The organism is Flavobacterium anhuiense (genome assembly GCF_900101855.1).
In the GTDB taxonomy this organism is placed as follows: Bacteria; Bacteroidota; Bacteroidia; order Flavobacteriales; family Flavobacteriaceae; genus Flavobacterium; species Flavobacterium anhuiense.
Genome location: NZ_FMVC01000005.1, coordinates 173,015 through 230,685, shown reverse-complemented (window position 1 = coordinate 230,685; position 57,671 = coordinate 173,015). Strand labels below are relative to the sequence as shown.

The 57,671-nt window shown below is 37.3% G+C and carries 33 protein-coding genes (2 of these 33 running past the window's edge); 3 read left to right on the top strand and 30 right to left on the bottom strand.

What is annotated here, in order from left to right:
* From BLP44_RS14830 to BLP44_RS14775, 12 genes are all read right to left on the bottom strand, one after another.
* A protein-coding gene (locus BLP44_RS14830; protein WP_091134082.1) for an SDR family oxidoreductase crosses the window boundary here: on the bottom strand, positions 1-494 show its 5' end (the start). It extends 922 nt beyond the left edge of the window; only the first 494 of its 1,416 coding nucleotides appear in the window; it begins with the start codon at positions 492-494; the stop codon falls past the left edge of the window.
* Between the two features lie 9 nt (positions 495-503).
* Complete coding sequence (locus BLP44_RS14825) at positions 504-1,187, bottom strand: SDR family NAD(P)-dependent oxidoreductase (protein ID WP_091134081.1); 684 nt, start codon at positions 1,185-1,187, stop codon at positions 504-506.
* A 242-nt stretch (positions 1,188-1,429) separates the two neighbouring features.
* Positions 1,430-4,939 carry a golvesin C-terminal-like domain-containing protein gene (locus tag BLP44_RS14820; protein WP_091134078.1) on the bottom strand — a complete coding sequence of 1,170 codons (3,510 nt, stop codon included), beginning with the start codon at positions 4,937-4,939 and terminating at the stop codon, positions 1,430-1,432.
* Between the two features lie 130 nt (positions 4,940-5,069).
* On the bottom strand, positions 5,070-8,765 hold the full coding sequence (locus BLP44_RS14815) for a family 10 glycosylhydrolase (protein WP_091134076.1): 3,696 nt from the start codon (positions 8,763-8,765) through the stop codon (positions 5,070-5,072).
* Positions 8,766-9,338: 573 nt separating this feature from the next.
* Positions 9,339-9,791, bottom strand: coding sequence for a response regulator (locus BLP44_RS14810; RefSeq protein WP_091134074.1), 453 nt, complete (start codon positions 9,789-9,791; stop codon positions 9,339-9,341).
* A 158-nt stretch (positions 9,792-9,949) separates the two neighbouring features.
* The gene (locus BLP44_RS14805; protein ID WP_091134072.1) at positions 9,950-10,927 is read right to left on the bottom strand and encodes a fasciclin domain-containing protein; all 978 of its coding nucleotides are present in this window, start codon (positions 10,925-10,927) and stop codon (positions 9,950-9,952) included.
* 131 nt (positions 10,928-11,058) lie between these two features.
* Positions 11,059-12,228, bottom strand: a complete 1,170-nt coding sequence (locus BLP44_RS14800; RefSeq protein ID WP_091134070.1) for a cation:proton antiporter — start codon at positions 12,226-12,228, stop codon at positions 11,059-11,061.
* Between the two features lie 80 nt (positions 12,229-12,308).
* Positions 12,309-12,761 (bottom strand): Hsp20/alpha crystallin family protein, encoded by a 453-nt coding sequence (locus tag BLP44_RS14795; protein WP_008469248.1) that lies wholly within the window; start codon positions 12,759-12,761, stop codon positions 12,309-12,311.
* A 228-nt stretch (positions 12,762-12,989) separates the two neighbouring features.
* Positions 12,990-13,628 carry a DUF2652 domain-containing protein gene (locus BLP44_RS14790; RefSeq protein ID WP_091134067.1) on the bottom strand — a complete coding sequence of 213 codons (639 nt, stop codon included), beginning with the start codon at positions 13,626-13,628 and terminating at the stop codon, positions 12,990-12,992.
* The gene (locus BLP44_RS14785; protein WP_066034412.1) at positions 13,577-14,167 is read right to left on the bottom strand and encodes an NAD(P)H-dependent oxidoreductase; all 591 of its coding nucleotides are present in this window, start codon (positions 14,165-14,167) and stop codon (positions 13,577-13,579) included. Before BLP44_RS14785 ends, BLP44_RS14790 begins: the two co-directional genes overlap by 52 nt.
* Before the next feature lie 72 nt (positions 14,168-14,239).
* Positions 14,240-15,055, bottom strand: coding sequence for a helix-turn-helix domain-containing protein (locus BLP44_RS14780; protein WP_091134065.1), 816 nt, complete (start codon positions 15,053-15,055; stop codon positions 14,240-14,242).
* Between the two features lie 168 nt (positions 15,056-15,223).
* Complete coding sequence (locus BLP44_RS14775; protein ID WP_236940353.1) at positions 15,224-16,837, bottom strand: arylsulfatase; 1,614 nt, start codon at positions 16,835-16,837, stop codon at positions 15,224-15,226.
* A gap of 380 nt (positions 16,838-17,217) precedes the next feature.
* On the opposite strand from BLP44_RS14775, the gene BLP44_RS14770 reads away from it, so the two are divergent.
* Positions 17,218-18,504 (top strand): hypothetical protein, encoded by a 1,287-nt coding sequence (locus BLP44_RS14770; protein ID WP_091134063.1) that lies wholly within the window; start codon positions 17,218-17,220, stop codon positions 18,502-18,504.
* 99 nt (positions 18,505-18,603) lie between these two features.
* Here the strand turns inward: BLP44_RS14770 and BLP44_RS14765 are convergent, their stop codons facing one another.
* Positions 18,604-19,737, bottom strand: a complete 1,134-nt coding sequence (locus tag BLP44_RS14765; protein WP_170830248.1) for a Gfo/Idh/MocA family protein — start codon at positions 19,735-19,737, stop codon at positions 18,604-18,606.
* A 70-nt stretch (positions 19,738-19,807) separates the two neighbouring features.
* Positions 19,808-22,000 carry a hypothetical protein gene (locus BLP44_RS14760; RefSeq protein WP_091134057.1) on the bottom strand — a complete coding sequence of 731 codons (2,193 nt, stop codon included), beginning with the start codon at positions 21,998-22,000 and terminating at the stop codon, positions 19,808-19,810.
* Between the two features lie 276 nt (positions 22,001-22,276).
* On the opposite strand from BLP44_RS14760, the gene BLP44_RS14755 reads away from it, so the two are divergent.
* Positions 22,277-23,023: a ferritin-like domain-containing protein gene (locus BLP44_RS14755; RefSeq protein WP_008469258.1), complete on the top strand. Its 747-nt coding sequence runs from the start codon at positions 22,277-22,279 to the stop codon at positions 23,021-23,023.
* 24 nt (positions 23,024-23,047) lie between these two features.
* A complete protein-coding gene (locus BLP44_RS14750) occupies positions 23,048-23,860 on the top strand; it encodes a ferritin-like domain-containing protein (RefSeq protein WP_008469259.1) in 813 nt (270 codons plus the stop codon).
* 482 nt (positions 23,861-24,342) lie between these two features.
* On the opposite strand, the gene BLP44_RS14740 is transcribed toward BLP44_RS14750, so the two are convergent.
* The 16 genes from BLP44_RS14740 to BLP44_RS14660 form a co-directional block, all read right to left on the bottom strand.
* Positions 24,343-26,781: a glycoside hydrolase family 95 protein gene (locus BLP44_RS14740; protein ID WP_244511783.1), complete on the bottom strand. Its 2,439-nt coding sequence runs from the start codon at positions 26,779-26,781 to the stop codon at positions 24,343-24,345.
* A gap of 58 nt (positions 26,782-26,839) precedes the next feature.
* A complete protein-coding gene (locus BLP44_RS14735; RefSeq protein ID WP_091134053.1) occupies positions 26,840-28,819 on the bottom strand; it encodes an alpha-L-arabinofuranosidase C-terminal domain-containing protein in 1,980 nt (659 codons plus the stop codon).
* Positions 28,820-28,909: 90 nt separating this feature from the next.
* Complete coding sequence (locus BLP44_RS14730) at positions 28,910-30,349, bottom strand: glycoside hydrolase family 28 protein (RefSeq protein WP_091134051.1); 1,440 nt, start codon at positions 30,347-30,349, stop codon at positions 28,910-28,912.
* Positions 30,350-30,530: 181 nt separating this feature from the next.
* Positions 30,531-32,060, bottom strand: coding sequence for a glycoside hydrolase family 28 protein (locus tag BLP44_RS14725; RefSeq protein ID WP_091134049.1), 1,530 nt, complete (start codon positions 32,058-32,060; stop codon positions 30,531-30,533).
* 152 nt (positions 32,061-32,212) lie between these two features.
* A complete protein-coding gene (locus tag BLP44_RS14720; protein ID WP_008469269.1) occupies positions 32,213-33,850 on the bottom strand; it encodes a sodium/sugar symporter in 1,638 nt (545 codons plus the stop codon).
* A 55-nt stretch (positions 33,851-33,905) separates the two neighbouring features.
* A complete protein-coding gene (locus tag BLP44_RS14715) occupies positions 33,906-35,048 on the bottom strand; it encodes an acyltransferase family protein (RefSeq protein ID WP_066034401.1) in 1,143 nt (380 codons plus the stop codon).
* Between the two features lie 104 nt (positions 35,049-35,152).
* The gene (locus tag BLP44_RS14710) at positions 35,153-38,290 is read right to left on the bottom strand and encodes a beta-galactosidase, LacZ type (RefSeq protein WP_091134446.1); all 3,138 of its coding nucleotides are present in this window, start codon (positions 38,288-38,290) and stop codon (positions 35,153-35,155) included.
* 177 nt (positions 38,291-38,467) lie between these two features.
* Entirely contained in the window at positions 38,468-39,349 is an 882-nt protein-coding gene (locus BLP44_RS14705; RefSeq protein WP_091134048.1) for an inositol oxygenase family protein, read from the bottom strand.
* Positions 39,350-39,843: 494 nt separating this feature from the next.
* Entirely contained in the window at positions 39,844-43,875 is a 4,032-nt protein-coding gene (locus BLP44_RS14695) for a hybrid sensor histidine kinase/response regulator transcription factor (protein WP_091134044.1), read from the bottom strand.
* Positions 43,876-43,927: 52 nt separating this feature from the next.
* On the bottom strand, positions 43,928-45,763 hold the full coding sequence (locus BLP44_RS14690; protein ID WP_091134042.1) for a metallophosphoesterase family protein: 1,836 nt from the start codon (positions 45,761-45,763) through the stop codon (positions 43,928-43,930).
* 51 nt (positions 45,764-45,814) lie between these two features.
* Positions 45,815-46,375 (bottom strand): hypothetical protein, encoded by a 561-nt coding sequence (locus BLP44_RS14685; protein WP_091134040.1) that lies wholly within the window; start codon positions 46,373-46,375, stop codon positions 45,815-45,817.
* A gap of 15 nt (positions 46,376-46,390) precedes the next feature.
* On the bottom strand, positions 46,391-48,664 hold the full coding sequence (locus BLP44_RS14680) for a GH92 family glycosyl hydrolase (RefSeq protein WP_091134038.1): 2,274 nt from the start codon (positions 48,662-48,664) through the stop codon (positions 46,391-46,393).
* A 21-nt stretch (positions 48,665-48,685) separates the two neighbouring features.
* Positions 48,686-50,998: a GH92 family glycosyl hydrolase gene (locus BLP44_RS14675; protein ID WP_091134036.1), complete on the bottom strand. Its 2,313-nt coding sequence runs from the start codon at positions 50,996-50,998 to the stop codon at positions 48,686-48,688.
* A gap of 269 nt (positions 50,999-51,267) precedes the next feature.
* Positions 51,268-52,881 carry a RagB/SusD family nutrient uptake outer membrane protein gene (locus BLP44_RS14670; RefSeq protein WP_091134444.1) on the bottom strand — a complete coding sequence of 538 codons (1,614 nt, stop codon included), beginning with the start codon at positions 52,879-52,881 and terminating at the stop codon, positions 51,268-51,270.
* Between the two features lie 19 nt (positions 52,882-52,900).
* Positions 52,901-55,912, bottom strand: a complete 3,012-nt coding sequence (locus BLP44_RS14665; protein ID WP_091134034.1) for a SusC/RagA family TonB-linked outer membrane protein — start codon at positions 55,910-55,912, stop codon at positions 52,901-52,903.
* A 279-nt stretch (positions 55,913-56,191) separates the two neighbouring features.
* On the bottom strand, positions 56,192-57,671 hold the 3' portion of the coding sequence (locus tag BLP44_RS14660) for an alpha-N-acetylglucosaminidase (RefSeq protein WP_091134032.1). It continues 689 nt past the right edge of the window; only the last 1,480 of its 2,169 coding nucleotides appear in the window; its start codon lies off the right edge, out of view; the stop codon is at positions 56,192-56,194.

Sequence of the window (57,671 nt, the reverse complement as noted above, 5' to 3'; positions counted from 1 at the left end):
AGTTTATGGACCAAATCCCGTATAATTTCAAAAGATGCACTGCCTGAACCTACTATAATTCCTGCTCTCAAGGTTGTTGTTGGAGTTTTACCACTTTTTAGGATTTCTTCTACCGCCTTTCTAGAAGCCAAATGTTTAGATAAGGATTTATCATTGACAATTCCGCTTAAATAAATAATTTGCCTAGCGCTTGTATCATTTATCTTTTTTTTGAAATTACTTGCAGAAATTCTTTCAAGCTCATCATAATTGTCAGCGCTAGACATGGAATGAATAAGGTAATACGCGGCATCAATATCATTAGGAATAGTTTCTACACTTTTATATTGCAAAAAATCAACCTCAAGAAGTCTAACGTTTGCTGAATACTTTTCAGGATAAAAAAATCTGTTCTTGTCCCGTACACAGCAAATTACTTCATGTCCCTCTTCAAGTAGTAAGGGCAGAATTCTTTTGCCAATATATCCTGTTGAGCCGGTTAATAGAATTTTCATGATGACATATTAGATTTTAAAGCTGACCAAGCCACAATCCATTTGGAAAATTTGTCCCGAAATAGATCCTGCCGCATTTGAAATAAGATAATCTGCCATTTTAGCCACTTCTTTAGGCTGTAAATATCTTTTTAAAGGATGACGCTCAGAAATATTTTCTTTCATACGATCATTTCTGAGGATTGAAGCTGACAATGGAGTTTCTGTAATAGTAGGTGCAATAGCGTTAATACGGATTGCGGGAGCGAGCTCTGCACCTAGTGATTTAACAAGACCTTCTACTCCACCCTTTGCTGCAGCAACACTAGCATGATAAGGCATTCCAAGTTTTACTGCAACTGTGCTGAAAAGGACCACAGACGGATTTGTGCCTTTTTTTAAGGCTGGCAGATAATGCTGTATTACTTTCACAGCACCAATAACATTGATTTCGAAATCATTTCTGAAATCATCAATGCTTAAACTCAGAATAGGTTTCAGATTTATAGAACCTGGACAGTAAACAATAGCATCAATTTTCTCAATTTCTGGAAGCGCGTCCTTTAAAATGTCTGCCGTAAAATGAATTAAGTTAGGATGTGAAATATTAGGAGCAGTTCTGCTAATGTTATAAACTTGCTTCGTTCCCAATTGCTCCAATACTATTGCTTCTCCAATTCCTCCGCTTCCTCCTATTACAAGTATTTTTTCCATAAACACCATTTTTATATTAGGATCACTATTAAAAACTTCATGTTTTATACCTCAGTTTAAATAAAGGCTTGATTTATAGATTAAAGGTAATAATTGTTTAATTTTTATCAAAAAATATTAAACAAAATAAAATCAATAATATGAAAAGAAACAATAATTACATTGTTAAGATTGGCAACAAGTAAAAAAAACTGCCCAAACATCTTTTACGGGTTTGGGCAGCTAAAAAAATCGAGTTAAAACTATTTATTTAAAATAATCTTTCTGGTTATCGTCTTGCCATCTGCAACAACCTGAAGGAGATAGATCCCTCTTCCAAAGCCATTCAGATCAAGCTGCTGTTCAGCCCCTTCAAAAGTGGTGTTCAGCAATTGCTGGCCTAAAGCATTATATAATCGGACATCAGATTTTGTGTTGTTTTCCAAACTCAAATTCAAGATTCCGTCTGTCGGATTCGGGTATGCTACTAATCCATCGCCAGTTTTTACCTCTGCAGCATCATCAGCTATATCCAGCATTTTTCTGGTTCCGGAGCATCCAGAAATATAATTGTGCTGGATATCATCGATCCAAACTGTCATTGTGTTGGCCGTATTGCTTTGTTTGATGACAATCGCATCTAAAGTTACAGAAGCGCCGTTAACGGTTCCGTTTCCTGTCGTGATTGTTGTTCCTGCCGCAGTTGGCAAAAACCATTCGTAATAATTCCAAGCTCCGTTGTTTATGATCGCCTGCGGAGGCAGTTCTTCCAATCCATCTGTATCATCAATCCAAGCCGTTACAGTCGCTCCGGCATTTGCAGTGCTGGTTTTCAGCCAAAAGCCAAAAGAGCCTTGGTTCCCTACAAAAGCCTGATTGTTTGCAGGAGTTCCTCCGCCTGAAAGCAGACGCACCAGCCAATCCGTGGCAACTGATGTATTGTCATATAAAACTGCTTTTAAACTTGCTGTTCCGCTTTTATAGCTATCTGTAGCTCGTGCTAAAGTTGAAGTTGTGGCAATACCAACAGTAGAGCCAGAAGTGGTTGGAGCTTGCGTGAATCTTCCTGCCGAAGCTTCAAAAGTTTCCAAAGCTGTTGTAGTATTTGACCCCACACAAAATGTCATTGTGTAGGTGTTGCTTCCGCAGGCGTTTGAAGCCACTAAGGTAACAGTCTTCAAACCCGCAGATGTAAAGCTTACTGACGGATTTGCTGCGGTACTTGTCGAAGGAGATCCGTTAGGGAAAGTCCAAGCGTAAGCAGTTGCCCCTGTTGAAGTATTTGTCAGCGTTATGCTCTCTCCAATTGCCAATTCTGTCAAAGGGGCTGTGAATCCAGCTACGACAGCCGCTGCTGGGTTTACAGTCACCAATCCTGTTATTGTTTTAGTGTCAGAGCCTATTGCATTTGTAGCAGTCAAGCTTGCATCGTAAGTTCCTGCCGTGCTGTAAGTGACTACTGGATTTGCTGCAGTGCTTGTGCTTGGCGTTCCTCCCGGGAATGACCAGCTGTAGGAAGTTGCGTTTGCAGAAGTGCTGGTATAGGCTACCGTTTGCCCTTCACAAACTGCGGCAGCTGTTGGCGTAAAACTGGCTGCTGGAGCCGTATTTTCAGGCAGGCAGTCAATAAAGGTGAATTTAAAGGCATCTGCAATGACAACCCCAGTTGTGCCAGCTGTGCGGATCACAGCTTTTCCCGCAGAACCGGCGCTGAAATTGTATCTGCCCAATGAAACCCAAGTTCCATTATTGATCTGCTGGTTTACCGTAACTGTACTTGTTCCGTTTTCATGAATGATATCAACCGGAACGTTTGTAGGGCGGTTTGTGCCAGCCGTAAAGTTGATGAATACCTCATACTTCCCTCTTTGAGGAATTGAAGGAGTGAAAGTCGCCGATTTTGCCCCTTTTCCAGTATCGCCATCATGAATATAATCCGTACCTATATATCCTGCTGTTGCTGAAGTGGAGGTCCAGGCCCCTGATAAAGTCGCCGCTAGATTGTCAACCGTAATCGAAGTTGAGCCCGGCAGTGTGCAGCCGGCGCTTTTTGGAGTAAAGCTCACGGGAGCCGAATATTTTGAAGTGCCCGTTGCTGCGCTATAGCTTCTGATTGTGTAATAGTAAACCGTTCCTCCTACCGGAGATTCTGATACTGCTGAGTTTGTAGCATTCCAGGAATACGTTTTTACCGTATTTACCACATCATTCACCACTACTGTGCTGTTTGGCGTAGTTGCCGATGTAAATCCGTCCGTATCATTCCATCCCGAATTCGATTTGGAAACCTGAATGCGGTAATCGGCATTTGAAACTGCAGAATCCCATGTAAAGTTTACGGGAGTACTTACATACATCTGACCCGCAGTAGGTGCTGTTGGAACTGGAACATTTGTTGAACTGCCCGCTGCAATTTTTGCCAATAAAACATTCCAGCGAGCTGTTGTAAGATTAGGACAATCTGTTCCCGTATTTACATCGTTATGGCCATAAATTCCGCGATTACCATTGGTAACACGTCTTGTTTTCGGAACACCATTTCTATCGCAGACATCAATTGCCAAAGCTGCCGCTGCATTAAGCATAGGTTGGCTGTCCCACATAGATAAATTGGTTGCTAAAACTTCGTGTTCTGTACTTACTCCGGCTCCATTCCATTGCGGATATCCTGAAACTCCTTGCGAATAAGCACGATCAGCCTCGCGCACAACTTGCGAAATCTGGCCATCTGAGTTGCGTATACAATAGTGTGCAGAAGTTGGTGTTGTTCTGCTGCAATCATTAAAATAAGAAATAGCACCTTCATACGTGCCTGTTGCCATATAATGGACAAAATAGTAATCTATACCGTAGCCATTTCGCCCAACTCCATAATTGCAAGAGGTAATTCTTGACAAAGCATCAGGATAATCGACCGCTGCTGTTGCTTGAACGGCGCTTATTTTTGCCGTAGAACTTTTGGAGTTTTTGTTTGATGGAATTGTTACTGAATTTCCTTTTATATCTATGATTTCTTTCCAAAGTGTAACTGTTTTGGACCCTTCTTTTATTACTTTAAAAAAACGTTCTGCCAATGAAGTTTTCATTTCTTCATCTTTCAAACCTGTTAATTCTCGTGTCGCATCAAACCAATCTTCCAATCCTTTTGGATTCGTTTTTTTTTGATAACTTTTTAATAAGGCTGCTGCTGCCCTGATATTAGTTTTAGCATCCGTTTTAATAGCCTCTGGAGTAGATTTGATTAATTTAGCAGCTACAGCAATTTGATTATTAAAATCGCTTTCAATCAATCCCATTACTCCCCAAGACCCGTAGAAAGAAGAAGACACTTGCGCCCAATTGCTTTGCACTTGTCCAGCTGCCATTAAAATTTCTACAGGAACATCAAATTCTTTACTAGCTTCAGTAAAATATTTTACCATTGTTTTAACTGAAGGATGCGGTCTGTTTAGATACTCTTTCAAAAGTTCCCCATTGTGCTCGCATTCTAATTCATCGTGTTTTTCTACTAAATCTGGCTTGCTGGTTACTGCATTTTTTTTATTCGCTAATGCTAGATAGTCGCCCATATCTCTTTGCAGAAATACCTCTCCATCAGGTTTGACTTCTTTTTTAATAGAAGATTTCAAGTGTTTGTCTGCCAAAGAATAAAGTTGCTCATCACTTGGTTTTTTGGAGTCTGGCGTCGTTTGCGCCAAACCGGTTGCAATACTAAACAAAACCATAATTGAAGCAATTTGGTTTCGCAAATCGATAAGTTTGTTTTTCCTCATGTTTTTTGCTTTTTGTTAATAAATAGTTTACGCGGTTATGATTATTAATAAGAAAACACTTTTAAAATTATTTTTTTTAGCACAAAAAGAACCGCCAATTGAATTGGCGGCCTTAACCTAAAAACAAAAATTACTTATTTAAGATGATCTTTTTAGTAGTTATCTTTCCATCAGTTGAAACCTGAAGAAGGTAAATTCCTTTTGTAAAATTGTTCAAATCAAGCTGTTGTTCTGTACCTTCAAAAGTGGTGCTCAACAATTGCTGTCCTGTAATATTAAATAATCTGACATCGGACTTTATGTTGCTATCCAATTTCAAATTCAATATTCCATTGGTTGGATTAGGATACACAATTAATTCATTAGAAACTTTAAGATCTTCAGCCTCTTCTACATCCAACATTTTTCTAGTTCCAGAGCAAGCAGAAATATAATTATGCTGAATATCATCAATCCAAACTGTCATGGTAGACGCGGTATTATTTTGTTTGATTACAATAGCATCCAAAGTTACAGATACTCCGCCCACGATTCCATTTCCAGTAGTAATAGTGGTTCCAACGGCAGTTGGCAAAAACCATTCGTAATAGTTCCAAGCTCCATTGTTGATGATTGTTTGTGGAGGCAATTCTTCTAAACCATCCGTATCATCAATCCAAGCCGTTACCGTTGCTCCTGCATTTGCCGTGCTCGTTTTCATCCAAAATCCAAAAGATCCCTGATTCCCAACAAAAGCCTGATTATTCGCAGGTGTACCTCCGCCCGAAAGCAAACGCACTAACCAATTTGTTGTTACCGTTGTATTATCATACAAAACTGCTTTTAAGCTTGCTGTCCCGTTTTTAAAACTATCTGTAGCTCTTGCCAATGTTGATGTGGTTGCAATTCCAACAGTTGAACCTGACGCAGTAGGAACACTTGTAAATCTTCCTGCCGAACTTTCGAAAGTTTCCAGTGTAGTTTTGGTATTTGTTCCAACGCAGATTGTCATTGTGTAAGTATTACTACCACAAGCATTTGAAGCTACCAAAGTAATAGTCTTACTGCCTATTGTCGTAAAATTTACTGTAGGGTTTGCAGCTGTACTCGTTGCTGGAGAACCATTAGGAAAGGTCCATGCATAAGTTGTAGCGCCTGTAGAAGTATTGGTAAAAGTCATATTTTCGCCTGTTGCCAATTCTGAATAAGGAGCTGTAAATCCTGCTGTAACTGCTCCTGAAGGATTTACAGTAATTACACTCGTCAATGTTTTCGTATTTGAACCTGCTCCATTTGTAGCGGTTAAAACAACATTATAAGTTCCTGCAGTATTATAAGTTACAACTGGATTCGTAGCAGTGCTCGTACTCGGAGTTCCTCCTGGAAACGACCAACTGTAGGAAGTTGCATTAGTAGATGCATTCGTATATGAAACCGTTTGTCCTGCACAAATTGTAGCCGAAGCTGGTGTAAAATCGGCTACTGGTGGCGTAGCATCTGGCAGACAGTCTATGAAATAAAAACGAACAGCATCAGCAATAACAACACCTGAAGTACCTGTGGTACGAATTACAACTTTATTATTAGTACCTGCGCTAAAATTATAAGTTCCTAATGAAACCCAAGTTCCATTATTAATCTGCTGATTTACAAGAACAGTTGTTGTTCCACTTTCGTGAATGATATCCACAGGAACATTATTGGCGCGATTAGTTCCAGCGGTATGATTGATAAAGACTTCATATCTTCCTCTCTGAGTAATTGTTGGAGTAAAAGTTGCTGTTTTGGTTCCTTTTCCCGTATCGCCATCATGAATATAATTTGTCCCAACATAGCCAGCAGTGGCAGATGTTGCTGTCCATGATCCTACTAAAGTTGCATCAATGTTATCAACAGTAATAACAGTTGTTCCTGGCACAGTACAATTGACACTTTTTGGAGTAAAACTTACAGGAGTAGAATATTTTGAAGCTCCTGTTGCAGCACTATAACTTCTTATAGTGTAATAATAAGTTGTTCCTCCTATTGGAGCTTCATAAACTGCAGCGTTAGCTTGATCCCAAACATAACTCATGGTTGTATTTACGACAGCATTTACAACAACTGTAGCATTTGGGGTCGTTGCAGTCGTAAATCCTTTCGTTTCTGTCCATCCTGTTGCAGATTTCGAAACTTGAATACGGTAATCTGCATTACTAACTGTAGAATTCCAAGAAAAATTTACAGGAGAATTCACATACAACTCTCCTTCGGTAGGACTTAAAGCTACTGGAGCCGCTGGCAAGCTACTATATGGAACACCTGTAATATTAGCACTTTCGTTATTATTTTTATCCAAAGCCGTCACCAGAAAATAATTATTTGGAGCAGTCAATTGTGCCGTAGTCAAAGTAAGTTGAGTTGCATTTACAATGTCCAAAACTTTTGTGCCGTCTTGTTTAAAATTTGGAATATCGGCCTGTGTTGCAAATGCATACACCACATATTTTATTGCCAAATCGCCATCAGTGGCTGCAACTGGAGCATCCCATTTTAGAATATTGCCTTCAAATCTAATATTTGTTGGTTCTAATGGACAAATATTGTCCTTCCATGGCATCGAAGGCGGAAAAGATTTATACTTATACTGATTATTTCGTAAGGCTGTTGCGATTCCTTTTTCGTCGCTCATAATATATCGCGTTGAATAAGAAGTCTGTCCAAAAGTATTGGTCATTCCCGCAATTCGGTTTTGATCTATCTGATTCTGAATCTCTGAAGCTGGCCAATTTTGAGATGAAGTACTCGGCAAGCGATCATACCCTTGACTAACATATAGATGTCTGCCATAAGTCGCGGCCTGATCATTCCACCATTGCGAAAGTTTAATATAATCTTGAGAACCGCCAATTTTCCAATATAATTGAGGAGAAATAAAATCTACTTTCCCATTTTGAAGCCAATTTATTGGATCACAATATAATGCGCTATAAGAAGGATTTCCAACAATTCCTGTCGGAACTCCACTTTTCCAGATGCCAAACGGAGCAACTCCAAAAACAATATTTTTATTATAATTGGCATTAATAACCTGCAAAGCATCATAAACACCTGCAATCATTCGATTCACGTTATCACGGCGCCAGTCATCAATATTACTTATTCCTGTCGGATTATTATTGGCATAAGTCGTGGCATCTTGATTATTTGCCATACCCTGATCTGGATAAAAATAATCGTCAAAAACAATTCCGTCAATATCATATCGCGAAGCAATATCTTCTACAATACTGATAATATAATTTCGTACCGCTGGCAAACCCGGATTCAAAATTTTAAGATTGGCATTATTTGAAGCTGTAAAAACCCAAGACGGATTTAATTTAGAAACATGATTGTTTGCCAATGTATAACCGCCAACACTTGCACGATAAGGGTTCAGCCATGCATGCAGATCCAATCCTCGTTTTCTGCATTCTGTTATGGCAAAACTTAAAGGATCCCACATTGGGTTTGGCGGCGCACCTTGAGTTCCTGTCAGCCAATACGACCAAGGTTCTATTGATGAGTTATAAAGAGCATCGCATTCTGGTCTAACCTGAAAATAAACTGTATTGATTCCCGTAAGAACCAATTTATCCAAAATTGTAATTAGCTCGGCTTGCTGAACTGCAGGAGTTGCAGTCCTATTACTTGGCCAGTCCAAATTATAGACTGATGTTAAATAAGTCCCTCTTAAATCTGCTTTAGGGCTTGCACTTATTTCTGGTCCGCTATTAGAACAGCCTGGAGTTATATTAGTTCCCTGACCTAAAATAAAGCCGTTTATAGCTATTAAAAAGAATAGATTGAGTAGTTTTTGATTCATAAGTTGGGCAGTTTTTTGGTTAATAACCGTAAATATATTACAAATAAAAACGCAAAAACATGCAACTATACTTAAAATTTTAACTTAAAAACGCATAATAATTCATTACTAATCACAAAATAATGCGCAAACTCTAGCAAAGACAAAGCTTTTTCTTTTTAAAAATACTTTAACAATTGTTAATAAAATATTTACGCGCTAAATTTAAAAGAGAACAATATTAAAGAAAATTACTACTTTACAACCTTAAATAGAAGTAGAAAAGAAAATTAAGATAAAAATTGTAGAAACATTATTCAAAACAAAATGAATTTTCGTTTGAAAATTCCCAAATGCCCAAAGGTTAAAACATGCAAAAAAATGCAAGGCAAAAAAAAACTAAAGTTTCTCTAAATTTAGCCTATAAAAAGTCCGTGCTAATTCTGCCAAAAAAGGCAGTCCGATTTCATCATATATCCGTCATAGCTCTTTAGGATACACAGCTTTATTTTTAGGAAAAGTTATGATATTATTTTGATAAGATGAACCCGTCCTTCTTTTAAGCCAATCTGCATCTGGCTGATCCTGTGTTGCTCAAAAGACAAAAAAATGATTTGGCATCGCCAGCTCAAGATCTAACAGATTCTGCTGCAGGGCCCCATCCAATCCTGCGCAAATCAACTTGATCATAAATACCAATTCTTTAAAATCCCAAGGTTTAATCATATAGGCCAGTGCCCCTAAATCACGGGCTTTTTCTATTCCTGAAGACAATTGAGAGGTTGAAGCCATGATGATAGGATAGGATGCAAAACGGCTCTCAGCTTTGAGAAGCTTCAGGCATTCCCATCCATTAATCATGGGCATGCCCGCATCAAGGAATATAAGCGCAGGGGCACTATCCATTTCATTAAGCATTTGAATGGCCTTCGCACCGCCATCTGCGCAGATAAGCGTAAAACGATCATCCATCTCCGCGAATGCCTCCTTAAAAAATGCAATATCATCGCAGTCATCGTCAATGAGTAAAATTATTCTAGTTTTCATTTTAAAACGTATTGCTGTTTATTGTCTGGCAAAATAAATCAAGTCAGAAATAATCTTGTAGTTCCTAACCAATCAAGATTTATTTAAAAAAAAAGCGGTTAAAAAAGCTTTTAACCGCCATTAAAAACAATTGCCCACAAAAAATTACAAACAAGAAATTACAATTTAGGCAGGAGAACCTTATCTATAGCATGAATAATACCATTGGAGCACTGTACATCGGTAATAATGATGTTGCTTATTCTTCCGTTTGCATCGGTTATCTTGGCTCCTCCAGCCGTATTAATTGTAAAACTTTGGCTTGCGGCAGTATTTACCGTCTGCCCATTAGTCAATGCTGAAGACTGGACATTTGCACCAGCTACAACATGATACTTTAAGGTTGTTTCCAAAACATTCGCTGGAATGGCTGAGAGTCCAGAAAATCCAGTCTCCGTTAAAAAACTTGCAAAAGCAGTGTTTGTGGGAGCGAAAACGGTAAATGGAGAACCTGTGGTTCCCGAAAGCATGGCTGCAAATCCCGAAGCAGGATTATAGGTTAGTGCCGACACAAGAGTAGTAAAGTTTTTGTTTGCTATAGCATGAGTCACTATAGTAGGCAGACCGATAACGCCATCGACTATATGCACCACACCGTTTGTTGCTTCTATATCGGCAGTGGTTACAGTTGCACCTCCATTGGCTTTTCCTCCGTTAATATCCACAACAGTATTTTTTTCTATATACATGCTAAGGGTGTTGCTTGTAGAGGCGCTTCCCTTTGCGAGGGTTTTAACATATCCTGTTACTATAGCACTAGACTTAACTTTTGTGCTTAGAACATGATTAAGTAAAATTTCTTTTAAGGCAGCTACGGGAACTGCATTAAGATCTGCATATCCATTTTTAGACAAAAATGCATTAAAAGCTTCGTTAGTTGGAGCAAATACGGTGAAAGATCCTGAAGAACTCAATGTGCTAGCAAGACCTGCTTTTTCCAAAGCTGATGCCAAAACGCTTAATTGGGCATTCGCTTTCGCGGTTGCATAAATACTCATATTATCCTGTGAAGGACCATTATCATCATTGCTGCATGAACCCAGTGTCAAAACAAATAAAGCCAATGCGGCTGCGAATTTCATTTTAATAGTTTTCATAGTGTGTCTTTTTTATGATTAGCTAGATTAAATTTACAACAATTTTGTTTAACAAAAATCAAAAAATATTAAACAAAATAAAATTTAATACAATTTTAACATTCCTAAAAAAAAACATAAAAATCTAAATACTAAGATTTTCCAACAGGCGGCAACGTATAGATCAACCTTCGGATTATAGTAAGCCAGATACTAGATAGTAGCATGGTAGAAGTTATGACTGCAAGAGTGATCTGATAGATGTAATCCTCGACAAGGCCAAGTGAGGCGGCAAGGGTAAGCAAAACAAAACTGAATTCACCTATCTGCGACAGCAGTCCACCAGCATATATACTATCTCTCCAGCTGCTACCCGTTAACCTAAAAAGCAGGCTGTTAATAAGGCTGCTTATCAACAGAACACTTACAGCAACAATTATAATTGTGCCTGCATTTGCAGCAAAAAAATGTAAATCAAGCTGCAATCCAATGGCGAGAAAAAAGAATGCCATGAAGAAAACCCTCAAGGGAATCAAAGATTTTTCAAGCCAACGTGTAGCTTTATCTTGGCCAATTACTATTCCAGCAGCAAATGCTCCAAAAGCAGGAGACAGTCCAAACCAAGAACTCACCCAAGCCATTCCAAAGCAAATGCAGAAACCGATAAACACCTGCAGGTCATGATCGGCAATGATTTCTCTTCTCATGGGAATCTTCAAAATCTTTTTTTTGATTGCAGCTCTTAAAAACAGTAGTATTAGTATGCCTCCCGCACATACTTTAATAAGTTCAAAAAAAGATGCATTACTACCTGAAATGAAATTGAGTGAGAGGATCATTGGAACAACAAGAATATCCTGCATCAGCAGCACACCACAGGTTATAATACCCAATGAGCTTCTAATTTCTCCAGATTTCTCCAGATACTGAAACACTATAGCAGAACTGCTAAGGCTTATGATAAAGGACATCAGCATAATCCTGCTGGCCGACCAGTCCAAATAGACCCCCAAAGCATACATGCATAAAAAGCTCATCAGAATCTGTACTAGAACTATTGCAAAGGGTTTATAGAAATTCCTGCCTAAATGATGCAGATCTATCTCAGCCCCGATAGAAAACATAAGCAACACAATTCCTATCTCACCTAATTCCGTAGCTACTGCGGGATCGTGGATCACGTTTAATAGTTTTGGTCCCAGAAGAACGCCCGCTATAATGTATGCGGTAAAATAGGGCTGTCTAAATCGACGCAACAATAAAATTAAAAATAAGACAACACAGGACAGCACAGCTATCCCTGAGAATAATTGTGAAGACATAATTCTGGTTTTAACAACAATAAAAAGCTGTCCAAATGGACAGCTTTAACTAAAAACAAGGTAAAATAACAGATTGAAAATTACGCGATTTCAATCCTTCTTGGAGGTTTCTGTTTGGCTTCCTCCTTTTTAGGGATGGACAGATAAAGAAGACCGTTTTCATAGCGGGCGCTGATTTTTTCTTCGTCCACCACATTTTTAGGTAGCTCAAAACTTCTTTGGAAAGATTGATAGCTGAATTCCCTGCGGGTAAAATTCTCTTGCTCGATAGTCTGATTGTTTTCTTTCTCTGAAGAAATTGTGAGCAGGTTTCCGTCAAGGGTTACTTTGAAGTCGTTCTTATCTAGCCCAGGAGCGGCAACTTCGACTTCATAATGGTCTGCTGTCTCTTTGATGTTTACCGATGGCAGCGTGGTGCTTGTTGCAGAAAAATTGCTGTTTTCCCAATTGAAAAGCTCGCGGCCAAAAACATCATCAAAAAACATACGAGGCAAACCAGTGCGTTGGTCTGCATTTCTTTTGATAAGATTCATAACATTTTACTTTTAATTGTTAGACAATATTTGTGAACATGCACTGGCTAGCAGTGCCGACGAGAAAAAAACCAAAATTGTGCCAGTAGAAAAAAATGACATTTTTTCAGTTTTTTAAGCGAAAAAATGTCAGTTTTATCTTGGTTTTAAACTAAAAAAACTTCTCCATGTGCCTTACTAATTTCTGACACTTGAAACAAAAGAGTTTTAATTTGTCAGGATTTAAATTTAAGCAAGATTTCTATTTTTATAATCTATATAGCTATAGTTTTCTTCTGAGTTAAAGCTGTGATCCGAGCCACTACAATTCAGCAATTCAGAAGTGAATAACACATAAGTGCTACTCTGAATTGCATTTTTGAGCAAACAATGCGACTGCACTACTGCATTGCCATAAAGCTTACTGAAACCGCCCACAGCATATTCGGCAAAAAGCCCGTAATGCGCGACCAACTTCAGGGATAAATTAAGCTTTCTATCGATAAGGGATTCTATAGCGTCCAGCTTTTCCCTAAAATTCTTCAGCATGATTTCGTACTGCTCAATAATAAGATCAATTTGAGGAGGCAGACCAAATTTATAGAAAAGGACAGCATCCCCTTCTACTTCAGAAACCTTCATCCCTAGACGGTTACTATCCATAATAGCCATAAGAAGCTCACGCAAAATATAGCTTCCTGCTTCGATACATATACTTGGGACAAAATCGGTGAAGCCACTCACATCTGGAATAAGAATAAGTCCCTGCTCTGCTTTTATTGCTCCAGCCTCATTGCGGTATCTGTGCAGAATATCCTGCGCTGAATGCGAGATATTCATAATGCGACAGCCGTGTTTTTGTACAAGGCCAATATTTCTGTAATCCATGATTCCACAGTTTCGGCATCCACACGGTCTGCCTTTTCAAAAAAGAAATGTTGGCTGATCTCAAATCCACAGTAGTTGTAGATTCCTTTGTCGGAAGTAAGCCTTAATGCCCTATCCATTCCAATTTCACGGTATTCATCATGCGATTTGCCATGCGTATTAATGATCACAGCCTGCTTCCCCTTAAGAAGCCCCTTCTGAACGCCCTGATCATAGCGGTAAGCAAATCCATAGCTAAATACTCGATCAATATAGCCCTTCATAACAGCGGGCATTCCTGTCCACCAGATCGGATGAATAAACGTTATGTGCTCTGCCCAGCTTATGAATTCCTGCTCTAGTCTTACATCATCTTCCACCTGGCCTTTTCTTTGGCCTTCCATATCTTGAAGTGAAAGTACAGGATCAAATTGCAATTCATATAAATCTCTAACTATAACCTCATTGCCTTTTTGCAACAAATAACCTTGCAAGGCATCTTTAAATTTTCCGTTCAAGCTTTCCCCATTAGGATGGGCATAAATAATTAAATGTCTCATTGTTCTATAATTTTAAATTGATAGGACAAATTTAGACTTGGCACATACCATAAAATTGTAAGAAAACGAAAATTACTCCAAAGGACTGCATATGCTGCACTGGAGCTTAAGATATCTGGATGGGCTTAGATTTATATAATGTTTAAAATCGTTAATAAGCTGGCTCTGATCATAATACCCGCACTGCTCAATGATTTCAAACCAATCCTCTTTTGAAGCTCTCCCTGCAATAGTCTGCATGATCTGGACAGCTTTAAGAAAACGCCGAAAGCGCATAATCTCTTTGGCTGAATAGCCTAAATGTTTTTTATGGGTAAGCTGTATGGCGCGCTCAGTTTGTTTTTTATCTCCAGCCACTTCCTTTATGGGACTGTAAGCTGTAGTATTTAGTTCTATTAGTTGCTGGACCACCGGGTTTCGATTTCTCAGATAAGGCCTGCAAAATTCAAGGATACACTCTACCTGGCGTTCTTGATCTTCAATCCCTGCAAGTCTGTTCCAAAGGGCAGTAAAGCAGTTTTCATCTAGCAACGAATCAGAATCAACGGGTAGATTCTCTGAAATGGCCGCCGGTCCAAAAAAACGATAAAAGGCATCGTCTTTAAAATTTGCTGCTAAAATTTTGCTCCCCGCGGGTAGAGAATAGTCAAATGCTTTTTTTACGGGCCCCAGAACAATAGACTTCTCCACTTCCAAACTGGCATCGTTCTGCGTGTGGATCAAAGCCTTTTCTCCAAAAATGAAGATCATAATAGTCTGATAGGAAGGCAGAAGTGTTTGTGTGATCGTCCCTTCCGAATTGTTCTCTGCAAAATAAAAATGCGAAAATACCTCCTGAAATTCTTCAGGAACAGCAATTCTTCCGCTTAAAATTTTCTCGTTTCCCATTATAAGAAGCTAAATTATAAAAAAATCCATCATGGCATTGCTGAATGTAGATCTTCTTTTCAGAGCTTCGTAGTCCAACATTTCTATAATTAAGGAAAACATAATTTAGCCCAAAAATAAAAAGAGACAGCACGCTGTCCCTTTGATTGTTAAAGTTCTATATCCAATCTATTTTGGATCCACACTTAATGGTGGCAGAGTGGTTTTCTTTTCGTTCATCATTTTTTTCACCTGTTCAATAGTCCTAAAACGCTCTATCTGCATCTCGCCTGTAAAAGTTTCGCTCTGAGGTGCTCTTGGAGGTATCTGGGCATAGGTTTTCATCAGATCTGCAATGGCCTGGTTAAAAATTATAGCTGTCCATGTTTTCTCTGTCCAGCTGTTCATGAACAAATCATAACGCTCTTGAGGATCTTGCCACAGATTGTAAATAGCGGGAACTGTTGCTACATAGGTTTCATCTCCTCTCCAGCCTAGTTGCTGCCCAGGGGCGTCACTTCCTGCAATAGCACCATTATCACCTCGCGTATTAAATACCGCTTTGAATTTTCCTATTCGTACAGCTCCTGGCGACAATTCGGCCTCTGTAAAATAGAACCATCTATCACGAAGCGGCGTTCCTTTTTTAAACAATACATTTGACATATCATAGCTATCAAAAACCATGTCAGCACCTGCTCTGTCTTTTTTAGGAAGCTCCACTCCAGCAAGGCTTGCAAAAGTAGCCATAAGATCAAGTCCGCCTACAATATCATGGCTTTGGCTTCCTGCCTCAATCTGTCCTGGCCACCAAGCAATTGCAGGCACGCGGCTGCCACCTTCTCTATCTGTTCCTTTGGTACCTCTAAAAGGAGTATATCCAGAATCAGGATGCACATCTTGCCAAGCGCCATTATCTACTGTATAAATGACAATTGTATTTTCTGCTATGCCCAAAGAACGAATTTTATCCATAATACGGCCTACATTGTAATCCATCTCTACTACAGCATCTGAATATTTGCTCTTACCTGGAGATTTGCCTGCAAACTGTTTAGAAGGAAGGTTTGGCTGATGATTTTTAGCAAAATTGATACACATAAAAAACGGATCTTTGCTTTTTCCATATTCATCAAGCTGCTTTAAGTTATTTTCTACCATCATCATATCCAGTTCAGCTATATTCTCTTCAGTAACCTTACTAACCTCTCTAGCTTTTCCTCCTGCTTCGCCTTCAAGTATACCTGTAGTCACTTTTTTGAAAAGCTCCAGCATCTCTGGAGACATCTCTGGATTCCAAGACTGGAAAGCATAAGTATAAGCATTCAAATGATAAAGCACCACATTCTGCATTTTGTCAAAACCATGCGCTATAGGCATTGCATAGTCTGCTTCTCCAAGGTGCCATTTTCCAGAAAAATACGTTTTGTAATTGGCTTTTTTAAGCACCGAAGCCAACGTCCATTCTTCTTTAGGCAGTCCGCCTCCCTGTCCTTGAAAAGCAACTGTGGTCATACCGCTTCTATTCGGAATGCGTCCTGTAAGCATCGCGGCTCTTCCTGGGGTACAGCTTGGCTGTCCGTAAAATGACCAAAATTGCATGCCTTCTTTTGCCATTCTGTCGAGATTGGGTGTCGGCATGCCTCGACCTACTCCTCCTCCGTAGACCCCTAGGTCTCCCCAGCCTGTATCGTCTGAGATAACCATTATGATATTAGGCTTTTTTTTAGTTTGAGCCTCTGAGCTTAAATATGCCAAAGCACATAAACTGATCAATGCCATTAATAGTGTTTTCTTTTTCATAGAGCTATAATTTATTGGAATTAATATCTTACTAAAATTAAAGCCTTAAAATTTAAATGGATATCTATTCGTATATCAATCTGGTTTCATTTTATAAGATGAAACCAAATATTTAAAAAATGAAACCTATTCTGGTAATTCAAAAACAGATAAAAAGCCTCTGAAAAACTTTTCTCAGCTAAGTTTGCTTCAACAAATGTTAAATATAAGCAAAGCCCCGCAGAGTCTAATCTTTTTAGTATATTTGTAGTAGGTCATCCGAAAAGTAGAGATTTTTGTTTTTTTAATACTAGCGATCATTTTTACATCTGCTATAAAATAAAAATAAGTAAACTATTTGAGTACCAAAAACATGTAATAATAACAATAGCCCCAAGACTATGAAAAAAATTACTTTAACGATTTGTCTGCTACTAGCAGTGGCAGCAAATGCACAGCAAGAAAAAGGAATAATTGGATATGCAAACTGGTTGGACAACTGGACAGAATTCAAGCCACAGAAAACCGAATCCAAAGATGCAAACCAAATACTGGCTGGAAACATTACCGAGAATACTAAATTGATGAAAAAAAACGTATACATTCTTCATGGCAATGTATATGTAACCAATAATTCGGTTCTAACTATTGACCCGGGTACAGTAATTATTGGAGATGCCGCAACCAAAGGCACTCTTATTATTACAAAAGGATCTAAAATTATGGCTGAAGGTCAGGAAACAGACCCTATCATATTTACCTCAAATGCCAGCATGAAAAAGGCAGGCGACTGGGGCGGCATAGTTATTTTGGGTGATGCGCCTATCAATAAATTTGGCAGCGTGGGCTCCTATAACATGGATCTTGATCCTTCCCTTACCGTTTATGGTGGCAACAATGCCGCTAGCTCCTCAGGAATCTTAAAATATGTTCGTATTGAATTTGCTGGAAGAAAAGTAAAGGGAGCAGATGCCTTTAACGGCCTTACAGTTGCAGGAGCTGGAAATAAAACAGTCTTAGAAAACATTATGGTGAGCTTCTCAGGAGGCGATTCTTTTGCCTTTTATGGCGGAGATGTAAATGCATCGCAGTTGGTTTCTTATAAATCTATCAATGACGACTTTAAAATTACTCAAGGAGCACAATGTCGACTTTTCAATTCTCTTGCAGTGAGATCTTCATACCTTTCAAGCAACAAAGATGGTTCTAGATGCCTAGAGGTTAAAGCTTATGAAAAGAAAAACGAAACTGACTTCACAAAAAAATCGACTTTTGTTTCTGCTTCCAATCTTACCCTTCTTAATGACAGCGAGAATATTAAGGCTGATGTTCAGTCAGGTTTAGTAAAAGAAGCAATCTATGTCGGCGAAAACACTGCTCTAGAACTAAAAAGAAGCGTTGTATCAGGATTTAATCCAGCAGTGTTGTTGGATAGCAAAACTGAAATGAATGCTGATAATTTGAAAAAAATCAAATTTGAAGAGATGTTTTTCAACCAGTGCACTGGCAACATCTTTACAGAAAACAATACTGATAATTCAGATCTGGAAAACTGGTATGGCAACAGTATTTTTTCTAATGTATATTCCCAAACTGATAATAAAGAAACCTTTGTGGATATCTACAATGCAAAAAGACCGGACTACAGGCTACAGTTAGGAAAAATTACTGCATCTAGCGGCAGATAATTACCTATTAATCTTAACAATTATAAAAAAGGAAACAGAAAAACACACTGTTTCCTTTTTTTATTTCCGTAGAATCATCTTTTAAAGGTTGCTCTTAAGCTATCTTGAAGCTAGAAGTGCAGTTCGCAACGCCTGCACTCCATCTTGGAGCGTAACGGCAAGCTCATGCTCTTTGTTTTCAATCTTTGCAATGACATCAAGCAAAAGCTCCTGCACGCATCTACCGTACACTTCTGCCTTGGTCCTCTGAATTTCAAAACTGCCCGAAACTATATGGTCTACTTTATAAAATATTCCGCCAGCCTTTACAGAATCTTTCTCCTCTGATAATGCCTCTGCTGCTCCCCAGCCTTCTGGCCTCGAGTCATCAGAGCCGCAGCCAATCGCTTCTGCTGAAATTTCTTTCCAATCTGGCAGAGAAGTAAAAGCTTTTCGAGTTGAAGAATTGGTAAGAGCTTTCAGAGTGCCTTTCATAGGCATCCAGCCTTCGATTTCAATTCTTGCAAGATCATATGCCAAATGAAGAGTAGTCTGTTCAAAAAAACCAGGGCCGGAAAAAGCATGATGATATTCCCCTAGGAGTCCATCATCATATTTGACAATTGCTGACATGCGGTCTCTCTGCCTTTGATTGCGCTGATCAGAAGTGCCATAAACCTCTACGGGCTTCTGACGGCTAAGTGCACTTACTATGTCAAAAAAGTGTACTCCATGCTCTACCATAATGCCACCTGAGACTTTTTCATCCCAAAACCAGTGCTCCGCAGGTAGAGCTTGATCCTGTGCATAATTGTGTACAGCGGCATGCCGCAACTTTCCAAGCGCTCCGATTTCCGAGAGTGCCATCAAAGAGTGGATAATGGGATTATATCGAATCATATGGTCAACAGTAATAATCTTTTCCGTCTCTGCCTGGACCTTCAGAATACGCTCAGCTTGGAGCAGATTAATGGCAACAGGCTTTTCAAGCAATACGTGCTTTCCAGCTTGCATGGCAGCGCAGGCCATTTCGGCATGCAGCGTAGGAGGTGTTACAATGCTTACAATATCTATTTGGGGATCTGCAAGCAACTCCTTCCAACTCCCATACAACTTACAATTCCCTTCAGTCTTAAGACCTGCCGTGGTATCAGCGATAGCCACTATCTCGATTTGCTCCAGTCTGTCCCACCAATGGTGCAGAAATTGGCCAAATCCACCATAGCCTATTATACCTACTTTATATGTTTTCATATCTTTTAAATTTAAGTCCCAAGTGGGCATCTGTTCTAAAAATAATGTTCCATCTTTTGCATGAGCCAAATTACCAGCTGATTCTTACTGCCGCATCACCAGGAAATTCAAATTCATTCCCATTGACGGCTTTAATTTCGGTATATTTGGAATTCTCTTTAACCTCTACCTTAATTTTTGATACGGCAGTTTTGGAAAGCCCGCTGACTTTCATTAGAGCCCTAAACTTTGGACTTCCAGCTACTATAAAGGTGATCTTTTTTTTTACGAAGCGGAACTTTAGTGCAGGATAATTGATAAAGCCTATTGCATTAAGATCCTTTAGCCTAAAATACTGTCGGGGCACCACTCCGAAAGCGAGGCCTGCCCCATAAACTTCCTGTCCGACTTCTCCAGATTTCTCCCACCCATCGTGAATGTCTTCCAAAGGCACCCATAGCTCTTTCTGCACTTCCCCTGTTTTAATCTCTTGAGCAATCATATCCTGAGGCAATAATGGCGGATAATAATAGGCAAGCCTTGCTGAAGCATATTTGATGAACTCAGGAATTAATACTTTTAATGCTGGGAGTATGTCAATATTTTGTGTCACTTCCATATAATGATGAAGAGCAGCATAGACTTCAAACTCTTCGTAAGCTGCTGTATAGGGCGCATCATCTAAGGGAAATACCGAAAAGAAACTGGGGAAATGCTTTCCGTAACCGTAGCCGCAACTCCAGATCTGCATGTTTTTAAATAGGCCAGCTATACAGCTATAGCTCAGCTTGAGGAACTTCTCATCATTGGTTTCGAGATAGAGCTCTGCCAATGCACCGGCGGTAAAAGCTGTATTATTGGCCTGATAGAAAATGTCAAATCCTAGCCCTTCTAAACTTTTAAGTGCACGCAGGGCTTCATTTAAAAAACGCTTTTCATCTGTGAGCTTGTACGCCATCAGCATTACATGAGCATAGGAGCCTGGCACATCCTTCTCCCCTCCCTCTCCTGGCTGGGTTTCTGCCTTAATAACCTCATAGGTTGTCATCTTATAAAAAACTGGCCAATTATAGTCAAAATGCCGTGCGGTCTTTACGGCATAATCTACGGAATCCAGAAAGAGCTTCTCTGCAATTTTATCCCCTCTAAGGGCTAGACGCGCCAAATTTAAAAGCGGATGATGGAGGTACCAAGAATCCATCACCATCTCACGTTTCTGCTCTTCAGATTTGTCTAGCTGGTCTACAAGAGCGGGATGCCAGCGGACGATGCTTTTGACACGCTCATCATAGAAGTCCTCAAGTCCCATATCCAGATCATCATACATGGGATGGGAACTTTCAGACCAGGCTAAATATTCGTGAAGAGGCAGCTTCACAGCCAACTGCACCATAATTTCAGCAGGAGTTTTATAATCGCATACATAAGCATTCAAGAAAGGCGAACTATTGGCCATTGTCCAACACCCCTTATTCAGGTGCAGTTGCCCCAAAACTTTCTCCGCGATACCAAGCCAGTCCTGATAAACAGGTTCAGGCTTTTCAATATGATTGTAAATGACGCTAAGATGATTTAAAAACGCAGAGGTCATCTGACTTTCTTCCTTCATAATCTTTTCATCGAGCAAAACCAAAGCATCTGAGATAATAAATTCTATCCCCTCAGGGATAGGCTTCTCGCGGTTTACGGGAAATTCAAATCCTATTTCTGGCCAGCTTCCTCCGACTGTTTGCGAAAGCGAAGTCTGCGATGTCTCGCAGTAGGCAGACATGGCGCTTAGATTTTGGAAATAGAAGACCGATCCTGTTTCAGGTCGAGTCATGCTGAAAAAGATATGCCCTGAGCGCGCGCCCTGCTGATGTGAATGGATGATCCCTGAGGTATTCTCTACCCTGCCGTCATAGGTTAGTGGCACAATATCTCGAGGCCAGAATGGAATCAGTAGAGAAAAAGCCGCTGTGAATGAGGTAGTATAACGAAACAGCGCTGAATCTGCCTCTGGAAAGCAAAGCCTGACCGTATAATGTCCCAGTCTAGTCCAAGCTTCTATTAGCAAATCATTTTCCCGCTTCTTAACCTGAACTTTATAAAAATTGCTGTTCATGCCAAAGGCCAGTCTAAATGCCATTCTTCCAGATTTAGGCCACTGCATGGCAAGCCATAGGGAATCTCCAGCATTATATATCTGAAGTTGGTATTCGAAAAGCGCGGTTTCATGCAGCAACTCGGCATTTACAATATCTGCCTGAACAGTAGCTGTCCAAGGCGTAACAGGATGAAGCATATCGATAATGTTTAAATTAATAAATCAAATTTGTCTCATAAATGACGCTGTTGCTTATATAATACCTCTGAAACCTTACATAAATTTAATCTCCCTTTTTCGTTAGCTCTAAAAATACAAACAGAGTTTAAGACTCCTTTATCTTCATTTTTCATAAGCGTAGCGGACGTTTTAGAAAAAAGAGTTTCATTTTAAAACCGTACTTGCTAAAATTTCGTTAATACCTAAATACCAGCGAACTAAACCAGTGTTGTTTAACCTAATAAAAACTAGATTATGAAAAACGAAGTTAAAATCCAGGCAGTAAACCCGTCCCTGGACAGCAGAAGAAGTTTTTTGAAGCTCAGCGGTTTGGCACTTGCCTCCGCAAGTCTTCTTATCGCAGGATGCAGCGACAGTGATGATGACCAACCCATGCAGGAGGATACCCTTCCGGGCGTCCGCAATGGCGTATTCGATTTAGGCTCAGGAGATTTCGGGGTTCTCACCTATGCCTATGCCCTAGAGCAGCTAGAAGCCGACTTTTACACGAAAGTCGTTAACGCCTCTAGCTTCAACAGCGCGTTCAGTTCTTTAGAACGCGAAGTACTGACTGATCTTTATCATCATGAGGTGGTGCACAGAGATTTCTTTAAAGCTGCCTTAACCGGAGCGCTTCCTAATCCGTCCACACAACTACTGCCAACACTTTCTTTTAACTACGGTTCTCTAAACTTTAACAGCCGCACTGAAGTCCTTGCTACAGCCAAAGCGCTTGAAGACACGGGAGTTGCCGCATATAACGGAGCTGGGAGATTGATTAAAACAGCCGATTATCTGCTGCTGGCAGGAAAAATTGTTTCGGTGGAAGCTCGCCATGCATCGGCTATCCGAAGCCTAATCAATCCTAATTCAAAGGATTTTGCAGGAGATGATATCGTGAATATGTCAACAGGGCTAGATGACGCGAAGGATCCTTCAAAGATACTTCCGATTGCTGGAGGATTTATCTCCACTAAATTTACCGCTAAATACCTGCCTTAATGCTAACCTTAAAAACTGGAAATTATGAACATCCTAAAATTTATAGAATCCTTCGCCGATGAGCGCATAATGCAAAGCATGGGCACCAGAAGAGAAAGTTTTGCTCAGTTTGGAAATATCGGAAAAAATCTGGCTATGGCCTCAATACCTTTCGGGCTTTCTGCCTTGAGCAGCAAAGCTTTTGCCAAAGATATAACAGCTACTCCTGCAACGCCAATAGGTGCACTGCAGTTCGCTCTCACTCTTGAATACCTAGAAGATGAATTTTATGCTATGGCACTGGATTCAGGTGTCATCCCAGCATCTGAGAACGGCGGTAGGGATTTAAAGGTATTCCAGCAGATCTCAGCCCACGAGTCCGACCATGTTAAATTTCTTATTGCGGGACTTGGAGGAACAGCAAGTGCCAATTTTGTCGCTAAGCCGACCTTTGACTTTACAGTTGGAGGCGCTTTTGATCCTTTTAATGACTATCCTACTTTTCTAGCTTTGGCACAAGCTTTTGAAGATACTGGCGTAAGAGCTTACAAGGGACAGGCCGCCAACTTGATTACAACACCGGATCTGCTGACCGCCGCTCTACAGATCCATTCGGTAGAAGCGCGCCATGCGTCAGAGGTTAGAAGACTAAGAGGTCTTAAAGGCTGGATTTCAAATGCCGAGAGAGGTGCTGGAATGCCAGCTGCCACTCAGGCCGTCTATGACGGAGAAGGCGTAACGGTGCAAGCTGGATTTAATACTGCCGCCGCGTTTGGAGCTGCCGCAGGATCAGAAGCCTACGATGAGCCTTTAAATACCCAGCAAGTAGTGGATATAGCCAACATCTTTATCGTCTAAATAATTTAAACAATAATAACCGCCGCCTGTGTTCTAAAGATGCAGGCGGTTTTCTTTATAGCTAAGCAGATAGTACCAGAAAACATGCTACCGCTCAATCATATAGTTGCGTGTAACCTGATTGAAATTAAGGATTCCTTTAATCCACTTAACAAAAAAGCCCCTCAAAAATTAAGGAGCTTCTTGGCAGCCGACGGGTGCCTGAAAAGGTATGGGGCAAATTAACTAAATCATTGTACAGAACCTTCAGACGAACCCCGTCGGTCCCCTGTTTCTTTTCTGACAGATTGTACAGCATTTTGCCACACCAATGTATATCAAAATTAGCAAAAACATCTCTGACGTTTCTTACAGAATATCACTTAGAAATTACAGCTTCTTAATGTGCTATTATTCTAAATGACATTGTTGTCTGTTTGGGCAAAAGATTTTATTTGCTTTTCACTATAATTCGTTTTTGTTGTTTTTATTAAATTACAATCTTATTTTAAAGGTGCTATGCTATAAGAAGTTCCCTTTTTAGTCTCAAAAACCGCAGTGTAACCAATAGACGATTTTTCACTTTTGACATTCAACTTTTCAATTATAAAGGGTTGCGCTGATCGTATAGAGCAAGTTCCTCCGATATTAGACACAATTGTTGTCTGGCTCATTTTACCTTCATTCCATTTTATATCTACAGTAAAATTGCCTTTTGCTGTAATTCCCTTAATTTCTCCATCTTTCCATGAATCTGGCAAAGCAGGAAGCAGATGTATTTCTTTATTTTGGCTTTGCATCAGCATTTCGATTACACCGGCAGTTCCTGCGAAATTTCCATCAATCTGAAATGGCGGATGCGCATCAAAAAGATTTGGATAACAGCCTCCGTGTCTGCTGTAGTTAGGATCATTATCTTTAGTTAATCGCAATTGATTTTTGAATAACTGATAGGCATGATTTCCATCCAAAAGTCTCGCCCACATATTTACTTTCCATGCCAAACTCCAACCTGTTCCATCATCTCCTCGAAGTTCTAGTGTTTTCTTTGCCGCAGCAGCCAATTCTGGGGTTTGAAGAGGAGAAATTAAATTGGCTGGGTGCAAAGCATACAGATGTGAAGTGTGCCTGTGGTGCGGATCTTCTTCTTCAAAATCTTTATACCATTCCTGCAATTGCCCTTTACTTCCAATTTGAAAAGGAAGTAATTCCTCTCTCGCATTGTTTATTTTTTGTCTAAACTCTAAATCGGCATTTAAAACCTTAGAAGCTTCAATGGTATTTTCAAATAAATCTTTTATGATTCCGATATCCATTGTCGAAGCTGTTGTTACAGTTCCCTGTTTCTTGCCGTCATAATAAAATATATTTTCTGGAGAGGTTGAAGGCATTGTTACCAGATGGCCATTTTTATCTTTTTGTAGCCAGTCTAAACTAAATTCTGCCGCACCTTTTATAATGGGATATACTTTTTTTAGGTAATTTTTATCGCCAGTATATTGATAATGTTCCCATAAATGTCTGCTCAGCCAATTGGCTCCCATGTACCAGTTGGCCCACATTGGATCTCCTTTTCCAAAATCTCCAACCGGATTAGTCATAGCCCATATATCAGAGTTATGATGCAAAACCCAACCGTTGGCATGATAATAACTTTTAGCTGTTTCTGCTCCTGTTGCAGAAGCATTTTTAATGAATTCGTCGAGCGGAAAAAACAATTCTGATAAACTTCCCGATTCTACGGGCCAATAATTCATCTGCAAATTAATATTGGTCGTATAATTACTGCTCCAAGGTGCACGAAGCTTATTGTTCCAAATTCCTTGCAGGTTTGCTGGCGCATTATGCGTACGCGAAGAAGAAATCAGTAAATATCGTCCAAACTGAAAAAACAAAGCTTCGAGACCCGCATCTTTTTCACCTTTTGCATATTGTTCTAATCGTATGTCAGTTGGAAGATCAGACTTGGATGTTTCTTTTTCGTTTAGCTTTAATGAAACCCTATTGAAGAATTTTTGAAAATCAGCAATATGTTCTTTTAATAGAGAATCATATTTTTTACCAGCAACTTTTTTTATTGGAGCTTCAGCAAATTTATGTTCATCTTTTCCTTGACTGTCTGGACATTTATCAAATCCGTTGAAGCTAGTTGCTGCCGAAACGAAAAGTAGAATTTCGCTGGCATTTTTGATAACTAATTTATCTCCCTCAGAGCTTATTTCGCCGTCTTTTACAACCGGTTTTATAATCAATTCGAAGCGCATACCTCTACATCCAGCTACATCCTCATAAATAACGGGTTCCTTATTGTAATCGATATAATTAGGATCGGCGTGCGAAGGCGCTTTTCCCTTTAAAACTAATGTTTGATTCTGTACTGCTTTCTGATTTTTTAAAAGACTTGCCGCATCAATGGTCACAGAAAGTTTTTTCAGCTGGTCTGCCGAAAGCTTAATTACAATACATTGTGCTGGAGCCGAAGCAAAGATTTCTCGTTTGTAATTTACTCCGCCAGCATTAAAACTCGTTACGGCTAATCCGGTTTGTATATCTAAGCTTCTATCGTATGATGCCGCTTTTTGCCCGCCAAAATCCTGCTTTAAAATAAGATCTCCTAAAGGCATAAAACTTTCGCTATATGGTCCTTGCATGTTTTTGGTCAAAACATTAGCTTTTTCAAAATCTTCATTTTTAAGCGCTTCTCTAATTAAAGCTAAGTTTTTAAAAGCATCTGGATTTACATTTTTATGAACTGGTCCTCCACTCCATAAAGTAGCTTCATTTAACTGAATTAACTCTGCTTCAACCCTTCCAAAAACCATTGCGCCCAGAGTACCATTTCCTACAGGCAGTGCCTCCGTCCATTCAACAGCGGGCTGTTTGTATTGCAGTTTTAAATCTTTTTGTGCAGAAACAGAAACTCCTGCTAATGCAATGAGCATAAAAAAGCTTTTTTTTAAAGAATGATCCAGCATGAATTTTACTTTTTGATGAAATTAATTAAATCGTTTTCAATTTTAACACTGTTATTGAATACGGAGGAAGATTCAATTGCTGATTCCCTTTCGTAATCTTATATTCGCTTTGTTTTGGCGTGATTTTTTTTGGATCTGCAAAAGTGTTTTCATCCTGTAAATTTGCACTTACCAGTCTAATCAAACTTCCTTTTGACCCTAATTTCGCTCCTTTCAAATCAATACTTATGTCAGATGCTGTTGAAGCTGTATTAACCAATTTCACAATAATTTCTTTACTATTCACATCTTTTACAGCCGATGCGTATAAATTATGCTGACCAATTAACGCTTTTCCATCTTGCGTAATGCTTAATAAATCGGTTCCTTTATTAGTCGAAAACAATTGCTGTACATAATAGTTTGCCGAACCATAAGACTGAAGATTATTGAACCAAATCATATCTGGTGTCCATTGCCAAGCATCTTCGTGAGCCATTAAAGGTGCATAAGAAGTTAATTGCACTACTTCTGCATTTCTCTCCAATCCTGTCATAAAAGCAGCCTCAGAAAAGGCGCATTCCCAATTATTTCTATTGTTTGGATTTGCCCCAGAAACACTTTGTGCCGCATATTCTCCAGCAAATATTTTTGGGCCTTTGCGATCATAATTATCGTAACGGCCAGCATTTTCCCTAAACCATTTTGGGCTTTGGTAATAATGTTCATCAACCAATTCTGCATTCAGTTTTTTGAGTTCATTCATTGCATAATCAAAATGTTCACCATCTGGTGAAGGCCCGCTGCCTGACACAATAATGATATTTGGATATTTTGCTTTTATAGCTTTTTCAAAAACTTTATATCTTTCAATATAATCAGCGCCCCACTGCTCGTTTCCAACTCCGATATATTTTAAGTTAAACGGTTTTGGATGTCCCATATCTGAACGAACTTTTCCCCAAGCTGTCGTAACAGCGCCGTTTGCAAATTCAATCAAATCTAAAGCATCTTTTACGTACGGATCCAGTTCGTCTATGGATGCTAATTCACCAGTGTTGTACTGGCACGCCATTCCGCAGCTCAAAATTGGAAGCGGTTCTGCCCCTATATCTTCTGAAAGCTGAAAATATTCAAAAAATCCTAAACCAAAACTTTGAAAATAATCTGGCGTTAATTTATGATTGAATTCAACATTCCATCTGTTCATCATGGTTTTTCTATCCTCAACATTCCCAATAGATTTTTTCCATTGGTAACGATCTGACAAAGTTCTTCCCTCCACAATACAACCACCTGGAAAACGTAAAAATCCTGGTTTTACATCGTATAAAAGCTGAACTAAATCTTTACGAAGTCCATTTTTTCTATTCTTCCAAGTATCTTCAGGAAATAATGAAATCATGTCCAAATCAATTGTTCCTGTTCCTTCAAAAGTGATTTTCAGCTTTGCTTTGGCTTCTGTTTCAGTTGCCACAAATTGTGCGCTATAATTGGTCCATTCATCAGATTTTGGAACTACACTGGTTTCTCCAAGCGCTTTTTGATCTTTATCAATCAGTTGGAAAATAATCTTTCTGATGGCTCCTTTATGATTAGCTGCCTTAAACGAAAGATTGTATCTCGCATCTTTCTTCACTCCCATTCCTCTAAAACCTTCATTTATTAAAGCATAACCTTTGTCATTATTAATTTCAACCCTGCAAAAATTAGTATTATTTGCCGCTACGTTGATGGGCAGAGCCATACCGGATTCCTTATTCATGGAAGATCTGTTGCTTTTAGGTTGTTCCCATCCCATTAAAGGTTTCTCAAATTCAAAAGATCTGTTTTTAATCATTTCAGCATAAAGTCCACCATCAGCAGCAAAATTGATGTCTTCAAAAAACAAACCGAACATGGTCGGCTGAATTTTAGTTATCGTTTTGGAAGCATCAACCTCTAGAACCGCTTTTTGAGCATTTCCATAAATAGTGCTAAATAGCAAACCTCCTATGAATAATGTTGAAATTAATTTTATTTTCATTGTATTGTTTTTATATCTGCAATTTATTAATTAATCTTTTTAAAGCCTCTCTTTATTGTAATTTTTACACTTATTTTTTTCAAGAATAAATTACTTCTTAACTGCCTCATACTTATCTGGGAAAGCGGCTTCTCCATCCAAATTGATTACTTTCAAATCATCGACATTTTTACTTTCAACCGCATATTTAAAATAATCTGGTTTGTTTTTTCCCCATTGAACGGTACAATTCTGAACTTTTATACTTTCAGCGTTATCAAAATAAAATCCTGAAGTGCTTCCTTTCACAAAACCCTCTACATTAGCAGGTCGTCTGTCGTACAATCCGCCTGGAAAGGATGTAATTTTATCTATAAAAACACTCACATTATCAAAAACAATATTCTTGATTTTATCTTTAGATTCTCCGCTTACAAAAACACCGTTTTCTCCTGTGCACTGAATATTAGAAAAATAAATATTCTTGATTTCGCCCACTTTTCCTTCTGTTGCTCCTTTCGGGAAACGCCAATTGGCATCTTTATGATTTATTTTCGCTCTGCTGAAAGCTGTTATATAAATCGGTTCTGCTTTTCCCCACCAAGTATCCGTGTTTAATTTACTTTCTATAATGATGTTAGAGAAAATAACATCGCTTACCGTTCCCTCGTCACGATTCTGAATTCCTAATGCTCGATTGCTGTTTTTAATAATACAATTATTGAAAACAACCTGTCTAATAGCATCCATATTTTCTGAACCAATTTTAATAGCACAGCTGCTGCTGGTCATAGTACAATTGGTAACTGTAATATTTTCGCAAGCTCCAAATTCTTCAAATTCTCTTCTGTTTTTCAAACAGATGCAATCGTCTCCGCTCTCAATATAACAATCACTGATTCTGACATTTTTAGAATGGTCCAAATCAATTCCGTCGCTGTTGCGGACTTTCAAGCTGTTCAATAAAGTAATACCACTGATTACTACATCGTTACAGCCTACCAAATGAACTGTCCAATAAGCTGAGTTTCCGATATGAACATCTTTAATTCTGATATTTTTACCACCGATAATCGTCAATACGTGAGGTCTTGGATCAAGAACATTGAATGGTTTTAAAACATATGCGTCATCTTCTTCTGCTCCCATAAAAGAAATTCCGTTTCCATCTATTTTCCCGCTTCCGCTAATTGTGAAATCTTCTATATTTTCTCCTCCAATCCAAATCGTCCCTTCTCCAGGATTGGTTCTGAAAGCACTTTTTGTATAGAGTTTTTCATCTGGACTTGCCAGTAATTTCGCCCCAGCTTCGATATGCAAATCTACTTTTGATTTGACGTCAATTGGTCCTGCTAAAAAGGTAAATGGTGCTGGAATTAAAACTCTTCCACCCGTTTTGCTGCAAGCGTCGATTGCTTTTTGAATAGCTGCAGCATCATTGGTTTTACCGTCTCCTTTTGCTCCATATTTTTTAACGTCGTAGATTTTCTGCGCAGAAACGGTTAACGAAAGGCAGAAAATTAGCAGCGTGATGATCGATTTCTTTTTCATATTTTTTATTTTTTTTTTGCCACAAAGGCACAAAGGCGCTAAGTTTTTTTTCACGCAGATTTTTCAGATTTAGGCAGATTTAATTAGATTTTTTTATAAAATATCTGTTAAATCTGCTTAGATTTTTTCAATCTGCGTGAAACAAAAATACTTTGCTTCTTAGCGTCTTTGCGGCCAACTCTTAATGGGCAGGCAATTCAAATTTATTCTGTTCTGGTTCTATTTTTCTTTTTGCAGCTTCGCTGTCCAAATTGCTTTCCAAAACATCTTTGAAAACAATCTGATTGTTTTTATCTGAAGGAATATCAATTGCCTTCATCGTTAGATTTTTGACATCATCAAAAACAAAAGCTGGACGGAAATCTTCTTTATCCAAAATCAGTTTTATATTCTTCATTTCGATTCCGTTTACGTGACGGACATAAAATCCCCAAGAAGGCAGTTCTCCAAACATGTTAAATTCAGGATAACCGTTTATGTTTTCTTTTACATCTTTTAATCGGCTAAGTGGATGATATGCCATTCCTTTTGATGCCCTTCCTGGATAAATGATTTCAATATTTTCTAATGTCACATTTTCAATTAAATGCCCCGGAATTCCAACAATAGAAGATGGAAACGGATTATGGAAATAATCAACCTCAGGCCCGCGCATATCGTAGTCAATATCAGGACGACCAAACGGTACTTGCACTTTTACGTTTTTTACCGATACATTTTTAATAGATCCTGGTTTATCTCCGTTTCTATGCCCCAAACGAATCAATATTGCATTTCCTGTATTAACAGCTGTTATATCTGAAACTTTGATATTCTCAATTTCGGCTCCGTCAACAGATTCAATCGCTACTGCGGATCTAAACGTGTCAAAAACTTTGATATTTTCGATGGTTACATTTTTGAAACTACCGTAAGAACCTGTTCCAAATTTCACAGCATTGGCACTTGATCTAATGGTACAATTTCCAATGTAAATATTGTTATTATGAAGTCCCGGAACTTCCGATTTCAAGCAGATTCCGTCATCGGCAGTGTTCACATTGCAATTGGTTATTCGGACATTTTCGCAACCATCGACGTCAATTCCGTCATTGTTCCAATACGCTCTGCTTTCTACTTTCATAAAATCAATGACAATATTCTTGCATTCTCTAAAACATTGTGTCCAGCCTGGACTATTTTTCAAAGTAATATCAGTCATTGTGATCGAATCGCATTTTACAAACGAAATTAGTTTTCCTCTTCCATCTTCAGGACGCATTCTTCTGTAATTATATTTCGGATCTATTCGAACTCCCGTGTGATGCAGCGAATCAATTGCTAAAGCCAGTTCTCTTCCATGTCCATTTATAATGCCTTTTCCTTTTACCGCCATATTTTTAGATTCAGCTGCAATAATCAAAGCTCTTATTCCTTCATATTTCGGATAATCATCTGGGTTGGTGCTTCCTAACAAAACGGCATCTTCTTCAAAAAATAATTCTACATTACTTTTTAAAACAATACTTCCCGATAGAAAGGTCCCTTTAGAAAAAACAACCTTCCCGGCTTTACTTTTATTAGCTGCATCAATGGCTTTTTGGATTGCTTTTGTATTTAAAGTTTTACCATCTCCCACAGCGCCATATTTTTTAATGTCAAATATTTTTTGCGCTGAAACGGTTAAGGAAACACAAAAAACAACCAGTATGATTACAAAATTTCTTTTCATTTCTATTTTTTTTATGCCACAAAGACACTAAGTCGCTAAGTTTTTTTTTAAAACCTTCTCTCCTTAATAAACTTTACGCTTTTGCGAGCAATTTTCAATTTAATCCTTTTAAATAAACTTTGAGTCTTTGTGCCTTCGTGGCAAAACATAAATTACCAGAAAACAGTGTACAAAGCCACTAAAATTCCACAGATAATAAAAGATCCAACTATAAACTCTGATGATACTTTAAACATCGATTTATCAACTTCAATTTTATGAATTTCAGCTTCCTCTTCTGATACTGGTTTGGCTAAACTGATTCCCACCATTATCAATACAATGATAAAGAAAACAATAGTCATTCTGTCTAAGAAAGGATAATCAGGAAAAGCGCCTTCTGTCCACATCGGCAAGAATTTTAAGACCGCTGCAATAGGCACCGTTAACAATGCCCCTGCCAATCCTGCAGCTGGAGTTGTTTTTTTCCAGAACATTCCCAACAAGAAAATCGCTAAAACTCCTGGCGAAAAGAATCCCACATATTCTTGTATAAATTGATACGCCTGATCTAATGATTTTAATGCAGGAGCTACAAAAGCTGCAATGATCATACAAACCACCACACACCATTTTCCTATACGAACCAATTTTTTTTCTGACGCTTGTGAGTTGAAATATTTTTTATAAATATCTAGCGAAAAAATAGTTGAAATACTATTGGCTTTTCCAGCCAAAGAAGCCACAATTGCCGCTGTTAAAGCCGCCAATGCCACTCCTTTTAATCCTGCGGGAAGCAGATTCATTAAAGTCGGGTACGCATGATCTGGTTTTAAAACTCCAGCCGCGTCAACCATTTCCTGCTGAAACGTTCCGTTTTCATGCATGACAAACATGGCAATACCCGGTAAAACGGCAATAATTGGAACCAATAATTTTAGAAAAGCGGCAAATAAAATTCCTTTACGCGCTGTTTTTAAATCGGCTCCTAAAGCTCGTTGAACGATATATTGATTGCATCCCCAATAAGCCAGATTGTTAATTAACATTCCCCCCACTAAAACCGACATTCCTGGCAATTCATTATAATGCGGATTGGACTTATCTAAGATCATATGCAAATGTCCTGGGGCTTGATCGGCAATTACAGACAATCCTTTTAAGATATCCTTCCCAAAACCGAATTGGTCTGACAATAGTGTCAAGGCCAAATAAGTTGTTACCAGTCCACCCAGAATTAAAACAATAACCTGAAACATATCTGTGTATCCGATTACTTTCATACCACCCAAAGTCACAATTACAGCAAACAGACTCAATCCAATCACACAAAACTGAAAACTTATCGGTGCAATGGACGAAATGGCCAAAGCGCCTAAATAGATAATCGAAGTAAGATTTACAAATACATAAATTAAAAGCCAAATTATGGCCATGATCGTGCTTACGGTTCCACTATATCTTTTGGCTAGAAACTGCGGCATGGTAAATATTTTATTCTTCAAATAAACGGGAAGAATAAACATGGCCACGATAATCAGAGTGGCCGCAGACATCCATTCGTAAGAAGCAATGGCAAGTCCAATGGCAAAACCCGAACCGCTCATCCCGATAAAATGTTCTGCTGAAATATTAGACGCAATCAAAGAAGCTCCAATTGCCCACCAAGTAAGCGAACCCTCTGCTAAAAAATATTCTTTGGAACTGGTTGCTGCAGTTTTTTTGCTTCTATAAATGTACATTCCATAGGCCGTGACTATGATAAAGTAAATAAAGAAAACAATGTAATCTGCGGTTTGTAATACATTCATAATGTGTGGTTATTGTGTGGTTAGATAGTAAAATGTATTGTAAGATCCGATCGCATCAAATCTTGAGAAACCATTTTCTTTTATACAGAAAATAAAGTAAAAGAAGCTGTACACCAGTTACTGAGAGAGCAACAAATACTGGCTGCCATATCATTGGCAAATACTGTATCATACCTCCAAAAAAGTAATCAGCAGTATGTTTAAAATCTACAGAACCTTCGGCTGCGATATATATTAAAATCGAATTTGAACCAATTAAAATCAACGGAAATGCCCATTTATGAAAGCCAGACAAATCAATTATCAAATAGAAAAAGACAAAAAATAGAATACTAAATCCGCCGACAAAACAGACAAAAGAGCTTGTCCATAAATGCTTGTTGATTGGAAAATCAATGTCCCAAATTAAACCTGCAATAATTAACAAAACAGCTGTCAAAGCCATCAAAATTAACTTTGCATTTATTGAAAACTGATTTTTTGCTTTTAAAAATGTTCCTGTAAAAACTCCTAATAATGCCGTAGAAATCGCGGGAAGAGTCGAAAAAATGCCTTCTGGATCATAAACGGTACTGTGAAGTCTGCCAGGTAAAAATAGGCGGTCAATATATCCTTCTAATGATCCCTCTTTGGTTAAAACTCCCGCTCCAAACTCAGGAACCGGTATCCATTTCATGGCCGCATAATAGCCCATCAAAATGCCTAAAAACCATATGAACTGTTTTTTGAAATCAAAATTCAAATAAATCATTCCGGCAAAAAACCAAGCTATTCCAATTCTTCCTAAAACACTCGCGAAACGGGTATGGTCAAAGCCGTCAAAACGCAATAATCCATTTACTACAAAACCTAAAACCACTAAAATAATGGTTCTCCTCAGCATAGAAAGGTATATTTTTCGTTTTTCTTTTGAGGGCAATTCCTGCGGAGTTGATACTCCCGCTAAATTCATTTTCTTCTCAAAAGAATATGGCATAGAAACGCCTGCTACAAACAAAAACACAGGGAAAATCATGTCATAGAATGTAATGCCATTCCATTCCGCATGATGCAATTGCGATGACATCCAGAGAAAAATAGGAATTGGGGCCGCCTTGGCTAGAGCATGAATTATATGTTCGCCACTCATAATCCAAAACATTACAAATCCGCGCAGCGCATCTAAAGAAATTAATCTTCCGTTTGTAGGGTTACTCATTTTTTAGTTCTAGTTTTAATTTTCTATCGCAGTATTCAGTCACAGTCGCAGTATTCAGTGTTTATGTGACTGAAAACTGTGACTGGAACTAAACAACAGGTTATTTAAAGTGGTTTAATAATAAATCCGTAGCTGTATTCGCTTTGGCTTAATACATATTGTTCGTGTGGCGGTTGTCCCCAGCTGTTGTCGCCTCCTAAACCTCGCTGGGTTAAGTCTACACAAACAACTACTTCATCTCTTGGAGTGATGTCACTGGAATGAAGGTTCTTTTTAGAAATCCCGCCATCAAAATCGCTCGGATAATTATTCAAAGTACTCATACATAAAGGCTGCAGACCTTGTATTTCCAAGCCATTTCCTGTATTGCTTGACAATTTAAACCAGCGTATATCGGTCTTATATCCATTTTCCTGCGGGCGCGTATAAGGAACATATTGGTCTGCAACTTTACTATTATAAATTCCTTTGAATGAAGAAGTTTTCCTATCTGGATAGTTTTCTAAAGGACCTCTTCCGTAATAATCCAGATTCTCCAAAGTATTTTTCAAGGTGAAAATCATTCCGAAACGCGGCAGCTCTGGCACTGGATTATTTCCTTTTTTATAAGAAGCCTGAATTTCCAAAGCATCGTCATTTCCTAATGCATATTTAATAGTGTAGTCTGAAGCAACATCATTCAACTTCAATTTAGCAACAATATATTGCTTACCGTTTTCTTCAATTTGCTGAATATTTTCTAGCGATGTATTTTTTCCTGCCGTTCTCCAGACATTGGTTCTAATCTGCATTTTGTTTCCAAAATCATTATCGGTTGGCGCTCTCCAGAAGTTAGGTTCAGGATATTGCTTAAAATATTCTTCGCCTTTTATACTGCAATAGGAAATTAATCCAGTCGATTTGCTGATTTTAACTGTAACATTATCAGAAGTTAAAACAAACTGATCTTTTTCATCTTGAACTTTCGAATTGTTTGTTTTTTCAGATTTTTGGAAATATTTACCGTCTTCGATTACAAATTGTTCTTTCGCAATCTCAAAATTCTGAGGCAGTAAATCTGATCCGGTTTTAGTGTAAGCAAAAACATTTAGCAAATATTCTATTCCTTCTTTTGATTCTAATTTTGGTAAATCAAGTTTGAATTGTTTTTTAGTTTTTGGATTCAAAGCAACATTCAAATTTCCTTCTTTGATTACTTTACCGTTTTCTAAAACTTCATATCTAAAGTTGTACTTGTTCAGGTTTGTGAATCCAAAATCATTATTAATTTCGATTATACCATTTTTGATATCGACTGCTTTGAATAAAATATTCTGATAGACTTTCTTCACTTCAAATGCTCCAGGATGCGGTGTTCTATCAGCATAAACTAATCCGTTATGGCAGAAATTTTCGTCGTTTAGATAGTTTTGGCTTCCCATATCGCCGCCGTAAGTCCAATACTTACGACCCGCTTCATCAATTCCATAAAATCCCTGATCTACCCAATCCCAAATAAATCCGCCCTGCATATTTTTGCTGCCGCGAATGATGTCCCAATATTCCTGAAAGTTTCCGCTACTGTTCCCCATGGCATGCGAATACTCACACATAATAAACGGACGACTCACTTCTTTTCTCGCAGCATATTCTTTCATGTATTCAATTGTTGGATACATTGGGCAGACGATATCTGTATTCTCATTTTCTTTTGCCTGTTCAAATTGAACCAAACGCGAATTATCTCTTTTTTTGATCCATTTATATGCTTCATGAAATACAGGTCCATTAGCACTTTCATTGCCTAATGACCAAATGATTACCGATGGCATATTTTTATCTCTTTCTACCAAGCTATAAATTCGATCTAAATGTGCTTCTCTCCATTCTGGAAGATGGCCCGGATTCGTTTTTGGATTCATCCACTTTAGAGGCTGTCCTTCTACTCCCATTCCATGGCTTTCAATATTGGCTTCATCCACCAAAAACAAACCGTATTTGTTGCATAATTTTACCCACAGAATATTGTTCGGATAATGACTGCAGCGTACAGAATTGATATTGAGCTGTTTCATCATCTGAATGTCTTTCAACATCGTGGCTTCATCCTGATAATGTCCAGTTTCTGGATTATGTTCGTGAATGTTTACGCCATGAACCATTAATCGGACACCGTTTACCAATAATTGTCCGCCTTTTAGTTCCACTTTTCTGAATCCGATTTGGGTTCCAACGGTTTCTACAATTTCTCCTTTTGTATTTTTTAAAGTCAAAAGCAAAGTGTACAAATTCGGCGTTTCACTACTCCACAATTTCGGACTTGAAATACTTTGAGAAAAATTAAGATTCTGAATTTTTGAAGCTTCAAAATTGATATTGAATTCTTTGCTAAAAACATTTTTGCCCGAGGCGTCAACCAATTTTGCAACCAGCTTTTGATTGTTTACCGCTTTTGAAGTCAGATTTTTTAAACTCACATCAACATTTAAACTTCCGTTTTTATACTTTGCATCTAAATCTGGTTTTGCAAAGAAATCCGAAATGCGAACATTGTCAGTACTATACAAATACACATTTCTGTCAATTCCAGAAAGTCTCCACATATCTTGATCTTCCAGATATGAACCATCACTCCATCTGTAAACTTCAATAGCCAAATTATTTTTACCCGGTTTCAAATATTTCGAAATATCAAATTCTGCGGGGCTTTTAGTATTTTCTGTGTAACCCACTTTTTCTCCATTTACCCATATGTACATTGCTGAAGTTCCTGCTTCGAAATGAAGAAAAACATGTCGGCCTTTCCAATTTTCAGGTAGCACAAAATCTTTTTTATAAGACCCAACAGGATTATCCCAATGATTGATAAAAGGCGGATTTTTTTCGAAAGGATACGTTATGTTGGTGTAAATCGGAACTCCATATCCGTTTAGTTCCCAATTCGAAGGCACTTGAAGTTCTTTCCAATGCAATGTGCTGAAATCTGTTTTATAAAAATCCTTTGGGCGCTCATCTGGTGTTGGAGCCCATGAAAATTTCCATTTGCCATTCAAAGAAAAATACCAAGGCGAATTTTCATATTTATCAATGATTACGGAAGTTTCATCTGCATAAGGAAGAAAAGCTGCTCTTGCGGGTTCTCTGTTGATTTGAAACACAAGAGGATTTTCCCAATCGTTGCGATCTTTTTCCTGTGCCAAAACAGCTGCACCACAAAGTATAAGCAGGCTGAATAAAAGTATTTTGGTTTTGGTTTTCTGCATTTGTTTTGGTTTTAGATAGCTGACATTATTTTTTTTAAACACATAGAAACATAGTTTTTTTCTTTATTTCAAAGGCGTTTGACTTATTATAAAATATCAAGCTATGTGTGGAAAACTAGTTCTTATAATACATCTTTAGCTCAAAAAACTATGTTTCTATGTATCTATCTGGTCTTTTTAAAACTTCAATTTCTCAGGCAGATATTTAGCCACTAATTCTTTATAATAAGGAAGCAATGCTTGTACATCGGGCTTAACTGGAGCTTTTGTATACAAATCGTACGGATTGAACTTTCTAACCCAGTCAAACATTTCAATATCTTTTTCATTCATTAAATGTTCGTAAGCATTTTCTTTATGCTGAGAATAAAATGAATGATAACGAATCATGTATAAAGCTGGTTCTGGCAGATAATCTTTCATAATCTGATATAAATATTCGTCATGCCCCCAACTCATCTTTACCTTATCCAATCCACAATTTTCTGTGTAGATTCCAAATTTGGTATTGAATCTTGGATCTGTATAATCTGGGTTTTCTTTAAAAAATTCTGAGTACACGATTTTATCCGAATAGGCACATCCAACAGGAAATGTATCTCCTACAACTGCCCATTGCGGCTCTCCAAACAAGCATAATATTTTACCCAAATCATGAATAAAACCCGTCAAGACAAACCAATCAGGATGGCCATCAGCTCTAATTGCTTCTGAAGTCTGTAAAAGGTGTTGCGTCTGATCTAAATCAATATCTGGATCGCTGTCGTCTACAAGTGTGTTTAAAAAATCAACAGCCTCCCAGATTGACATTTCTTTTTTGTTGAATTGCAGAAATTCCTGTTCTTTACTGCAAACAAAATCATAGGTTTGATACGTGTGGTTTATTCTATAAAACTCTTTAACTGTTTCTACCCTTTCTGAATCGACATAATTCCTGAACTCTTCCTTCTGCTTTTCTTTTACATTTTTTTCAGAAGGATCAGGATATCGCATTAGCAAATCATCTTCCCACTCATCTAAATTTTTCAAAGGATTATCTGTATCTATATGCTTTTTCATAATGCTTAATAGTTAAAAGTTACAAGACAAAAATAGAATTACATACTCCTTTCAAAATGGACTAATACATCAAAAACATGGATAAAATTGATTATTATAGGATTTTTTCATACTAAACAAACGAAAAGCTATGGCAATGTGTTTTTTGCCACAAATTCACGAATTTTTATTTGAAGACAGATGCTACTTCTTTTTTAAGTAAAAATTACACGGATTTTTTCTAAATTATTTAGATGAATATTTATAATTGCTTAAGCGCAGAATACCGCAAATGGAAATATATTTTGTACTCAAGGTTGAAACCTTGGGCTATGTTTTTAATGGAGTTAAAATCTTTACGGAGTTACTTATGGAAATTTGCTTCACCTATTCGCTATCACTCAGGTTCTCCTCGGAATGAAAATAAGCGATCTGTAGAAATTAGTGCAATTAGAACAAAAATCCGATCTAATATGAGCAAAAAAAATCGTGAATTCGTGGAAGAAAAAACTTAATTATATCAGTTTACTTGGCGGAAAACCAAATTGTTTTTTGAAGCAACGGCTGAAATATAACGGGTCATTGAAACCAACGAGATTGGTCACTTCTGAAACATTATATTTTTTAGTTTTAAGCAATTCTGCTGATTTTTTCAAACGGATCGTTCTAATAAATTCGTTTGGAGCCAAGTCGGTAAGCTCTTTTATTTTTCTGTAGAGTTTAGACGAACTTACTCCCAATTTATCACACAAGAAATCGGTAGACAGATCTACTTCACTTAAATTATCATTGATCAGATTGGTTACTTTTTCCATAAATTCTTCATCTACTGGCGAATGCGTCAGCATGCTTACTTTGCTTTCCACTTCTCCAGAAAATTTCTGTTTGAGCTCCAATCTCGATTTGATCATATTCTCAATAACAGTTTTCAACAACAATGGCTCAAAAGGTTTTACCAGATAACCATCAGCTCCAGTGTCGTAGCCCTTTACCTTATCCATATTTTCAGAAAGTGCAGTCAGCATTATAACCGGAATATGACTTATAAATTCATCATTTTTAAGTTCTCGACAAAATTCCAATCCGTCCATAACAGGCATCATGACATCTGTAACACATAAGATCGGCTTAATTTGTCGGCATATTTTCAAACCTTCTTGTCCATTTTCGGCATCATAAACTTTGTAATAATCAGACAGATAATCAACCAGATATTTTCTGAGTTCACTATTGTCTTCAATAACCAAGATTTTTTCTTTTAAATCTGTATTTTGAATGATTTTCTTCGCTGCTTTTTCTGGAATAAGCATGCTTAAATTGTCATTTTTGAGAGCATATTCAAAGACTTCCTTATCTTCATAAGAAGCACGGTCTATTGGAATTTCAACTCTAAATGTACTTCCTTTTCCTGGTGTGCTTTCAACAGAAATAGTTCCTTTGTGAATAGATACCAAAGATTTTACCAGCGATAAACCAATTCCCGATCCGGTGTTATTTTCCTGACTGTTCGATGCCTGATAAAAACGTTTAAAAATTTTATTCTGGCTTTTTAGCGGAATCCCGATTCCGTCATCAGTTACCTCAATTACCAAAATATCTTCAACGGCATCTTTAAGCCTTACATACAAATCTACATTTCCGTTTTTATTGGTAAACTTCAAAGCATTCGATAAAAGATTATACAGTATTTTATCATACTTGTCATTATCCAGCCATCCATTTATTTGCTGATCCTCTGTGATAAAATTGAGTTTAATCTTTTTATTAAAGGCCATTTCTTTAAACGAATCGAAAATATTCTTAGAATACGCCAAAATATCTGTTTTAGTCACTTTCAGTTTTAATTCGCCTGATTGCGCTTTTCTAAAATCTAAAACTTGATTTACCAAATTCAACAATCGGCTAGCATTTTGATAAATTAGATTATATCTGCTTTTTTCATAATCGGTTGCATTGCTGTTTTCCTCCAAAAGTTGTTTTGCAGGCCCTAAAATCAATGTTAATGGCGTTCTTAGTTCATGCGAAATATTCGTAAAGAAACGCAGCTTTTCATTATTGAGTTTTATATCATGTTCTCTATTTACTTTTTCGGTAAGCAGTTCTTGTTTTAGCCTTATTCGGTTTTTAATCTCTCTTCTAATGAAATAGAAAACTCCAAACAGAATCGCAAAAAACATTAAAAATGAAGTCGGCGTAAGCCAGAACGGAGGCAGGATTTTTATTTTATAAGAAACCGTTTTACTCCAATATCCGTCACTATTGCTTGATCGTATTTTAAAAGTGTAATTGCCAGGATACAAATTCGTATACTGGACTATTCTTGAAGTGCTGTTAGCAGTAATCCAATGTTTATCAAAGCCTTCGAGCATATACTGAAATCTATTCAATTTTTCATTTGCAAAGGAAGGAGTCGAAAACTGAATCGAAAAATTTCGGTTTTTATGGCTAAGCTCAATTTCTTTACCATAATTCAGATCTTTTGAAAGCGGAATTTCTCCATTGATTTCCATTTCTGGAAAAACTTCTTCGTTCTGAATCTTAAATTCGGAAATAACGGGCAATGGCGACCATTTGTTTCTTTGCATTGCTGGTGGTGAAAAGGAAATGATTCCGTTTTTACCGCCCAGAAAAATATTCGAATTATTAAAATAAAAGAAGCCACTGGAGCTGAAAACATCGAGCCTGTTACCGCTGTTTACGTGGTAAATGCTGATATCTTTCAAATCGGCTCTAACAAAAGCAATGTTGTTGTTATTGATGTTCAGCCATAAATTTCCTTTCGCATCTGAAAGGATATCGGTAATCCATTTTCCTGAAAGTTCTTTCAGTTGTTTTATCGGCTCAAATTCGTTCTTTTTCGGATTGTATAAGCATAGCCCAAAACGTGTTGAAGCCCATATCTTGCCTTTTACGTCCACTAAAACATCACTTACATTTTCATCATGCGGCACTCCCTTTTCTTTGATAAAAAGTGATGAATAGGTTTCTATTTTCCCTGAATTGATATTGTATTTTACCACTCCCGTTTCTGTAGCAAACCATATATTATTTTTGGCATCCCTATCAATCGCATTGATTTGAAAGTTTGGCAAAAGCTTGCTTGAGGTCTGCACTTGTAGGGTCTTCGTATTTAAAAATAAAGCGCCTTCTCCAAATGAACCCGCAATGAGAGACTCTCCATCAATTTTAGAAAAGGCAAAAACAGGCGAATTATCAAATCCTGTATGTATTTCTCTGGAAGAATTTGTCAAATAATTGTACACCAAAATATTTCCATCCCAAAGACCGCAGTAAAATATCTTTCCATCATCGGAATAAATGCTGGCAATATCTTTTCCTGTATTATGCAAAGGAACTGAGCCTTTTGTATTGGAAATAAAAAGTCCGTTATGATAAGTCGCTACAATTACTTTTTCATCATATGTTTTGGCAAATCCCCTTATTCTAGGCGCCTGATTGCCAATAGAACGCGATATGTCTTTGTTTAAAGTAAACTGATTTTCATAAGGATCATATTTGTCCAGACCGTCTTCGGTTCCTATCCATAAGACCCCAGATTTATCAAAATAAAGTGATGCAATTAAATTATCAACCAGCGAACTATCATCTGACAAAATAGAATAATACCATTTATAATTTCCTTTTTGGATATCTTCCAATTCATTGCAAACCAGCAATCCTCCTAACGTTCCTACCCAATATTTCCCGTCTGGGGCTTTTGCAACAGATAGAAAATATGGACCTAAAGCGCCTCGAATCTGTTTATTCTCAATATAAAGATTAATGAACTGATTTCTTGCTTTATCCAATTTGTATAGTCCTTCTCGGGTTCCTATAAAAATATCCGATTTGGCATCTTCGTAAATAAAATTAAGATATGGATTTTTGACATTTGAATTTGGTACAGAGAGCGTATAGGTCATTATCCTAACAATTGCCCCTTTTGCATCCATTGTAATTTTGGCAACACCTGATTTTTCATAACTACCAACCCAAACATTTCCTTTTTTATCTTCAAAAATCTCTTTGACATAATCAAAACCTTTAAGCTTGATTTTCTCGAATCGGTTCTCTTTCAGAAAAAACAAATAAACTCCTTTGGTTTTTGTGCCTACCCAAACTCTATTGTATTTATCTGCATAAACCGATCTCACTTCATCATCAGGCAAACTGTTTGGATCGTTTTTTTTATGAAAAAAAGTCGTGAAGACATGGGTGTCCATTTTAAAAAGCGTCAATCCTTTTCGGGTTCCAATCCACAAATTATTAGAAGCTTCGTCTAATTCTAAAGCTGTAATATCATCATTGTACAATTTATTTTTTCCAGGAGTAGAACTCATGTAATTCTTGAACTGATAACCGTCGAAACGGTTTAATCCAGAGAATGTTCCAAACCACATAAAACCTTTTTTATCCTGTACAATATGGCGTACCGAATTATGAGACAGTCCGTTATTGTCGTTATAATGCGCAAATTTTATATTCTGTGAATACGAATAATAAAAACTGGCAGATAATAAGAATACTATAAGGAATTTTAATCTCATGAAAATAAATTATAAATGCAATTTAATCTTTTTGATTTAATAAATATTAAAATTATTTAACAGATAAGTTATGAATTTTACCATTTTTCAAATCAATCTTAAAATGATCGGAAGGCTCTCCATTCATGGTTTTATGAAATATTTCTGCCCATAAAATCAGTTTGGGGTCATCTGCTTTTTTTAACTGTCTGCATATGACTTCATATTGTTTTAATCTTTCTTTTCCAATTTTTGAAAATGCTAATTCGTCAGCACTTTTTAAACGGTAAAAATCGAAAATCATATCAAAACCATTCCATGATTCAAAATCGGAAAGGGTCAGAGAATTCTCTTTCAAATCTTTAGCAACTTCTTCCCTATTTTTGTTCTTTTCTAATAAATCTCTTCCTGATAGATTTACAATAGATTTTAGAAATTCTGCAGGAAAATCTTCAGGCAAAAACCTTAGACGAACCAACTCTTTTAAATGCCAATTGGTAAATTCTTCATAATCTTTTGCCTTTAGAATTTCTTTATCCCAAACGTCTTTACTTTTTATTTCTTTTAAATGAGCATATTCCTCTTCATAAAAAGGAATAAGACTATTGAATTTATGTACTTTTCCAATTACAACAGTTTCAACTTCGAGTTCAGAATCTGAATCAATGGTCAAAATTTTATAAGCTGGCATATAAGCGGCAAGCGATGGAGTTTGAATATTAAACAGCGTGTTTCCTTTTGCTGTCGTTCTAACGCCTGTATCGTTTATGTGCATGTGTCCGCCAAAATGAACCTGAATTCCCGCATCTGCAAATTGCTGTGCGACATCTTCATTGGGAACACGCTGCAATTGCATTTTATTGGCACCGAAAAGCTGTTTCAATTCAGCTGAAGCATTATTATTAAATTCCACCATTGGGTAATGGCTAAAAGCAATTAGTATTTTTCCTTTTGCTTTTGCTTGCTCTGCCACTTTTTTTACCCATTTTAGCAAATGGCTTTTATAAATCAGAACATTATTGTACCCTGTATTGGCTCCAGAAAAGTCATGAGGATCATTTGGTTTTCCTGATAATTTTTCATTCGGAACATACGCATTGGCATCTATAGCTAAAAGCCAGATTCCTTGTATGGGTTCGACGAAATAACTTGCATCTGGCAGAAACAAATTGGTGTCTTTAATTTTATACGTTCTTTTTTCTAAAGCGGATTCTTTTTGGGCTTCTTCAAAATTATATTCTTGGTAAGTGTAGTTTGAAAAAGGTGTTTCCCAATACAAATCGGTCTTTTTAGGAAAGAAACCAAAATCACGCATTTCTTCAATCGTTTCTTTATAACCCCAATTTTTTATATCGGCAGTTATAATTGGAACTAGTTCGCTTTTACTTGCCTTAAAATTGTTTTCAGAACTGCTAATAATCTGTTCTTTTCCATCTTTTCCTAAAAAATCAGTTTTAACAGCATCTTGCGAAAAAGGTCTTACAACATCGTGATTTCCTGTGGTTACATAAAACGAAATGCCGTATTTCTGAGAATATTCGTTGAGTATTTTTCGTAATCCGCGAACATGAACGGGCTGTCCGTCATCACTAAAATCACCTGGAAGCACAACCTGTTTAATGCCCCTTTTTACGATGTCATTTAGCGCTGCTAAAAAAGCAAAGTAGTTTTCATTAAAAATTCGAGTTGAATGCAGTTGCGCATTCATGGTCCTAATATTGGCGTATTCGCCCGTTACAGGGTTTTGAATGCCTTGATAATTGCTGTCTTCAAATTTGGCAAAAATATCCTGTAAATGTGCATCGGCTATAAAACCAATCTTTATTTTTTGATCGTGCGAATGCTGTTCTGTTTTACAAGAAATTAGAACTGCAAAAATCAATACCCAACAGAAATTTTTAAATGCCATGGTTTATTATTATAACTCAGAAACTTTAACCCTTTGGGTGAAATTATTCTATTAATCCACGACCTTTACCAACGTTGGGTTGATTCCTAATGGATTATTTGTGATTTTACAGATTAAGGGGAAATCTGGATTTTTTACAATCCACATTTCAGTTTCATCAATCTTCGCTTTTACATGCAGAGCATCAACTGGTTTGCCTTCAATTTGAACACTTTCTGCATTTTTTTTATCTAGAACATATGTTGTATTATTATAAACAAAGGAACCTTTTTTGACTAAATCTTGATAAGCCGACTGCGAAATCATAAAAAACGTTTCTGTTGGTTTTAAGTTTAAAACTGGCTCATATTCTCCTTGATTAAAACTTAATTCGGTTCCGTTTTTTACGGCTTCGGGAAGCATTACTATTTTACTTTTCACGCCTCTGGTTTCTAATTTAAAAGCTAATTTATCAGTTGCTGTTTCTGCTATGAGCTGTAAAGTTCTCGTTTGTCCGTGCAGTTTGCAGACATAATGCAGTTGCGTATTATTTTTTAATGTTGGAATGTAATTTTGAGATATTCCTTTCTGATAAACGATGCAGAAAAGAAGCATTAAAAATATATTTTTCATCCTGTTTATCATTTTTTATTTATTTGGCGGTAAAATTGTCGTTCCCCAAGCTGATGGTTTTGAATCCATTTCTAAAACCAATTCACCACCGTTATTAATATCATCATGCGTAATCCATGCTTTGTTGTATGGTTTTCCATTTAGTAGAGCACTTTTTATGTATCTGTTTTTATCCGTCATTTTTTTAGCTGAGATGGTAAACTTTTTACCATTTTCCAACTGTATTACTGTTTCTTTAATCAAAGGCGTATTGATCAGATAATAAGGCTGTCCAGCATTTGGGTATAGTCCCATCATGTGGAAAGCCAGCCAAGAAGACATAGCGCCAGAATCATCATTTCCTGGCAAACCTTCTCTCGAAGTATTAAAATTATTCTTTATAATGCTTCTAATCCTGTCACTGCTCAAATAAGGTTTTCCGATCCAATGGTACAAACAAGGCGTTAAAAATGAAGGTTCATTGGCCACATTATATAAATTTTGATCAAAGAAAATATCCAGACGGTTTTCAAATGCTTTCTCTCCTCCCGATTTTTTAATCAGTTCTGGAACATCATGCGGAATGCTAAATGAATATTCCCAAGAAGTTCCTTCGTAGAAAAACACGCACCAATGGCATACATACCAAGGAGATTCGATAATAACAGGCGTATACTTAAAAGTAGGTTTCTGGATTTTGGATTCTCCAAAAACGACATCATCCAGCCAATTTCCGTCTTTGTCTTTTGGCATGATAAATCCTTTTGCTCCGTTATTTTCGTAATCGGCACGCCATAAATTCTGCCAGTTTTCAGCTTGTTTCATGTATTGATTATACAATTCTGTTTTGCCTAAACCTTTAGCCACTGTGGCAATATTATAATCGTTGTACGAATAATCGATTGTTCGGTTTCCTGCGCGGTCAGTGCCATAAGGAACGTAACCTAATTTAAGGTAATCCAAAAGTCCGCCGCGTCCTTCTCTTTCTTCATTTCCTCCCGGAGGCACCGTAGCGTCCTTAATCATGGCTTGTAAAGCCAATTCGTAGTCAATTCCTTTTAAGTTTTTCACAAAAGCATCAGCGATAACCACCTCAGCATTTGATCCGCCTTGAGTTCTTCCATTATCATTTCCGCTTCTTCCTTCTGGCATATATCCTTCACGTTTGTAAATATTAAGCATCGCGTTGATGATATCTACCTTTCGTTTGCTGTCAATCAGCGCGATTAACGGACTTGAAGTTCTAAATGTGTCCCAAATCGTATAAAAATCATCGTAATATGGCTCATCATTTGTCCATAAAGGATTCTCTCCTGTTCTGTCCACAGGCATAATCATAGTGTGATACAAACCTGTATAAAACATTTTTTTATATTCGTCTGAAGTGTCTTTTGAAAGCTGAATACGGCTTAATAAATTCTCCCATTTATTTTGCAGTGCGCCCAATACTACATTAAAATCCCAATGCGGAATTTCAGCATCTATATTATTCTTCGCTTTTAATTCGCTCAAAAACGAAATTCCGATTTTGACGTTCAGCTCTTCTTTTCCTCCATTTCCGAAAGACAATAATGCGGCTGTTTTCTTTCCTGAGTCAAATTGGGTTTTCTGATTATTATAGAATTTTCCGTCTTTGAAAGTCACATATTTCGCTATTGGCTGATCGAAAACGGCACAGAAATAAACCGTGTAAGCTCTTCCATTATTCCATCCGCCTCTAATTCTGCTATAGCCTCTCACTTCTGTATCTGAAACTATTTCAATTTGTGAGCCAACAAACTGCTGGGCTTCTCTAGCATCAGGAATTTTTTCTTCTCCCAAAAAAAATCCTGGGTCTATCTTTAATTCTTTTGAACTGTTTTTAGGATAGGTAATTCTATAAAATGAAACTTTCTCTCCAGTCGTAATTTCAGTTTTAATGTTATTTGCTTTAAAAACAGTTTCGTAGTAACCCAATTTTACATTTTCTTCAGCTCTAAAAGAAGTCTGATCCATTTTATCCAAAGCACCAGAAAAAGGCATAATCAGGATGTTGCCGTACTTTGGTCCTCCACCCGTTCCACTCACATGCACTTGACTGAATCCTGTCACTTCTTTTGGTTCTGGAAGCCAACCGCTGTTTGGACTAGAAGTACAATCTGGACTTGGTTTTACCATTCCATAAGGACAAGAAGGCCCGATAAAAACTCTTCCCACGCCTTCTGAACCTATCATTGGATCAACATATTGATGTACATTCTGCTGAGCACTGCTATTTATGGCAAGAAGAAAACTTGCTGCTAAAAAAATGAGCGACTTTGTATTTTTCATTCCCTAATTATTTCTTTAGTATTAAGATTTTGGCTGATCTGACATTTCTAAGATTAACTCACCTCCATTTGTAATCTGTTGATGCGAAAGCGTAAAGTCTTCTACTGTTTTATTATTGTATCTGATATTTTTTATATATACATTTTCTGAGCTATTATTCTGGGCTCTAATTACAAATGTCTTTCCTGAATAATATGCTGGATTCAAATCTATCGTAATTTTGTTGAAAATTGGACTTCCTGTTTGGTAAACTGCATCCTTGTCTGTTCCCCCGTTCATTTGAAACAAGCCTATTTTAAGCAAAACGTTTAAACTTCCCATTAGACCTTGGTCTTCATCTCCGTTATAGCCAGTTGCAGGAGATAATCCGCTGAAAGTGGTTTTCACTACGTTTCTAGTCCAGAACTGCGTTAAATCGGCTCTTCCTAAAAGAGTAAATATATTGGAAGTTTGGATTGATGGCTGATTTCCGAAATTTACAGGAATCCTGCTGAATTCTGGATGCAATTCTGCGTCATGTGAAGTTCCTGAGGTATAATTTTGTTTTTTAGCTGTTTCAAATTGAATATTCAATTTTTCTGTTGCTTTTTCTTTTCCGCCCATTAATGATGCTAAACCTTCAATATCATGAGGAACAAACCAAGTTGACTGTGCTCCGTTAGATTCAATAAATCCGTTTTCATACTGATAAGGATCATAATTTTCGCGCCATTCTCCTTGCGCATTTCTCGGACGCATCCAACCGATTGACGAATCAAATATGTTTTTGTAGTTTTCAGATCTTTTCATAAAGTATTGGTAATCCTCTTCATGATTCAGTTTTTTAGCCAGCTGCGCCAAAGTCCAATCCTGATAGGCATATTCTAAAGTCTGGCTTGCTCCGTCTTGATGGCTTCCGAAATTGCCATCGGGAAGCGGGTACGGCACATATCCTTTTTGCAAATAATATTTTAGTCCGCCTCCAATATTGGTATTGTGCTCATATCCTGCTTTTTCCATAATACCGCCCGGCATATGATTTTTTTTGAGTGCTATATAAATCTCTTCTAAATTTTCTTTTACAATTCCTTTTTGGATTGCGCTGACTATAAATGGAGTTGTCGAAGCTCCTGTCATTACATACGTATCATTTCCGCCAGCAGGACCGCGAGGAATGATACCGCCATCTTTGTAATACTGCATTAGCGAATGCACAAATTCTTCCATAATCTCAGGATAAACCAATCCCCAGAGGTTGCTAATCGTCCATTGTGCGCCCCAAAAAGCATCAGAATTATAATGGTTGAATTTCGGTTTTCCATTAGCGCTCAAAGGCAATTGTCCTACCCTGAATTTGTTTCCTGTATTATCGGGATAGGCTCCATTTGCATCGCTGATCATTTTTCTTCCTTGTAAGGCATGCCATAAATCAGTATAAAATCTTCTTTGATCGCTCTCAGTGCCTCCTTCTATTTTTATTCTTCCTAATAAAGCACTCCATTCTTTTCTTGAATCCGCAACTGTTTGGTTAAAATTCCAATAAGGCAATTCAGTTTCAATATTCATAAAGGCATTTTCTATAGAGGTATACGAAATGCCAACTTTTATCAGTATTTTATCTTTGGCTCCACCAAAATGGATTAAACAATTTCCTGTCGTATTATCTCTTTCTACAGAAGTAATTGGTTGATTTGTTTTGACTTTAAAAAATACGGTCAATGGTTTTGGACGCCTGAAATTAGTGCTCAAAACTAATGATCCAGAAAGTTCATAATCATTGTCTTTTTCTAATTTCCCGTTAGTGTTTTCACAAGGCCCTAAAACAGTGTTCAGATTAAAAAGAACTGCTTTCTGTGCTTTTTTAGGAAAAGTATATTGATGAAATCCGACTCTTGGTGTGCTGGTCAATTCTGCCGCTATCTGATATCTGTCTAGTTTTAACGAATGATATCCTGGTGTTATGATTTCGGTCTGATGGCTAAATTTGGAATAAAAGTCTTTAAAAATAGTTGATTTGTTGGCATCAGAAATCGTAACTGGCATTATAGATACACCAGACATCTGCCATTCGTGAATGTGGCTGAAACCTTTAACTGTATCTGTAGTGTATTTATATCCGCCTCCCCAATCGCCTTTAATTTCAGTATCGGGACTTAAATTAACCATACCAAAAGGGCGGCTTGCTGATGAAAAGTAAAACCATCTTGAATTTTCGGTGTCCAACAACGGATAAACCATATCTGATACTTGTTTCTTTTGCAAGGAAATGGCTTTCTGAGCGTTGCATGACAATAAAAAAACTAAAGTCAAACTTATGGCAATATGTCCTATTTTATAGATTTTACTTAGTTCCATTTATGCTGTGTATTGATGGGACAAATTGGGCTGATAATGATTTTTCTAAAAATTAAAAGAATGTTACAAAGCTTAATCTCTCATTTATCTTCAAAAAACACATTTGATTAGGCTTTGCAAGCATTCTAAAAATGAAACAAAAATGAATTGGTTATTATAAGTAGCAAAAACCAATGTTACTTTTAGTAAAAAGGAGAAGAATTTTACGCTCTTCTCCTTTCAAAATTAAATCGGGTTACACAATGCGTACCTATTTAAAACCCTTATTTTTAATATCCGTCATTTTGAATTAAAGCTGGATTTAAAACCATAGCATTGGTTGGAATCGGGAATACACGACGATAAACATCTGTATTAGTTTTATAGCCCCATGATCCTTCATATTTTCCAAAACGAATCATATCGTTTCTATGCCATGCCTCCCAAGCAAACTCACGGCTTCTTTCTTTGTAAAGCTCTTCTAAAGTAACACCGCTTACAGGTGCAGATGTTGTACGGTTAGAACGAACCATGTTTACCAACGCATCTGCGCTTTGACCTAAAGTTACAGCGCCTCCGCGAAGGATTGATTCTGCTTTCATTAAAAGCACATCTGAATAGCGTAAGAAAGGAACATCATTCTTTTGGTTACGATTTGTTGAAGTAGCATCTGGGTAAAATTTAATATTTCTATACCCCATGTTCCAAGCAATTTCATCGTTTCCAAGATCAAATAAAGCTTCACTCTGACGAGGTATAATATTTGGCGTTAAATTTACTTGATAAGTATATGACGCACCTCCATCAGATCCTGTGTAAAACTGGTCATATCCTTTTTTAGTTGTTGTAACCATAACTGGAGTCACGCCATCATTCATGTACTGAAGACCAGTCAACCACTGTTTGTTACGAATATCGTTAGGATCATTAAAATAAGCATAAAATTCAGGAAGCGTACTTCTAGGCGCACTTGGCGTAAAAGAAAGACCAAATTTAGCTCTCTCAGAACGTGGCACATCATAACGTGCGTGATACATTTGTCCGTTGTAGCCAACTGTAACTGCTGCTGGATCATAAGGAACTGCAAAAATAAACTCTTTCATTTGCGGCCCATTGGTTGGGTAAAACATCTGCAGGTAAGTTGCTCTTGGCTCAACAGCATATAATCCTGAATTAATTACCTCATCGCAAGCTGCAATACAATCTGTATAACGTGAGGTTCCTGAATATATCTCAGCATTCAGATATAATTTGGCTAGCATTGCATTGGCAGTCTGTTTGTTTGGTCGTCCATAAGTGCTAACCCCAGATGCAGGATTCAAATTAGGAACGGCACTTTTTAATTCCTTTTCAATAAAATTAAAAACTTCTTTTCTTGGTGTTTTAGCATGAGCAGTAAAATCTCCATACAAGGTATCCAAAGGCACATCTCCATAACTATCCATTAACATGAAATAAGAAATAGCACGCATTGTTTTGATCTCTGAAATCAGAGTCTTTTTCTCTGTTCCTTCTGGCATTGTCTGTCTTAAAATTGAAATCGTCTGATTGCATGTTCCAATCACTTTAGATGTCCAATCCCAAAGACTTCCAATTATACCATTGTCAGCATTCCAGTCATGGTAATGCATGGCAATATAATTTCGGTTATCGAACCAGTTTCCTCCTCTTGCAGGCAAAATAGATTCATCTGTACTTAAAGATTGAGCCCACCACCAAGCAAAAGAAAATTCTCCTCTGAAAGCTACATAAACTGGACCCGTGGCCTGAACATATTGTGTTGAATTTTGAGGAAATACATCAGGTGTCAATTGTGTTGTAATAGGCACATCTAGGTCACTGCAAGACCATACTAAACCAGCCATAAGTACTGGGAGTCCTAAATATTTTAATATCTTTTTCATAATTTTTAGCATTTAATTTTTAGAAGGTCACATTTAAACCGAACAAATACGTTCTTGTTTTTGGATAGAAGTTATTTGAATCTACACCAGGAGCTGTTCCTCCTTGTTCTACCTCAGGATCAATTCCAGTATATTTAGTGATCACAAATACGTTGTTTACGGTGTGATAAAGGCGAAGACTGCTTATGAACTTGCCTACTTTACCAAAATTATATCCTAATGTCATGTTGTCCAATCTTATATAGCTTCCGTCTTCGATAAAACGATCTGAATATTTAAATGAGTTTAAATCATTTGGAGATTCATTTCCTGCATCAACCAAAATATTATTGGTCATTGCCGTACTTGGTCTAAACAAATCGGCACGAGTTGCGTTGAAAATTTTATTCCCGAAAACTCCTCTGAAGAAAATACTTAAATCAAATTTTTTGTATTGAAAATTATTTGCCCATCCCATCAATAATTTTGGCTGTGCACTTCCTGCATAATGGTAATCTACCCCAATTTGCGGTGTAGTAGTCAAATCACCATTTTTGTCATAATACTGAGAAACCCCAGCTGCATTTTTTCCTGCATATTTCAAGGTAAAAAACTGTCCAAGAGGTTTTCCTTCTTTAAAAATTTGCAAAGTACTTCCTGTCTGTCCGCCTCCGTCTGGCTGTACACGACGGATAGAGTCACCTCCAACAAAAAACGGACTAGTTAATTTCACGATCTCATTTTTGTTATGAGCCAAGTTAAGGCTAGAATTCCAGCTGAAATTTGCTGTTTTAACTGGAGTTGTGCTTAAGCTAAGCTCAATACCTTTGTTAGACATTGTACCTCCGTTTGCTACAATTGTTCCTACTGGCACCAATACTGGATTAACATTATAGTTGAAGATCATATCTGTTGTCTTCTTGTCGTAAACATCAACAGAACCTGTTACTTTTCCTTTCGCAATAGAGAAATCAAGTCCAATATTTGCTGTCGCTGTTTTTTCCCATTTCAAATCAGGATTTGCAGCCTGGTTAGGTCCATAAGCCCCAATCTGTTGTCCGTTGTAATAAAAAGTTCCTAAACTTCCAGATATAAATTGAGCCGTATAAGCATTAAACCCAGAAGAATTTCCTGTTACCCCCCAGCTTGCACGCAGTTTCAAATCGCTAAAAATATTCTGGTTCTGCATAAAACTTTCTTTGTCCAATCTCCATGCACCTCCTACAGATGGAAAATATCCCCATTGGTTATTTGCACCAAACATAGATCCACCGTCTCTTCTTAGAGATCCTTGCAAAAGATATTTGTCTTTATAATTATAGTTTAAACGTCCGAAGTATGAGATTAAACGTGTTTTTTGATAGGCTTTGCTATCACCAAAATTTACTACATAACCATTAACTGAAGTGTAATTACTTAAAGCTAAGTTATTGTATCCAACATTGTCTACAGGAAAGTTTGTCGTTGTAGCCTGAAAACCATCTCCTAAAGTATTTTCCTGCCATGAGTACCCCAAAACAGCTTTTATTTTATGATCTCCAAATGTTTTATCCCATGTGAAGAAACTCTCTATAATATTATTTCTAGTTTCATAAGAATTTCTCAATGCAGAACCATTTACACCAAAGTTAACTAATGTTTTTGTCAAAGGTGGATCTGGGTTGTTATAAAAGTTCGCACTATTGTATTGAGAATAATAACTGTCATAAAACTCTCCGTGTGAAGCCGTTAATCTCTGATGTGCTAAATTCAAATTATACGTAATTCCAAAAGGAAGTTTTACTTCTGCAGTAAGATTCCCTACAAGGTTATCTGTTCTAGTTTCGTCAGTACCGTGTTCAATTAAGGCTACAGGGTTAAAATATCCTGGGCTCACAAAATTTTCAAATAAACTTCCATCAGGATTTCTTACTGGAGACACAGGAAGATAACTTGCTGCTTGCAAAAGTACCGTATTACGTTGCGGTACATTTTGATATTTCGTATTTGAATTAGTAACGTTCAAGCCAAATTTAACTTTATCATCAAAAGCATATTGTTCAACAGACAAACGAGCAATTATACGAGAGAAATCACTTTTTAACATAACTCCTTCCTTATTAATCGAAGTGATGCTTGCAGTATAGCTTCCGTGATCTCCTCCACCACTCATAGAAAGATTATGGCTGCTTGATTTGGCACGTCCAGGTCTTAAAATTTCTTTTTGCCAGTTTGTGTTGGCACCTTTGTCATTTTCTGGAGTAAAGTTTAGATTGTTTTTTGTTGTAAAATCTCTCAACTGATCTGCATTCATCATATCCAGATTGTTTGAAACTTCTTCCCATCCAACATATCCATTGTATGCCACTTGCGTTCTACCCTTGCTTCCTTTTTTTGTTGTTACCATAATAACCCCATTTGCAGCACGGTTACCATAAATTGCCGTTGCAGCAGCATCTTTTAAAACGTCAATAGTAGCAATATCATCTGGAGAAATCACAGAAATGTCTACACCAGGAATACCGTCAATTACATAAAATGGCCCTTGAGAACTATTTAATGTTGAAGCTCCACGCAAAACCACAGAAGCCGTTTTTGTTGGATCGCCGCTTGAAGAAATATTCAAACCAGAAACTTTTCCTTGCAAAAGCTGTCCAACGTCGCTGATTGCTCCTCTGTTCAAATCTTCAGCCTTAACAGATGAAACTGCAGTGGTTAAGTTTTTACGAGATCCTTTACCGTAACCTACAACAACAACTTGCTCTAAGTTGGTTGTGGTAGACATCATTTTAATCGAATAGTTGGTTTTCGTTCCGTCTAATTTTACGGCTTGATCTTCAAAACCCATAAATGAAAACACAAGTATTGCATTTTTGTTTGAAGTCGTAAATTTAAATTTTCCGTCAAAATCTGTTGTAACAGTATTAGTTGTACCTTTCTCAAGTACATTAACTGCTGGCATAGGAATACCTTTGTCATCCAATACAACACCGGACACTTCTGTTTTTTGTGCCCAAGTATTAATTGAGAAGCCAAAGAAAAAGGCTAATAATAATAGTTTAAGTTTTTCCATTGTAAATGTTGGTTATTTTAGTTAAAGTATTGACGAAATTAGTGCTAAAGAAATGTTAACAAATGGACAAGTTATTCATAAACATGGATAATTTCTATAAAGTCAATGATAGTAAGGCTTAGCGACGTTTTTTTTATACAATTATATAATGAAAAACTGACTAATAAATCGATTTCGGAAATTTTTCTTCTGCATACTGATGGTGTGGCTTTATGTTATGTTATTAATATTGGGTTAAAATATGTTTATATACGAAGTTATTATCACATAAGAATAAATTTATTTGCTTTCTGTCCAATTAATTTCCCAATTTTTAATTGATTCTCTTTCTTTATTTTCATCAAAAGAAGTATTAGTAACGGCTGCTTTTTTTAGAGCCTCCAAAAACATTTTCCATCTTGGCCAGTAAAATCCTTTGTACATTCCTTTCCATGACCTTGAAGCATAGTCATTCAAATGGCCTTCTCCACCCCATAGGGTAATTAATGTTTTGGCATTTTTAACATACAATGAAGAAACTTCTGGTGAACTTCCATAATCTGAGGCCGATTTCACCCATTGATTTAAATTATTTAAAGGCTGTCCAGACATCATCTTATCTGTTTCTAAAACTTGTTTTTCGATCTGTTTAAACAATTGATCTCCTTTTGCAATGTTTTTCTCCTGATACGCTTTTACGCATTCAATCAATTCTTCGTCAATAGAAAGTGAATTATAATGTCTCGAAACATCTATTAAATCGTATTGAATAAGATTCTTCTTATTGTACTTTTTAGCTTCTTTTTTCAAAATATCCAAAGCCTCTTTTAATTTGATTTTATCTCCCGGATTTCCTTTAAACTCCGTAATTTTCAGTGTAGGACGTTTGAATAATAGATATGCTCCAGCCCAGTCGTTCCACCAACGTGTTTCCCAATATTTAACATTATAAACCGATTTGAGCAATAAATCCCAAGCGTGAAAAACAGATTCTGAAGTCTGTCCATACCTTGCATTTAAATATTTAGCCATCCAATCATTTAAAGGCTGTTCTGCTTTAGTCCATGGCAGATCATATATATATTCGTAAACTATCGAATTATTGTTTAATCCTTCAGGCATTGCTCCGTAGCCTACAATATTTCCTCTATTTGGATTTTTAAGCAAGCTTGCCAATTCATCTTTATAAAAATTCAAATCTCCATAAACTGGGTTTGATCCTCCGTAATTATGTACATACCCGTATGTCCATTGTTTGCCATAAAAAGCTTCCTGATTTTCCCACACCTTATATCTATCGTTGGCGTAATCTTGAACCATCACTTTCTCATTTGGAACTTTGCTTAAAAATGCCTTCGTTGCTTCCTTAGTCCAAAATTCTTTGTTATCACCAAAAAGCCATCCCTGCATAACCCAAACAGCACCAGGAGCGGCTTCATCTATAGTTTCATAAACAGCGCTTCCATAATTGGAAAGTTCTTCATATTTATTGTGCTCAGAAACAGGAGGCTCGATTTCATTGAAGGAATCGGCTAAATAAAAATTAGACTTTCCGTACATTTTGGTATAAATTTCAATAAAACGCTTTCCAATTTGTTTGAATAATGGATCTTTGGAATCTAATAGAAAAGTACTGGCAAATCCACCGCCTGACCATGATTTAAGTTCTGTAATTTTAGCTTCGGGATGCTTTTCGGCGAAAGCCTTTGGCACATAACCGCTAAAAGCCGGTACGACAGGATGCATGTCCAACGCTTTCATTCTTTCTAAGATTTTCTTC

Coding starts and splice junctions, on each gene's coding strand:
- BLP44_RS14825 (WP_091134081.1), bottom strand. CDS start 1,187: ATGGAAAAAATACTTGTAATAGGAGGAAGCGGAGGAATTGGAGAAGCA.
- BLP44_RS14820 (WP_091134078.1), bottom strand. CDS start 4,939: ATGAGGAAAAACAAACTTATCGATTTGCGAAACCAAATTGCTTCAATT.
- BLP44_RS14815 (WP_091134076.1), bottom strand. CDS start 8,765: ATGAATCAAAAACTACTCAATCTATTCTTTTTAATAGCTATAAACGGC.
- BLP44_RS14810 (WP_091134074.1), bottom strand. CDS start 9,791: ATGAAAACTAGAATAATTTTACTCATTGACGATGACTGCGATGATATT.
- BLP44_RS14805 (WP_091134072.1), bottom strand. CDS start 10,927: ATGAAAACTATTAAAATGAAATTCGCAGCCGCATTGGCTTTATTTGTT.
- BLP44_RS14800 (WP_091134070.1), bottom strand. CDS start 12,228: ATGTCTTCACAATTATTCTCAGGGATAGCTGTGCTGTCCTGTGTTGTC.
- BLP44_RS14795 (WP_008469248.1), bottom strand. CDS start 12,761: ATGAATCTTATCAAAAGAAATGCAGACCAACGCACTGGTTTGCCTCGT.
- BLP44_RS14790 (WP_091134067.1), bottom strand. CDS start 13,628: ATGGATTACAGAAATATTGGCCTTGTACAAAAACACGGCTGTCGCATT.
- BLP44_RS14785 (WP_066034412.1), bottom strand. CDS start 14,167: ATGAGACATTTAATTATTTATGCCCATCCTAATGGGGAAAGCTTGAAC.
- BLP44_RS14780 (WP_091134065.1), bottom strand. CDS start 15,055: ATGGGAAACGAGAAAATTTTAAGCGGAAGAATTGCTGTTCCTGAAGAA.
- BLP44_RS14775 (WP_236940353.1), bottom strand. CDS start 16,837: ATGAAAAAGAAAACACTATTAATGGCATTGATCAGTTTATGTGCTTTG.
- BLP44_RS14770 (WP_091134063.1), top strand. CDS start 17,218: ATGAAAAAAATTACTTTAACGATTTGTCTGCTACTAGCAGTGGCAGCA.
- BLP44_RS14765 (WP_170830248.1), bottom strand. CDS start 19,737: ATGAAAACATATAAAGTAGGTATAATAGGCTATGGTGGATTTGGCCAA.
- BLP44_RS14760 (WP_091134057.1), bottom strand. CDS start 22,000: ATGCTTCATCCTGTTACGCCTTGGACAGCTACTGTTCAGGCAGATATT.
- BLP44_RS14755 (WP_008469258.1), top strand. CDS start 22,277: ATGAAAAACGAAGTTAAAATCCAGGCAGTAAACCCGTCCCTGGACAGC.
- BLP44_RS14750 (WP_008469259.1), top strand. CDS start 23,048: ATGAACATCCTAAAATTTATAGAATCCTTCGCCGATGAGCGCATAATG.
- BLP44_RS14740 (WP_244511783.1), bottom strand. CDS start 26,781: ATGCTCATTGCATTAGCAGGAGTTTCTGTTTCTGCACAAAAAGATTTA.
- BLP44_RS14735 (WP_091134053.1), bottom strand. CDS start 28,819: ATGAAAATAAAATTAATTTCAACATTATTCATAGGAGGTTTGCTATTT.
- BLP44_RS14730 (WP_091134051.1), bottom strand. CDS start 30,349: ATGAAAAAGAAATCGATCATCACGCTGCTAATTTTCTGCCTTTCGTTA.
- BLP44_RS14725 (WP_091134049.1), bottom strand. CDS start 32,060: ATGAAAAGAAATTTTGTAATCATACTGGTTGTTTTTTGTGTTTCCTTA.
- BLP44_RS14720 (WP_008469269.1), bottom strand. CDS start 33,850: ATGAATGTATTACAAACCGCAGATTACATTGTTTTCTTTATTTACTTT.
- BLP44_RS14715 (WP_066034401.1), bottom strand. CDS start 35,048: ATGAGTAACCCTACAAACGGAAGATTAATTTCTTTAGATGCGCTGCGC.
- BLP44_RS14710 (WP_091134446.1), bottom strand. CDS start 38,290: ATGCAGAAAACCAAAACCAAAATACTTTTATTCAGCCTGCTTATACTT.
- BLP44_RS14705 (WP_091134048.1), bottom strand. CDS start 39,349: ATGAAAAAGCATATAGATACAGATAATCCTTTGAAAAATTTAGATGAG.
- BLP44_RS14695 (WP_091134044.1), bottom strand. CDS start 43,875: ATGAGATTAAAATTCCTTATAGTATTCTTATTATCTGCCAGTTTTTAT.
- BLP44_RS14690 (WP_091134042.1), bottom strand. CDS start 45,763: ATGGCATTTAAAAATTTCTGTTGGGTATTGATTTTTGCAGTTCTAATT.
- BLP44_RS14685 (WP_091134040.1), bottom strand. CDS start 46,375: ATGAAAAATATATTTTTAATGCTTCTTTTCTGCATCGTTTATCAGAAA.
- BLP44_RS14680 (WP_091134038.1), bottom strand. CDS start 48,664: ATGAAAAATACAAAGTCGCTCATTTTTTTAGCAGCAAGTTTTCTTCTT.
- BLP44_RS14675 (WP_091134036.1), bottom strand. CDS start 50,998: ATGGAACTAAGTAAAATCTATAAAATAGGACATATTGCCATAAGTTTG.
- BLP44_RS14670 (WP_091134444.1), bottom strand. CDS start 52,881: ATGAAAAAGATATTAAAATATTTAGGACTCCCAGTACTTATGGCTGGT.
- BLP44_RS14665 (WP_091134034.1), bottom strand. CDS start 55,912: ATGGAAAAACTTAAACTATTATTATTAGCCTTTTTCTTTGGCTTCTCA.